This is a genomic window from Leptospira sp. B5-022 (assembly GCF_000347035.1).
In the GTDB taxonomy this organism is placed as follows: domain Bacteria; phylum Spirochaetota; class Leptospiria; order Leptospirales; family Leptospiraceae; genus Leptospira_B; species Leptospira_B cinconiae.
On the sequence record NZ_ANIJ01000006.1, the window covers coordinates 57,672 to 115,342 of the forward strand.

General features: G+C 41.4%; 50 protein-coding genes and 2 riboswitches (2 of these 52 cut by a window edge). Of the genes, 16 read left to right on the forward strand and 34 right to left on the reverse strand.

Annotated elements, in window-relative coordinates:
• Nucleotides 1–189: the 5' portion of a helix-turn-helix transcriptional regulator gene (locus LEP1GSC192_RS00920; protein ID WP_036088634.1), read on the reverse strand. Its footprint begins 114 nt before the window's first position; only the first 189 of its 303 coding nucleotides appear in the window; it begins with the start codon at nt 187–189; its stop codon lies off the left edge, out of view.
• Nucleotides 190–345: 156 nt separating this feature from the next.
• Between LEP1GSC192_RS00920 and LEP1GSC192_RS00925 the strand changes: the two genes are divergently transcribed.
• On the forward strand, nt 346–1,446 hold the full coding sequence (locus tag LEP1GSC192_RS00925; RefSeq protein WP_036088762.1) for a PepSY domain-containing protein: 1,101 nt from the start codon (nt 346–348) through the stop codon (nt 1,444–1,446).
• An 86-nt stretch (nt 1,447–1,532) separates the two neighbouring features.
• Here the strand turns inward: LEP1GSC192_RS00925 and LEP1GSC192_RS00930 are convergent, their stop codons facing one another.
• The 3 genes from LEP1GSC192_RS00930 to soxR form a co-directional block, all read right to left on the reverse strand.
• On the reverse strand, nt 1,533–2,099 hold the full coding sequence (locus tag LEP1GSC192_RS00930; RefSeq protein WP_020768293.1) for an LIC_11695 family lipoprotein: 567 nt from the start codon (nt 2,097–2,099) through the stop codon (nt 1,533–1,535).
• A gap of 23 nt (nt 2,100–2,122) precedes the next feature.
• Nucleotides 2,123–4,465, reverse strand: coding sequence for a TonB-dependent receptor (locus LEP1GSC192_RS00935; RefSeq protein ID WP_020768407.1), 2,343 nt, complete (start codon nt 4,463–4,465; stop codon nt 2,123–2,125).
• Between the two features lie 377 nt (nt 4,466–4,842).
• A complete protein-coding gene (gene soxR, locus LEP1GSC192_RS00940) occupies nt 4,843–5,301 on the reverse strand; it encodes a redox-sensitive transcriptional activator SoxR (protein WP_020768002.1) in 459 nt (152 codons plus the stop codon).
• 185 nt (nt 5,302–5,486) lie between these two features.
• On the opposite strand from soxR, the gene LEP1GSC192_RS00945 reads away from it, so the two are divergent.
• The 10 genes from LEP1GSC192_RS00945 to LEP1GSC192_RS00990 all read left to right on the forward strand — a co-directional run bounded on the left by LEP1GSC192_RS00945 (nt 5,487) and on the right by LEP1GSC192_RS00990 (nt 19,105).
• A complete protein-coding gene (locus LEP1GSC192_RS00945) occupies nt 5,487–6,083 on the forward strand; it encodes an NADPH-dependent FMN reductase (RefSeq protein ID WP_020768080.1) in 597 nt (198 codons plus the stop codon).
• 15 nt (nt 6,084–6,098) lie between these two features.
• Nucleotides 6,099–7,358 (forward strand): MFS transporter, encoded by a 1,260-nt coding sequence (locus LEP1GSC192_RS00950; RefSeq protein ID WP_020768288.1) that lies wholly within the window; start codon nt 6,099–6,101, stop codon nt 7,356–7,358.
• Between the two features lie 118 nt (nt 7,359–7,476).
• A complete protein-coding gene (locus LEP1GSC192_RS00955) occupies nt 7,477–7,869 on the forward strand; it encodes an OsmC family protein (protein ID WP_020768229.1) in 393 nt (130 codons plus the stop codon).
• A gap of 88 nt (nt 7,870–7,957) precedes the next feature.
• Entirely contained in the window at nt 7,958–9,106 is a 1,149-nt protein-coding gene (locus LEP1GSC192_RS00960; protein WP_020768284.1) for a hypothetical protein, read from the forward strand.
• Nucleotides 9,107–9,227: 121 nt separating this feature from the next.
• Entirely contained in the window at nt 9,228–10,586 is a 1,359-nt protein-coding gene (locus LEP1GSC192_RS00965) for a GAF domain-containing sensor histidine kinase (protein ID WP_020768346.1), read from the forward strand.
• The gene (locus LEP1GSC192_RS00970; RefSeq protein WP_020768387.1) at nt 10,583–11,215 is read left to right on the forward strand and encodes a response regulator transcription factor; all 633 of its coding nucleotides are present in this window, start codon (nt 10,583–10,585) and stop codon (nt 11,213–11,215) included. The genes LEP1GSC192_RS00965 and LEP1GSC192_RS00970 overlap by 4 nt, the downstream gene beginning before the upstream one ends.
• Before the next feature lie 195 nt (nt 11,216–11,410).
• A complete protein-coding gene (locus LEP1GSC192_RS00975) occupies nt 11,411–16,630 on the forward strand; it encodes a HAMP domain-containing protein (RefSeq protein ID WP_020768187.1) in 5,220 nt (1,739 codons plus the stop codon).
• Nucleotides 16,631–16,644: 14 nt separating this feature from the next.
• Nucleotides 16,645–17,808, forward strand: a complete 1,164-nt coding sequence (locus LEP1GSC192_RS00980) for a sensor histidine kinase (protein ID WP_036088635.1) — start codon at nt 16,645–16,647, stop codon at nt 17,806–17,808.
• The gene (locus LEP1GSC192_RS00985) at nt 17,805–18,284 is read left to right on the forward strand and encodes a response regulator (protein ID WP_020768065.1); all 480 of its coding nucleotides are present in this window, start codon (nt 17,805–17,807) and stop codon (nt 18,282–18,284) included. The genes LEP1GSC192_RS00980 and LEP1GSC192_RS00985 overlap by 4 nt, the downstream gene beginning before the upstream one ends.
• 59 nt (nt 18,285–18,343) lie before the next feature.
• The gene (locus LEP1GSC192_RS00990) at nt 18,344–19,105 is read left to right on the forward strand and encodes a response regulator (RefSeq protein WP_020768360.1); all 762 of its coding nucleotides are present in this window, start codon (nt 18,344–18,346) and stop codon (nt 19,103–19,105) included.
• Nucleotides 19,106–19,108: 3 nt separating this feature from the next.
• Here the strand turns inward: LEP1GSC192_RS00990 and LEP1GSC192_RS00995 are convergent, their stop codons facing one another.
• The 23 genes from LEP1GSC192_RS00995 to LEP1GSC192_RS01105 all read right to left on the reverse strand — a co-directional run bounded on the left by LEP1GSC192_RS00995 (nt 19,109) and on the right by LEP1GSC192_RS01105 (nt 42,453).
• Nucleotides 19,109–21,259 carry a TonB-dependent receptor gene (locus tag LEP1GSC192_RS00995; protein WP_020768425.1) on the reverse strand — a complete coding sequence of 717 codons (2,151 nt, stop codon included), beginning with the start codon at nt 21,257–21,259 and terminating at the stop codon, nt 19,109–19,111.
• 205 nt (nt 21,260–21,464) lie between these two features.
• Nucleotides 21,465–21,619, reverse strand: a riboswitch (cobalamin riboswitch).
• Nucleotides 21,620–21,708: 89 nt separating this feature from the next.
• The gene (locus LEP1GSC192_RS01000) at nt 21,709–22,350 is read right to left on the reverse strand and encodes a histidine phosphatase family protein (protein WP_020768442.1); all 642 of its coding nucleotides are present in this window, start codon (nt 22,348–22,350) and stop codon (nt 21,709–21,711) included.
• A gap of 9 nt (nt 22,351–22,359) precedes the next feature.
• The gene (gene cbiB, locus LEP1GSC192_RS01005) at nt 22,360–23,331 is read right to left on the reverse strand and encodes an adenosylcobinamide-phosphate synthase CbiB (protein ID WP_020768164.1); all 972 of its coding nucleotides are present in this window, start codon (nt 23,329–23,331) and stop codon (nt 22,360–22,362) included.
• Nucleotides 23,328–25,928: a cobyric acid synthase gene (locus tag LEP1GSC192_RS01010; protein ID WP_020768193.1), complete on the reverse strand. Its 2,601-nt coding sequence runs from the start codon at nt 25,926–25,928 to the stop codon at nt 23,328–23,330. The genes cbiB and LEP1GSC192_RS01010 overlap by 4 nt, the downstream gene beginning before the upstream one ends.
• Nucleotides 25,925–26,479, reverse strand: coding sequence for a bifunctional adenosylcobinamide kinase/adenosylcobinamide-phosphate guanylyltransferase (cobU, locus tag LEP1GSC192_RS01015; protein WP_020768214.1), 555 nt, complete (start codon nt 26,477–26,479; stop codon nt 25,925–25,927). Before cobU ends, LEP1GSC192_RS01010 begins: the two co-directional genes overlap by 4 nt.
• Complete coding sequence (locus LEP1GSC192_RS01020; RefSeq protein WP_036088768.1) at nt 26,467–27,096, reverse strand: histidine phosphatase family protein; 630 nt, start codon at nt 27,094–27,096, stop codon at nt 26,467–26,469. Before LEP1GSC192_RS01020 ends, cobU begins: the two co-directional genes overlap by 13 nt.
• Nucleotides 27,093–27,788 (reverse strand): adenosylcobinamide amidohydrolase, encoded by a 696-nt coding sequence (locus LEP1GSC192_RS01025; RefSeq protein ID WP_020768353.1) that lies wholly within the window; start codon nt 27,786–27,788, stop codon nt 27,093–27,095. Before LEP1GSC192_RS01025 ends, LEP1GSC192_RS01020 begins: the two co-directional genes overlap by 4 nt.
• Nucleotides 27,785–29,164 (reverse strand): cobyrinate a,c-diamide synthase, encoded by a 1,380-nt coding sequence (locus LEP1GSC192_RS01030; protein ID WP_020768411.1) that lies wholly within the window; start codon nt 29,162–29,164, stop codon nt 27,785–27,787. Before LEP1GSC192_RS01030 ends, LEP1GSC192_RS01025 begins: the two co-directional genes overlap by 4 nt.
• 6 nt (nt 29,165–29,170) lie before the next feature.
• Nucleotides 29,171–29,704, reverse strand: coding sequence for a cob(I)yrinic acid a,c-diamide adenosyltransferase (gene cobO / locus LEP1GSC192_RS01035; protein ID WP_020768482.1), 534 nt, complete (start codon nt 29,702–29,704; stop codon nt 29,171–29,173).
• Nucleotides 29,701–30,483: a precorrin-4 C(11)-methyltransferase gene (gene cobM, locus LEP1GSC192_RS01040; RefSeq protein WP_020768104.1), complete on the reverse strand. Its 783-nt coding sequence runs from the start codon at nt 30,481–30,483 to the stop codon at nt 29,701–29,703. The genes cobO and cobM overlap by 4 nt, the downstream gene beginning before the upstream one ends.
• A gap of 10 nt (nt 30,484–30,493) precedes the next feature.
• A complete protein-coding gene (gene cobJ / locus LEP1GSC192_RS01045) occupies nt 30,494–31,957 on the reverse strand; it encodes a precorrin-3B C(17)-methyltransferase (protein ID WP_020768086.1) in 1,464 nt (487 codons plus the stop codon).
• Nucleotides 31,954–33,108, reverse strand: coding sequence for a cobalt-precorrin 5A hydrolase (locus tag LEP1GSC192_RS01050; RefSeq protein WP_020768031.1), 1,155 nt, complete (start codon nt 33,106–33,108; stop codon nt 31,954–31,956). The genes cobJ and LEP1GSC192_RS01050 overlap by 4 nt, the downstream gene beginning before the upstream one ends.
• Entirely contained in the window at nt 33,095–33,862 is a 768-nt protein-coding gene (gene cobI, locus LEP1GSC192_RS01055; protein WP_020768151.1) for a precorrin-2 C(20)-methyltransferase, read from the reverse strand. The genes LEP1GSC192_RS01050 and cobI overlap by 14 nt, the downstream gene beginning before the upstream one ends.
• An 8-nt stretch (nt 33,863–33,870) precedes the next feature.
• Nucleotides 33,871–35,097, reverse strand: a complete 1,227-nt coding sequence (locus LEP1GSC192_RS01060) for a bifunctional cobalt-precorrin-7 (C(5))-methyltransferase/cobalt-precorrin-6B (C(15))-methyltransferase (protein WP_020768234.1) — start codon at nt 35,095–35,097, stop codon at nt 33,871–33,873.
• Nucleotides 35,094–35,762, reverse strand: coding sequence for a precorrin-8X methylmutase (locus LEP1GSC192_RS01065; RefSeq protein WP_020768008.1), 669 nt, complete (start codon nt 35,760–35,762; stop codon nt 35,094–35,096). The genes LEP1GSC192_RS01060 and LEP1GSC192_RS01065 overlap by 4 nt, the downstream gene beginning before the upstream one ends.
• Complete coding sequence (locus LEP1GSC192_RS01070) at nt 35,755–36,867, reverse strand: cobalt-precorrin-5B (C(1))-methyltransferase (protein ID WP_020768213.1); 1,113 nt, start codon at nt 36,865–36,867, stop codon at nt 35,755–35,757. The genes LEP1GSC192_RS01065 and LEP1GSC192_RS01070 overlap by 8 nt, the downstream gene beginning before the upstream one ends.
• Complete coding sequence (locus LEP1GSC192_RS01075; protein WP_020768141.1) at nt 36,868–37,623, reverse strand: FAD-dependent oxidoreductase; 756 nt, start codon at nt 37,621–37,623, stop codon at nt 36,868–36,870.
• A gap of 9 nt (nt 37,624–37,632) precedes the next feature.
• Complete coding sequence (locus LEP1GSC192_RS01080; RefSeq protein ID WP_020768323.1) at nt 37,633–38,007, reverse strand: DUF3209 family protein; 375 nt, start codon at nt 38,005–38,007, stop codon at nt 37,633–37,635.
• 9 nt (nt 38,008–38,016) lie between these two features.
• Nucleotides 38,017–39,207, reverse strand: a complete 1,191-nt coding sequence (locus tag LEP1GSC192_RS01085) for a CbiX/SirB N-terminal domain-containing protein (RefSeq protein WP_020768035.1) — start codon at nt 39,205–39,207, stop codon at nt 38,017–38,019.
• A complete protein-coding gene (locus LEP1GSC192_RS01090) occupies nt 39,204–40,022 on the reverse strand; it encodes a CbtA family protein (RefSeq protein ID WP_020768103.1) in 819 nt (272 codons plus the stop codon). Before LEP1GSC192_RS01090 ends, LEP1GSC192_RS01085 begins: the two co-directional genes overlap by 4 nt.
• Nucleotides 40,013–40,195, reverse strand: coding sequence for a CbtB domain-containing protein (locus tag LEP1GSC192_RS01095; protein ID WP_020768427.1), 183 nt, complete (start codon nt 40,193–40,195; stop codon nt 40,013–40,015). The genes LEP1GSC192_RS01090 and LEP1GSC192_RS01095 overlap by 10 nt, the downstream gene beginning before the upstream one ends.
• Before the next feature lie 137 nt (nt 40,196–40,332).
• Nucleotides 40,333–40,517, reverse strand: a riboswitch (cobalamin riboswitch).
• A gap of 63 nt (nt 40,518–40,580) precedes the next feature.
• Entirely contained in the window at nt 40,581–41,573 is a 993-nt protein-coding gene (locus tag LEP1GSC192_RS01100) for a catalase (protein WP_020768285.1), read from the reverse strand.
• Nucleotides 41,574–41,601: 28 nt separating this feature from the next.
• Nucleotides 41,602–42,453: an SDR family NAD(P)-dependent oxidoreductase gene (locus LEP1GSC192_RS01105; protein ID WP_020768334.1), complete on the reverse strand. Its 852-nt coding sequence runs from the start codon at nt 42,451–42,453 to the stop codon at nt 41,602–41,604.
• 187 nt (nt 42,454–42,640) lie between these two features.
• Between LEP1GSC192_RS01105 and LEP1GSC192_RS01115 the strand changes: the two genes are divergently transcribed.
• Nucleotides 42,641–43,228 (forward strand): Crp/Fnr family transcriptional regulator, encoded by a 588-nt coding sequence (locus LEP1GSC192_RS01115; RefSeq protein ID WP_020768220.1) that lies wholly within the window; start codon nt 42,641–42,643, stop codon nt 43,226–43,228.
• Between the two features lie 36 nt (nt 43,229–43,264).
• Here LEP1GSC192_RS01115 and LEP1GSC192_RS19230 read toward each other — a convergent pair whose 3' ends face one another.
• The 3 genes from LEP1GSC192_RS19230 to LEP1GSC192_RS01130 all read right to left on the reverse strand — a co-directional run bounded on the left by LEP1GSC192_RS19230 (nt 43,265) and on the right by LEP1GSC192_RS01130 (nt 47,246).
• Complete coding sequence (locus LEP1GSC192_RS19230; protein WP_020768338.1) at nt 43,265–44,443, reverse strand: nitrogen regulation protein NR(II); 1,179 nt, start codon at nt 44,441–44,443, stop codon at nt 43,265–43,267.
• A gap of 205 nt (nt 44,444–44,648) precedes the next feature.
• The gene (locus LEP1GSC192_RS01125; RefSeq protein ID WP_020768140.1) at nt 44,649–46,433 is read right to left on the reverse strand and encodes an alginate export family protein; all 1,785 of its coding nucleotides are present in this window, start codon (nt 46,431–46,433) and stop codon (nt 44,649–44,651) included.
• Between the two features lie 291 nt (nt 46,434–46,724).
• Nucleotides 46,725–47,246, reverse strand: a complete 522-nt coding sequence (locus LEP1GSC192_RS01130) for a hypothetical protein (protein ID WP_020768219.1) — start codon at nt 47,244–47,246, stop codon at nt 46,725–46,727.
• 336 nt (nt 47,247–47,582) lie between these two features.
• Between LEP1GSC192_RS01130 and LEP1GSC192_RS01140 the strand changes: the two genes are divergently transcribed.
• Entirely contained in the window at nt 47,583–51,098 is a 3,516-nt protein-coding gene (locus LEP1GSC192_RS01140; RefSeq protein WP_198289286.1) for a nitrate reductase, read from the forward strand.
• Between the two features lie 7 nt (nt 51,099–51,105).
• Here LEP1GSC192_RS01140 and LEP1GSC192_RS01145 read toward each other — a convergent pair whose 3' ends face one another.
• Together LEP1GSC192_RS01145 and LEP1GSC192_RS01150 are read right to left on the reverse strand one after the other, a co-directional pair.
• Entirely contained in the window at nt 51,106–53,580 is a 2,475-nt protein-coding gene (locus LEP1GSC192_RS01145; RefSeq protein ID WP_020768239.1) for a SpoIIE family protein phosphatase, read from the reverse strand.
• Nucleotides 53,581–53,714: 134 nt separating this feature from the next.
• The gene (locus LEP1GSC192_RS01150) at nt 53,715–54,251 is read right to left on the reverse strand and encodes a TetR/AcrR family transcriptional regulator (RefSeq protein ID WP_020768324.1); all 537 of its coding nucleotides are present in this window, start codon (nt 54,249–54,251) and stop codon (nt 53,715–53,717) included.
• A 151-nt stretch (nt 54,252–54,402) separates the two neighbouring features.
• Between LEP1GSC192_RS01150 and LEP1GSC192_RS01155 the strand changes: the two genes are divergently transcribed.
• Together LEP1GSC192_RS01155 and LEP1GSC192_RS01160 are read left to right on the forward strand one after the other, a co-directional pair.
• On the forward strand, nt 54,403–55,581 hold the full coding sequence (locus LEP1GSC192_RS01155) for an MBL fold metallo-hydrolase (RefSeq protein WP_020768227.1): 1,179 nt from the start codon (nt 54,403–54,405) through the stop codon (nt 55,579–55,581).
• 45 nt (nt 55,582–55,626) lie between these two features.
• Entirely contained in the window at nt 55,627–55,857 is a 231-nt protein-coding gene (locus tag LEP1GSC192_RS01160; protein WP_020768206.1) for a hypothetical protein, read from the forward strand.
• 90 nt (nt 55,858–55,947) lie between these two features.
• Here LEP1GSC192_RS01160 and LEP1GSC192_RS01165 read toward each other — a convergent pair whose 3' ends face one another.
• Entirely contained in the window at nt 55,948–56,505 is a 558-nt protein-coding gene (locus LEP1GSC192_RS01165) for an HdeD family acid-resistance protein (protein WP_020768053.1), read from the reverse strand.
• Nucleotides 56,506–56,589: 84 nt separating this feature from the next.
• Nucleotides 56,590–57,021 (reverse strand): Hsp20/alpha crystallin family protein, encoded by a 432-nt coding sequence (locus LEP1GSC192_RS01170; protein WP_020768069.1) that lies wholly within the window; start codon nt 57,019–57,021, stop codon nt 56,590–56,592.
• Nucleotides 57,022–57,207: 186 nt separating this feature from the next.
• Between LEP1GSC192_RS01170 and LEP1GSC192_RS01175 the strand changes: the two genes are divergently transcribed.
• Nucleotides 57,208–57,671: the start of a PAS domain S-box protein gene (locus tag LEP1GSC192_RS01175; RefSeq protein ID WP_020768430.1), read on the forward strand. 880 nt of this gene lie beyond the right edge of the window; only the first 464 of its 1,344 coding nucleotides appear in the window; it begins with the start codon at nt 57,208–57,210; its stop codon lies beyond the right edge, outside the window.

Sequence of the window (57,671 nt, forward strand, 5' to 3'; positions counted from 1 at the left end):
AATATGATGGGAAAGGGTAGCGGCGCTTATATCTTGGGACTTGTTTAGAGTACTGCACGCGGTAGGTTTTTCGTTAGCTCCGATACACTGTAAGAGTTGAAATCTCCGCGGCTCAGCTAGGGCCCTGGAAATTTTAGTAAATTCCTTTTCCGTGAGTTTAACGGGCTTAGGGGTCGGCACTCTCTCCATGTTTGATTGTTTAGACTTCGTTGTCTAAACATTCTCCGAAAAACTAAGGTAGGAACTCCTAATCTTATCTACTTCGGCGTTTCATCGTATTTTAATTGATATTGAGACTTAGTATCTTATTGTGGATGGATCGATGAAAACTTGGATCCTTCTAAAATGAGCCGAAAAAGACTCTATCAATTGCATTCTTCTTTAGGTATTTTCAGTTCCGTATTTCTGATCCTGGTAGGATTATCCGGTTCCTTTTTGATTTTCGGAAGGGAAATCGATCAATTATTAGATCCTACAGAGTTCAAGATCCAATCTCTTGGAACTAGAAGATCGATAGATTCTCTCAGGGCTGAGCTGAGAAAACAGATCCCTTCTCATATCTTGGCCGGTTGGTTGGTCCCGGAATATCCCGACCAACCGGATCAGGTTTGGGTCCATTTTGAGAATTCTGGAACTAAGAATGAGTCCGTCATTCTATTGGACCCTTATAGGGGAGAAGTAAAAGGAAAGCTGAAGGAAGATCGTTCCGATTCGTTTTACGGCTGGATGTTGAATCTTCATTATACCTTGTTTTTAGGAAATACCGGATATGTGATGATCGGTATTTTAGGACTTATCTTTTTTTTCCAAGGGATCAGCGGTATCATTCTATACCGAAATATTTGGGCTAATCTTTTCAGGCTAAGGACTTTTGAATCCGTTCGCAGTTTTTTTTCGGACCTTCATAAGCTAGCGGGAGTATTTACTTTGGTCTTTCATCTAATGTTGGGTTTTACCGGGGCTTGGTGGAGTTTAAGTACGACCGTAAATACTATGATCAACGGATTTCCACCCCAAGGGTTGGGAAAATTTATGGAAGATTCGATTTCCATCGATTACATGATAGAAGGAGCAGACTCCAAGGTCTCCGGATTCAAACTTGGATTTATTTCTTTTCCTCACCATCAAGAAGGAGACCCGGTGATATTGTACGGAACGGAGAACGAAGATCATCCTCTTCGGAGTAGATTCGGTTCTTATTTGGTTTTCGATTCCCGTTCTTCCGAATTATTGAAAGTTTGGGACCTTCGGAAAGAGAATTTTATACATTCTATTTTGGATTCTTTTCGACCCTTACATTTTGGGACCTTTGGAGGGTTATTTACGAAAATACTATGGGTGATCTTAGGATTGGCTCCGGGGATATTATCTCTTACCGGGATCGGGATATTGATCTCCAAAGAAAGAATGAAATCTTCTCGGAAAAAAGAAAAGGTTATTCGTTAAAATTTTTCGAGTATTTAGGGCTGGTATCAAGAAACGCCGGAGATCCCGGCGTATAATTTAAAGAATAAAAGAAATCTTATATATCTTTATTCCCAACACTGACCTTCCACGTAACATTTATATATGGAACCGATACCGGATGCCGTTGCGGCTTCCTGGCAGGCCCCCTTTGCCGTTGTGGAAGTAAATCCGTAATACTGCATTGCAGGGACTAAATATTCACGTTCTCCGATATAGGAATATGCGTAAGGGATCGGGTCGTTGATGCCGTCTACACCTTCATAAATACAAGCGCTTATTTTATTCGGTACCACACAAGGACCGTCGATTAGGTCTATCTTAAGGTCCAGATCGATCCCTGTTTTCATTTCCGCGATAAAATCGTCCAGGCCTTCTTCCCATTCCGCTTTTTTTTCCAAATATGCGGTGGAATATTCTCTACAGAAAAATATCTCTCCGTTCGGTCTTGTGAACCTATGGCTATACGCAATCGTAAGCCCCAGGTTTTCCCCTTCGCTTCCGGAATTTTTTTTGGAAAGGAGCACCTGCAGGATCCCGTTCGTATCCAATTTTTCTTCTCCCTCAAGTTCTTTACAAAAATTTAAAGTGTGAATCGTTAGAACGATCAGCACCAATTTTATTATCCTTTTCATTTTGAATCTCCTGGATTTGATCCTTATATTTTATAGTTTATAATGAATCCGTAGGTTCTAGGCGCTCCCGGAACTGCCTGGAAGGTTCCGTCTAAGTAGGAAGTGAAATAATACTTATCATATACGTTATTACAGTATATATAGGCTGAGACGGTCTCTCCTTCATAACCCGCTTTCAGATTGGTAACCGCGTAAGGGCTGCTATAGATGGTATTATCCGCAGCAAAGAACATTTTTCCGACGGCTTGGAATTCCCAACGAAAGAATAGGCCCCAATTGGAACGGAATTGTAAGTAACTTACGATATCGTATTTGGGTATGAAATGGACTTGTTTTCCGTCGAAGTCCTTGTCCAAGATACGATCATAAAATTTATTGAATATACCTTCGGTGTAACCTGCGGAGAATCCTAACCGAAGGGGTTTCCAGGGTTTTGCATAAGCTTCTATCTCCGCACCTCTAATGGTGACTCTTTCCGCGTTTAAGTTCACGGATTGTGCGATGGAAATTGCTCTTACTACTTGAAAATCCTGCGTTTCCGTATAAAAATGAGTGAAATTCAAACCTAAGGTACGTTTGAAATATTCGGATTTTATTCCCGCTTCTATCGTATCATTAATTTCAGGTTTAAAATCCGCTTGAGAAGATTGGTTTACTACAGTACTGTAACCTGCATTTTTATATCCCCTGCTCAATCCGATAAAGATCATAAAAGAATCGTTAGGTTTATAATCGAATATTAATCTTGATACGTTGTATTGGTAGGAATCGTCCCTTCTGTATTCCGGAGAAAGAATACGTATATCTCCGTACGGATTATTCGGTAAAAATCCGGTTGCATCCTGGCTATGATCCAATTTTATCTTTTGGGTCTCTATTCTGGATCCTAAGGTGATCGTAAACTTTTCCAAGAATGTATAACTATTATGAGTGAACAAACTGATAGTTTGATCTTCTATTCTGGCATGATGTGTTTGTCTTGTAGGCGCATACAACCCGGAGAACGTCCGATAAGTATATGTGTTTTTCAGATATTCCCTTGTATTGGTACTGTCAGAGATCCTATGGTAAAAGAAAGTGCCTAACTTGAACTGAAGAGGGTCCTTTTTATCCGTAGATTCAATAGTAGCTTCGTGGGTCTGAGTAGTCGTATGTTCCACATATGCGCCCTTACTTTGTGCGTTCTTAGTGAAATCGGAATCGACCGTCAAAGGGTCTATGGCCATTTTTCTCAAACTGGAAACGGTCCTAAATACTGCCGAAGGTAGTTTGTAGCTGATATTACTGGAGTACGTATTTCCGGTAACGTTGGATGTTCCTTCATAGTCCCAATAAACCTTTCGGGCTCCGTTGCTTCTATTTATGAAAATTCTAATATTCTCGTCACAGTTTTCCGGACTTACGGCACATCCTTTATAAACACTTTTTAATCTTTCCGATTTGGATCCCAGATAATTGACTATGTTCAAAGAACCGTCGTTAAAACTTTCCGCACTGGCTTGCAGATCGATTTCCAAGTTCTCGTTCGGAGTCCAGAAAATCCTGAATCTTCCCGCTTTTCCGCTCCTGCCGTCCGGATGTGTCGCATAAAATTCTATAGGAATATCGGAGAGGAGGTTATTCGGGTAATTGAATCCCGTAATATTATTCAGATATCCGTCCCTTTCGGTGGATTTACCTGACACTCCTATATAAAGTTTATCTTTGACGATCGGAGTATTGTAAAAGAAGGAAAATTCTCTTTTATTATAATTTCCTAAATCAGCTGTAAATCTGCCTTGAGGAAGATTATTGGGCTTTTTGGTTTTAATTTCCACCACGCCGCCTTGGAAATTTTTGCCGAAGACAGTGGCTTGCGAACCTCTGTGGACCTCTATACTGTCCAAACCGAAAAGTTCCGTATTCAAAGCTACGTTATCCGCTAGCGGAACGCCATCCACGATCATACCGACGGCAGGTTCGCTGAAGGCGATACTTCTCATTCCTCTAATATTAAAATAAGTGAAATTTCTGGATCCTGAATCTATGATCGCAAAATTCGGTACCTGCTTGTCTATATCGTTGGTCCTTGAGATCCCGGTGTCCTGGATATCCTGATCATTGAATCTGGAGATACTCCCGGGAGTTTTGAAAATTTCCCGGTCCCTTTGGTCTCTCTTACCCTGCACGACAATCCCTCCTTCGGAGGTGATAGGCCTTTTAACGAGAGGTTCTTCTTTCGAGTTTTTAGGTACTACGTTCTTAGGTTCTTGGGCGAATAAAACGGTCCCGGTAAAAAAAAGGATTCTTACGCAAAATCGGGAAAGAAAGGGGAGAAGGTTCCGAACTCTGCTCTTTTTTGGGGACTTAGACCTTTGTCTACGCATGAAAGCCAATAAAAGGAAGAGTGTAGAACTGGTAAAGGACTAAATTGATTCTAGGACTCAAAATCATATATAGGTCGCTCTGAAAAATGTCAAATTAAGTAGAAAAAGAGAATAAATGGGGGAAAATAAGCGAATTATAATAAATTTACTTAGAAAGATGGAGAGAAATGGGAGCCGATTTTTTGTAGGCACTTCTACAAAAATCGGCCTTGAAAGAACTGGGTTGGGAAAGTAAAAGTCTTCTTCCTATTATTGGATACAGAAGAACTTCCATTTCCAGAACTGATAGAGTTGAGGGCTAATTTTTTACGGTGACGAAAGGCATCTATTGGTTTATCACGTTTTTTCATCCGAGTATTGCCTCGGATCCATGAAGATTAATTTTGTTTTTTCGATTTTCCCATCCAGCGTAAGGGGCCGCTACCGTATCGTCCCAATTTGTCTTGTGGGTTGGCTAATTTACAAGTAAAAAGGGAAAGGCAACCGCATCCTATACAAACAGAAAGACCGTTCTTTAATCTATGCAATTCCGCGATCTTTTCTTCGATACGTAAACTCCAGGTTCGGGAAAGTTTGGACCAGTCCTGTCCGTTTGGAGTATGATCTTCGGGAAGTTTTGCGATTTCTGCGGCGATCTCCTCTAAGGAAAGTCCTACTCTTTGGGCAAATACGATGAATGCGATCCTTCTCAAAACATGTCTAGGATATTGTCTGTGACCGGAACCTGCTCTCACGGAACGGATCAGTCCTCTTTCTTCGTAAAAACGTAAAGCGGAGGAGGCGACCCCGCTTCTTTTGGATACCTGTCCGATACTTAAATACTCGTCCTTATCCACTACATTCTCCTTAATTTAAACTTAAAGTGAACTTTAGTATTAGATTTTATTCAAACGAGGTCTAAACACAAACATTTTCAGTTTTTTTTTCGAAAAAATGAGAAAAAAACAGATCTTGGGTATTTACTTAAAGTTCACTTTAACTTGTAGAATATAATTACCAAAAAGAAGAAGGGTATCCTATAATGTTATTAGAAAAGATCAATACCGGTACGAACTTACGATTAGGAATTATATTAGGCAGTACTAGAAAGGGGAGATTTGGAGAGACCGTCGCAAAATGGTTTGAAGAGATTGCAAGACAAGATAACCGATTTGAGACGGATCTAATCGATCTTTCCGAATTTTCTCTTCCTTGGGACATGTCAAAGGATATGGATTCGGATCTTTCCTTATTTTCGGATAAAATAGCGGAAACCGATACTTTTGTAGTAATTACACCGGAGTATAATCACGGATATCCTGCTTATTTAAAGTTGGCAATTGATTCGCTTCATGAGGAATGGAGTGCAAAACCTCTTGGATTCGTTTCCTACGGGGGAAGTTCGGGCGGTTTGAGAGCGGTGGAGCAGCTTCGCAATGTATTTGCCGAGTTGAGAATGACCACCATTCGGGATTGCGTCAGTTTTCATTGGGCTCATGCCAGGTTCCATAACGGAAGACCTACTGAGGAATTTCGTTACGCTTCTTCGGCGGAGAAATTATTGAATGAATTGTACTGGTGGGGAAACGTTTTAAAACAAGCTAGAATGAATTTCCCCGGGTCCGTTCTGAGATCATGATCTTAAGGAATAAATATGAAATTTACGTTTAGTAAATACCAAATCTTCGTAGTCGCATTATTGGCATTTATCCAATTTACCGTAGTTCTTGATTTTATGATCTTATCTCCATTAGGAGTTCAGGTCATGGAACAACTGAAAATTTCCACGTCCAAGTTCGGCCTAGTGGTTTCCGCTTATGCATTTAGCGCGGGGATTTCCGGGATATTGGCGGCGGGTTTTGCGGACAGATTCGATCGTAAGAAGATGCTTCTATTTTTTTACGGAGGTTTTGTTTTAGGGACCGTTCTTTGCGGAATTGCGCCGAATTATGAATTTTTACTTTTTGCAAGAATAGTAACGGGACTTTTCGGCGGCGTCATAGCTTCTATCAGCTTTGCGATCATTGCGGATCTATTTCCTCTGGAAGTGAGAGGAAGAGTGATGGGGCTTGTGATGACGGCGTTTGCAGCCAGCCAAGTTTTCGGTCTTCCGATCGGTGTATTTTTCTCTAATATTTGGGGATGGCAATCTCCTTTTTGGATGATCGCACTTATCAGCGGCCTTGTAGGAATTGCGGCAATTTTTAATCTGCAACCTATCGTTTCTCATTTGAGCGAAAAAACGGAAAATAAGGCGATCAAACATTTGGTCGTAACCGCCGGGAATCCAAATTATCTTCCGGGATTTTTGGCGATAATGCTTTTGGCAACTGGCGGATATATGCTTATGCCTTTCGGTTCCGCATTCAGTGTTCATAATTTAGGGATTTCTTTAGAAGATCTTCCTTTAGTATATTTTGTAACGGGAATCGTAAGTATGGCGGCCGGACCTTTGATCGGTAGGGCGGCGGATAAATTCGGAAAGTATTCTGTATTTTTATACTCTTCGTTAATCACCTGCATGATCCTATTCTATTATACGTCAATGGGGATCTCTCCTCTCTGGTTTGTGATACTGATCAATTCCGCATTATTCATCGTGATAACGGGAAGGGTAATTTCTGCTAATGCGTTGAATTCCGCCATGCCTGAGCTGAGAGATAGGGGAGCCTATATGGCGATCAGTTCTTCTTTACAACAATTATCCGGAGGAATTGCTTCTTACGCGGCTGGACTGATCGTCATCCAGACACCGAGCGGATATATCCAAGGTTATCCGAACCTGGGTTACGTAGTGATTACTGCCATTTTGGTAACTGCAGCCATCATGTATAAGGTGAATGAATACGTTCAATCCAAACAATCTGCTCCTGTAAAAAACGAACCGGAAGCGGCTCTCGTTTCGGAAATCTGAGTGAAATTTTTCTCAGAGAAGAAGGGTGAATTCTTCTCTGAGAAATTCCAGAACCACTAGCGGTGATCTTCTATATTCGGATTGCTTTTAAAAGCGGATCTCCTATCCTTCTTACCTTATGAGCGATATAGAAGTTACGGTTCTTAGTACCCCAGAAAATTACAAAACAATCCTTCGAAGTAAAAACCACGAAGTACTCGCGGATGAATCCAAGGAAGATGGTGGAGGGGATCTCGGACCTTCTCCTCATGAATACCTTCTTCTTTCCTTGGGAGCTTGTACTGATATTACTATTCGAATGTATGCACAAAGAAAAAAAATGGCTCTGAAAGAAGTGATTGTGGAACTGAATCTCACAAAATGGACAGATCATACAGAGATCCAAAGGATCGTAAAACTGGAAGGAAATTTGAGCGAACAGGAAAGAGAAAGGCTTTTGCAGGTTGCAAACGCTTGTCCTGTTCACAAAACGCTGACTCATCCGATCCAGATCGAGACCAAACTGGGCTAAATACTAATTTTCCAAGCCTTCCTATAATTCTTTAGGAAACGAAGATGCTGGAAACGGGTCCAATTTTTCGAAATATCTCTTTGATCGTATGAAATTCCATATCTTTAACCCTGTTTCCTTCTTCTTTCTAGTATCCTGCACTTTTTCGATTTCCTGCCTCTCCTCCGTAAAAGATCCAAAAGAAGAGTTCGTATATGTGCAGAACGTCCAAGGACGAAATGAGGAAGAGGCGGAATTGAACGCGAAACGGAAAATTTTGGAAAACGGTCTCGGGGAATTAATACAAGGATCCGCTCAAGTTGTCGGTGGAAAATTAAAGGAAAGTATCGTTAATTCTTCCGTGGAAGGTTTTGTATTAGAATATTCTAAAATAGGTGCGACTCGAAGGTCGGCGAGCGGACTTTTGGAAATCGATGCCAAAGGAAAAGTGAACCAAAAAGCGGTCCAAGACGCTTTGAAAGAAAGATACAAAGAGCTTGGGAAACCCAAGTTTTTAGTGTTCATAGAAGAAAGAATATTAGGAAAACCGAACATAAAAGGGAAAGTTGGGGTCACGGAAAACGAGCTTATTCGGATCTTTACGGATTTCGACTTTTTGGATAAAAAACAATTCTATCGTGTTCTTTTTAAAGAGGGGAAGATGGACTCTGCGGCTTTTTCGGAACATTCTTTTGAGGAAAAAATATTATCCTTAGCTAATGAGTCCGAGGCTCAGATATTACTCGTGGGTCAAACCGATGTCACCGACCTGGGTAGGATAGAAGACACTAGGCTTCATTCTTATCAATCCGTACTTAGATTCAAAATTTTTGATGTAAATACCGCCCGGATCATAGCAGCGGATAATTCTTCCGGAGTTTCTCCTCATATTAATCCGGACACCGGTGTTCAGGAATCCATCAAAAGATCAGTCGAAAAAGCCTATCCTAAGATCAAGGAACAGATCTCCAATAAATGGAAACCTGGAAATCTGATCCGGATCAAAATAGAAGGACTGAGCTACGACGAATACTTGGATAAGGATGTGCAAGGGATCATTCGGACCATTCAAGGAGTCAATCGGGTGAGCGAAATACTAGGCTCCGATCCGAATAAAGGGATTGTTTTGGAAATAGAAGCGTTGTATAACGGCGGAATTTTATATCAAAAACTTAGGGAAAGAAAAGAGGATCTTGGTTTGAAGTTCTCTCAACAAGAGGTAAAGCCCTCTTATATCCATTTAATCTTTAAAAAATAAGAATATTATACCTATCTATCTCGTTACAATATTCGATTTAATACATTACTATTTTCTTTTTCTTCGTTGTTAGGCGAAAAAACGGATTGAAAGATAAAAATTTTAATCGGATAATCGCGGGGTGCAAGGCTTTTCGAATATCGACCAAGAGCCGAGTTATGGCTCCTTCTCCGAACCTCTCTCCTACGAATCCGAAGGATTTTCCAAGGAAGCTCCTCATGATAGGTCCGATTCGGAAGATCAAAATACAAAAGAGGAACTCTTAAAAAAGATCTCCGTACTGAATCTTTTACAACAAGTGGCCACTGCAGCGAACGAAGCAAATGATGTGGAATCGGTACTTCAGTTTTCCGTGGACAGGATCTGCCTTATCGCAAAATGGAAATTAGGTCTCGTATTTTTAACGTCGGAAGATTCGGAAAGACCGGAATATTCTTCCATCTCCTTCTCTCGAGAAGAGACTTTCTTAAAAGAGTTTAGAAATTTAATAAAGACCAGATCCAGAAAAGAAGGATCCATTCTTTCCGAAAGAGTCAGAAGATCTAGAAAACCGATCCTGCTCGAAAATTTTCCTTCTTATCTAAAAGGAGAATTAAAAGAGCTATCAATTAGGGCGGGAATTGAAGCGGCGATCGGGATTCCTATTTTAGTTAAAGAGAACTTGGTCGGAGTTTTGGAATTTTATTCAGGCAATAAATCCGCCGATCCTTCTTTTTTTGAAGCTGTTTCCCATATCAGTTCTCAGATTGGGAGGGTATTCGAGAGAAGGGACTCGGAAAATTATCTAAAAACCTCGGGAGAACAATTAAGAGCTTTGTCAGCTAGGCTGCAAGAAGTAAGGGAAGAAGAAAGACTCCTGGTCGCAAGAGAGATACATGACGAGTTAGGCCAATTATTGACCGTTCTTAAAATAGATCTTACATTATTAAAAAATAATTTTCAAAAATCGAACGGTTCCGATTCCAAATTAGTATCCGAACTTCTATCCATGATCAAGGTGGCGGACTCGGGTATAGAGTCCGTACAAAGGATCGCCACGGAACTCAGACCTTTAATTTTAGAGGATTTAGGATTATTGGAAGGGATAGAATGGTATGCAAAGGACTTTGAAAAAAGGACGGGGATTCGCTGCGAAATTATGATCCCTGCGGGAATTCTATCCTTAGGAAAGGAAGCATCCATTGCGTTATTCCGTATTTTCCAGGAAGCATTGACTAACACAGCCAGGCATTCCGAGGCGAGTTTCATTCAAGTTTCCTGCTTGGAAGAAGGCGCTTTTCTCATTCTAAAGATCCGAGATAACGGGATCGGCATCGATCCTAAAAAGATGAACCAGTCCAAATCATTAGGATTGATCGGCATGAGAGAAAGAGCGGTTGTTTTAGGTGGGGAAGTTTCCGTTTCGGGAGAAGCGGAGAAAGGCACAAGTGTGATCGTAAAAATTCCAATCTCAAATCGAAATACGGAGGAGTTCCGATGATTTCCACATTGATCGCTGATGATCATTTATTGATCCGAGAAGGTTTAAGAAAGATCCTTTCCGAAGAGGAAGATATAGAGATCGTATACGAGGCGGAAAATGGACAGCAGGTTTTGGATTACCTTGCAGGCAGGTCTGTGCAAGTGTTGATCTTGGATATAAATATGCCTATGATGAGCGGTCTGGATATATTAAAATATGTTCATAAACTTTCTCCTGATACTAGGGTATTGATCTTAAGCATGTATCCGGAAGATAGGTTTGCGGTTCGGGCTTTAAAAGCGGGCGCATCCGGTTATATCACTAAAGCCAGTGCGGGAGATGAACTTATCTCAGCAGTGCGTAAGGTCATTGAAGGAGCCAGATATATCAGTCCTGAGGCGACTGAGATGCTGGTGAGAGAACTTTCTAAACCGACGGACCGACTTCCTCATGAAACTCTTTCCGAAAGAGAGTTTCAGATCCTTATGCTTTTGGTAAAAGGTAAGAACGTTCGATCTATTTCGGGAGATCTGGGTTTAAGTGTAAATACGGTAAACACATATAGAGCCAGGATTTTTGAAAAGATGAGTTTGAAATCCACACAAGAGTTGGTTCGTTACGCCTACGATCATAAACTTTTGGAATAAATTTCCAAGTCTGAGAATAACTCTTTTTTGTAATATTTGTAATCCCCTGTCACAAGAAATGTGACAGGGGATTATTCGTTTAAGGTAAGCCTTACGATCTATTTTTTGAAATAATTTTTGTTGTTATTCCCGGCTTTTTACGTCATCATTCTCCCTTGCGTGCATTAACCTTTTATTATAGGTTTAGGTCCTGCCATGAAGAATGCCCCGACATTAGATCCAAAACAAGACAAAGACTCTTTAAGCCCAAAACAATTATTGGAAGTGCTGACTGCATTTAAGAGAGGAGACTTCTCTAAAAGAATGCCTTTAGACCAAGTAGGGGTTGCAGGGAAAATTTCCGACTTATTGAACGATATCATGGACCAGAACGATAGAATGGTCAAAGAGTTCGAAAGGATCAGCAATGAAGTAGGACAAGAAGGTAAAATTTCACAAAGGGTTAGCGGCATTTCTTCCGCCGGTTCTTGGGGTACTTGTATGAATTCTATCAATTCTTTGATTGGAAATCTTGTACAGCCGAATACCGAAGTGATGAGGGTGATCGGTGCAGTGGCAGGCGGCGATCTTTCTCAGAACATGTCTCTGGAGATAGACGGAAGACCTCTCAAAGGTGAATTTTTTAGGACTGCCAAGATCGTTAACATCATGGTGGATCAGTTGAATTCATTCGCCTCCGAGGTGACCCGGGTTGCCAAAGAAGTAGGAACGGAAGGTAAACTGGGTGGGCAAGCCGATGTTCGCGGAGTTGCCGGAACCTGGAAAGATTTAACGGATAGTGTGAACTCCATGGCATCTAACTTAACCGGTCAGGTGCGTGATATTGCCGAAGTTACAAAGGCCGTTGCAACCGGTGACTTATCCAAGAAGATCACAGTGGATGTTAAGGGAGAGATCCTAGAGCTTAAGAATACGATCAACACAATGGTAGATCAGTTGAATTCATTCGCCTCCGAGGTGACCCGGGTTGCCAAAGAAGTAGGAACGGAAGGTAAACTGGGTGGACAAGCCGATGTTCGCGGAGTTGCGGGAACCTGGAAGGACTTAACGGATAGTGTGAATTCTATGGCATCGAACCTGACAGGTCAGGTTCGTAATATTGCCGAAGTTACTACAGCGGTAGCTCGAGGGGACCTTTCCAAGAAGATCACAGTGGATGTTAAGGGAGAGATCCTCGAATTGAAAGATACGATCAACACGATGGTAGACCAGTTGAATTCATTCGCTTCCGAGGTAACCCGGGTGGCAAAAGAGGTAGGAACGGAAGGAGAGTTAGGTGGCCAGGCGGATGTTCGCGGAGTTGCCGGGACTTGGAAGGATTTAACGGATAGTGTGAACTCCATGGCATCGAACCTAACCGGTCAGGTTCGTAATATTGCCGAAGTTACTACAGCGGTAGCAACCGGTGACTTATCCAAAAAGATCACAGTGGATGTTAAGGGAGAGATCCTCGAATTGAAGGATACCATCAACACGATGGTAGACCAGTTGAACTCGTTTGCTTCCGAGGTAACCCGGGTGGCAAGAGAGGTGGGAACGGAAGGTAAACTGGGCGGACAGGCGGATGTGCAGGGAGTTGCCGGGACTTGGAAGGATTTAACGGATAGTGTGAATTCGATGGCATCGAACCTAACCGGTCAGGTGCGAAATATTGCCGAAGTTACTACAGCGGTAGCTCGAGGTGACCTTTCCAAGAAGATCACAGTGGATGTTAAAGGAGAGATCTTAGAGCTCAAGAACACGATCAACACGATGGTGGATCAGTTGAACTCGTTTGCCTCCGAGGTGACCCGTGTGGCCAGAGAGGTGGGGGCAGAAGGTAAACTGGGTGGACAAGCGGATGTTCGCGGAGTTGCCGGAACCTGGAAGGATTTAACGGATAGCGTGAATTTTATGGCCGGAAACTTAACCGGTCAGGTGCGTGATATTGCCGAAGTTACAAAGGCCGTTGCAACCGGTGATTTATCCAAGAAGATCACAGTGGATGTTAAAGGAGAGATCTTAGAACTTAAGAATACGATCAATACGATGGTGGATCAGTTGAATTCATTCGCTTCCGAGGTAACCCGTGTGGCAAGAGAGGTGGGAACGGAAGGTAAACTGGGCGGACAGGCAAATGTGCAAGGGGTTGCCGGTATCTGGAAAGATTTAACGGATAGTGTGAATTTTATGGCAAATAACCTGACCACTCAGGTAAGGGGCATCGCCAAGGTGGTGACCTCCGTTGCAAACGGGGACTTAAAGAAAAAATTATATTTGGAAGCAAAAGGGGAGATCGCAGAACTCTCGGATACGATCAATGATATGATCGATACCCTGGGACTATTCGGGGACCAGGTGACCACGGTTGCAAGAGAGGTAGGTATAGAAGGAAGATTAGGAGGTCAAGCGAGTGTGCCGGGGGCCGCAGGTCTTTGGAGAAACCTTACGGATAACGTGAACCAGCTTGCTTCTAACCTGACCGCTCAGGTGAGAGCGATCGCGGAAGTGGCAACAGGGGTGACCAAAGGAGATCTTTCTCGAACGGTCACCATCCAAGCGGCCGGAGAGGTAGCGGCCTTATCCGATAACATCAACGAAATGATCCGTAACCTAAGAGAAACCACTCGGATCAACACGGAACAAGACTGGTTAAAAACAAACCTTGCAAAATTCACCAGGTTATTACAAGGGCAAAGGAACTTAGTCAACGTTAGTAAACTCATTTTGTCCGAACTTGCACCTCTTGTCTCCGCACAACATGGAGCATTCTTCATAACGGAGAATGTGGAAGAAGGACCGGTTCTCAAACTACTTGTCAGTTATGCCTATCAAGAAAGGAAGAATGTATCCAATCGTTTTTATCCGGGAGAAGGTCTGATCGGCCAATGTTTTCTGGAAAAAGAAAGGATCCTTGTTACTCAAGTACCTTCCAGTTATATCAAGATCAATTCGGCTTTAGGAGAAGCCCCTCCAATCAATATAGTCGTCTTACCTGTGTTATTCGAAGGTGAAGTAAAAGCGGTGATAGAACTTGCCTCCTTCTCCAGTTTCACTCCGATCCATTTGAATTTTTTGGATCAGTTGACCGAAAGTATCGGGATCGTATTGAACACGATCGCCGCAGGTATGAGAACGGAAGAACTTCTGATCCAATCCCAAACTCTGACGGAAGAGTTGCAAGGAAGACAGGAAGAGTTGACGAGCACCAACCAACGATTGGAAGAACAGGCAAAATCGCTCAAAGCATCCGAAGATATGCTCAAGGACCAAAGGGAAGAGCTACAGGAAAAGAACGAAGAGTTGGAAGAAAAAGCGAGATTACTCGCTAAAAAGAACAGTGAGGTAGAAAGAAAAAACAGGGAAGTAGAACAAGCCAGACATTCCTTGGAAGAAAAAGCAAGACAACTTGCGCTTACTTCCAGATACAAATCCGAGTTCTTGGCGAACATGTCCCACGAACTTAGGACTCCTTTGAATAATATGCTGATCTTATCTCGCTTATTATATGACAATGAGAGTAAAAACCTGTCTGAAAAACAGACGGAATATGCAAAAACGATCCATAGCTCCGGAAATGATCTTTTACAGTTGATCAACGATATATTAGATCTTTCTAAAATTGAATCCGGTAAGATGAGTGTGGATCTGGATTCCGTTTCAATCGAGGAACTGGGAGGATATTTGGATCGTTCTTTTAGGGAAACTGCAAGGAATAAGGACCTGAAGTTCCAAGTGGAAATAGATCCGGATCTTCCTTCTAGGATCACTACCGATTTGCAAAGATTACAGCAGGTCCTACAGAACCTTCTCTCGAATGCATTCAAATTTACTCATAAAGGTGGTGTGAAACTGAGGATAGAATCTTCTCTTTCCGGTTGGAGCGCGGATCATAAAATCCTAAACCAAGCCGGCGGTGTGATCTCATTTTCAGTGATAGATACGGGTATAGGTATCTCACCGGAAAAACAAGGCTTGATCTTCGAAGCATTCCGACAGGCGGACGGTAGTACGAGCCGAAAATACGGAGGAACGGGACTCGGGCTTTCCATAAGTAAAGAGATTACTCGTATTCTAGGCGGAGAATTGAAACTGGAAAGTGAACCGGAAGTGGGAAGTAAGTTTACCTTATATCTTCCTTTGGATTATATTCAAGTGGAAGATAATCCTATCGAGCCAGGCTCCATTAAATGGTCCGAAGATCCTGAGAATGATTCTTACGTCTCCGATCCTTACGTAAGAAGTAAGATCAAATCAACTAGGAGAGTTTTAGAGGATGAAACCCAGAACGAATCGAATGAAAAAGTTTTGATCATAGAAGAGGATGAGGCATTCGCGAAATCCCTCTTGGAGGTTGCTAAGAGTAACGGGTTCAAGGGGACCGTCGCGCTGGATGGAAAAAGCGGCATCTCGGTGTTACAAGAATCTTCATTTAATGCCGTCTTGTTGGATGTCCAACTTTCGGACATGGATGGAAATTTGATCCTGAATTGGCTAAAACGAAATCCTAAACTCAGACAGATCCCGGTCCATGTCCTCTCGGGAGAAAATGATTGGAAAAGAAGTTTGGAGATAGGCGCGATTTCTCATCTGAGAAAGCCGGTTGGGATCGAGTCGTTGAATGAAGCATTCGAGAAGATCAAAACATATCTGCATAAGACAGATAAAACACTTTATGTTTGTGGAATAGAGAGGGAACATTCGGAATTTCTAAAGGAAAAACTGACCACCAAGGACTTAATTATGAAGAATATAGAGTCGGGGCAGGAGCTTTTGGAGATTCTGAAAAAAGAAATCCCGGACTGTATTTTAATAGGGAGAGAATTTAAGGATATGTCCGTTCCGGATCTGATTTCGAAGATCAGCTTATTGGACCCTGAAAGGACGTTGATTATATTCTATTCGGATGAGAAGAATGGACCGGAAAGTTTTCGGAAACTTCTATCCTTTAACGATTCGAATATCCTAAAATTCGTAAATTCTTATGCAACATCGCTGGACGAGATCAAGATCCATTTTCATGAACCTGAATCCGTTTCTAAATCGGGAGATACATATTCTCTGGAAGGGCATAAAGTATTGATCGTGGATGACGATGTACGGAATATATTCGCTCTAACCAGTATGTTAGAATTACATAAAATGAAAATACATTATGCTGAAAACGCAATAGATGGAATTCAAATATTGGAAAAAAATCCGGACATAGAGATCGTTCTAATGGATGTGATGATGCCGGATATGGACGGATACGAGGCCATGAAGGTCATTCGTTCCAAAGCGGAATTTGTGAATCTTCCTATTTTGGCGCTTACGGCAAAAGCGATGAAAGGAGATCGGGAAAAATGTATAGAAGCAGGGGCGACCGAATATATCACTAAGCCGGTAAGTGTGGACCATTTGCTTTCTTTACTTCGCGTATTGTTGTGCAGGTAAATATGGAACAAACAATGAAAGTAAGTATCTTACTTGTGGACGATCATGCTGATAATCTGCAAGTAATGGAGCATATTCTCAAAAGTCCCGAATTAAATTTGATCAAAGCAGGCTCGGGAGAAGAAGCTTTGAAAGCACTTTTGGACGAACCGGAGGAAGTCGCATTGATCTTCATGGACGTAAGAATGCCCGGAATGGACGGCTTCGAAGCGGCTGCTTTGATCCGACAGAGAGAAAAATGCGCCAAGATTCCGATCATCTTCCTTACGGCTTATGCAAATAACGAAACAGGAATGTTCAAAGGTTATTCTTTGGGAGCGGTGGATTTTTTGGTGAAACCTATGGCGCCGGAGATTCTCCGATCCAAGGCTGCCGTCTTCGTAGATCTGCATAAGAAAAACAAAATATTACGGATACAAGAGGAACTTCTAAGACAAAGTCATGACGAATTGGAAATCCGTGTAGAGGAAAGGACTTTCGAATTACATCGGGTGAATAACGAATTAATGAACGAGATCGCAGAAAGAAAGAGAGTCGAAGAAGCATTAACGGCCTCATTAAAGGAGAAGGAAGTTTTACTCAGAGAAATTCACCATAGGGTAAAAAATAATCTTCAGATCGTTTCTAGTATCCTGAGTCTGCAAGGAAACTACATAACGGATCGTAAGTCTTTGGAAATGTTCCAAGACTGCCAATCTAGGATAAAATCTATTGCTTTGATCCATGAGTTATTGTACCAAAATGAGGACCTGGCACATACCGACTTCCAGGAATATCTGAACAGTTTGGTTACCAACCTTCTGAGGACCTATCGGGTAAATTCGAAAATACGATTTGAAATACACGCAGAAACGATTCATTTAACTTTGGATACAGCGATCCATTGCGGATTGATCGTAACGGAGCTTGTTACCAACTCCTTAAAATACGGATTTAAGGATAGGAGCGACGGAACGATCAAAATCTCAATTATATCTAAATACGACGAGTATTCTTTGACTGTGGAAGACGACGGTGTCGGTTTTCCCGAAGAAATTGACTATCGACAAACCGATTCTTTAGGTTTACAATTAGTTAATACTTTGACCAATCAAATAGACGGAAGTCTGATCCTGGATCGGAGCAAAGGGACTAAGTTCACCTTAGTCTTTCGGGAAAGGAGCCGAGTTCGAAAATGATCTCCAGCGAAGCAAAAATATTGATCGTAGAAGACGAGAGTATAGTCGCTAAGGACATACTCAGTAAATTGTCCGATCTCGGTTATGATTTCGTAAGTATCGCTTCCACCGGAAACGAAGCATTAAGAAAAGTTTATTTAGATAAACCGGACCTTCTTCTTATGGATATTATGTTATCCAGAGGGAATTACGATGGGATAGAGACGGTCCAGGAGATTTTGGACAAGATGGATCTTCCTGTGATCTATCTGACCGCTTATGCGGATGAATCCACACTTTTGCGCAGTAAACCCACTCGACCGTACGGATATCTGCTTAAACCTTTTCAGACCAAGGAATTACAGATAGCGATTGAGATAGCTCTGAATAAATACGGTCTAGATAAAAAGAGAAAAAGGGAAAGAAGAAATATGTCGGCCATATTGCACGGTGTAAAGGACCTCATTAAACCTTCTTCCGAAGAAGCCGGTATTTGAAACATTATAATAAAAAATAATATTCTAATTTATTAAAGTTAGATATTTTCGGAGACGAAATGAAAGCTGCTAGGATTTTGATCGTAGAGGACGAGGGTCTTGTCGCCCAGGATATTCGGCATAGATTGGTAAGGATGGGATATCCGGAACCAAGTATCGCCAATACCGGTGAAACTGCGGTCAAACAGGCAATTGCACTACAGCCTGATTTGATCTTGATCGATATTGTTCTTGCAAACGGATATTTGGATGGAATAGACGCTGCTAAAAGGATCCGAAAGTTTTTAGACGTTCCTATCGTTTATATTACTGCTTCTTCGGATTCTCAGACATTGACCAGAGCAAAATTAACGGAACCGAATGCGTATATTCTAAAACCGTTTCAAACCAGGGAATTGCAGATAGTGATCGAACTGATACTCTACAAGCACCAAGTGGAGAAGGAGTTGATGGAAAAGGCGAGACTTGTTTCTGCAGAGCTTCGTAATATGCAGGAAGGAGTGATCGCTTTCGATTCTAAGGGACAGATCTCGTTTATGAATTTATCTGCGGAGAAGCTCACCGGTTGGTTGGAATCGGATGCTATCGGAAAACCGCTCGGAGATGTGCTGAGTATGAAAAATCTTCCGGATATGGAAAGTTTCGAATTGGATAACCATCTTTCGGAAAAAATCCCCATTGAGTCGGTTCCTTCTCACGGGCTCTTACTGTCAAAGAACGGACTTAGTACCGAAGTGTTTACATTTACTAAATCCGTTCCTAAAAATAAGGAAGTGGACGTGGACCGTATTTTGGTCATACGAGACTACATCAAAAAATAGACCTTAAAAAGAAGCCCGCACTGAAATTCGTATCGATCTAGGCAGAGCGGGGTGGGTATGTATATCATTGTATCCACCTTCATTCGGACCTACCGGTTCGTTCTTTAATCTGGAAGCGTAATAATAATCTATATCGCTCACATGAGCGTTCAATAAATTAAATACTTCGAAAACGATACTTAGATCTTCGCCGATATTCCTTCCGAATTGGAAATTTACAGTCGTGGACGCGGGAGATCGAACCGTATTGTCTTCGATCAAGGATCGATTCCCGAAATATCTCACCCTTAGAGACCCGAAAAATCCATCAGGATTTTTTAATGTGATCCCGGAAGCCAATGTATGGCGGATGGAACCTGGGATATAATTCCCTGAAGGATCATCATCTCTGAACCTTGATTTGGAAGTTGCAAAATCCGCATCTATCATGAGCCAAGAATTATAAGAATAATAATTGGCCCATTCGATTCCTTTTCGAGTGCTTGGTCTGCTTGCTTCCGTGGTGCCGTTATCGCCGGTGAACAAGAGTTCTGAATTCATATCCAATTGCCAAACGGAGAAAGTGGATTGCCAACCGTGGACCGGTTCGGTCCGAATTCCAACTTCTCCACCCCTTGTTTGGACCAAAGGATTTGCTGGATCCGTTTTTTGGACCACACCTCTTGCATCATTACTATGGAATCCGTATCCACCGCTTATATAAAGTTCAATTTTACACCAAGGTCCTATAATGATACTTCCTTTCGGGCTATAGATTCTTGCGTTCCTATCGGCTCTTTCTTTCGTTCCCCAATCATCGACGTTAAATGTATAATAGTCTCCTCTTATCCCGAATACCGTTCTGAATTTATTCGCCCATTGCATCTTGTTTTCATAATATAATCCGGAGCTGAGTTGTGTGATCCCATCTTCTCTTACCGTTTCTAATCTGGCTCTTTTTTCGGTATGGAAGAGTCCGTTTTGGATATAATCTCTTCTGATCTGAAGTCCGATGGTGTTCTCCATTCGGATCCCCCAGAATTCGCTGATATCCTTATAACTGGATTTACTGCCTGCAATCGTTCTTCGATCCGCTTGTTCGTGTTGGTCTCCTCTTTCGGGATCGTCCAAGTAATATGTGAAGTTGGAGAATAATCGTAAATCGTAATATATACCGTAAAATTGGGTTTTTGCCTCGTATCCCTTTTCGGAACGATGAGCTTCAAAGTTGATACTGGCTCTGTTTGACCATCCGCCGTCGTTATGGTCCACACTTTCGAATCTGCTTAAACCCGAATCCGGTTCCAACCATGAGTCGCCTAGTCTAAGCGCCCTTTTAGGAGCCTGCCCTGTAGAATGCCAGCTACCTTTATAACCCATGAGACCGATGCTAAATCCTTTTTGTTTATTTCCAACGGAATAACTAGTGACACCATTCACTCTTCTGAAGTTATCCGAAATTACCCAAGGACCGTCATTATGGGAGGCTTCGAACGCATACAAAAGATCTCCCGGGCCTAACTTATGGGATTTTGCGATCAAAGTCCTTGCATAACCAAGGGTTCCACCTTCCACATTCGCAATCCCTTTTACAAGACTCTTAAAATAAGAAATATTGAATGCACCTGCCGATGCGAAGTCCCCTTGGTCGGCATAATAGACACCCTTCTTATATTGTATTTGTTCCACAAGTTCAGGTATAAGAAAGTTCAGATCCGTATAACCTTGACCGTGAGCGTGACTAACGTTATTTACCGGCATTCCGTCCACATTGGAAGAAAGATCCGTTCCGTGATCCAAGTTGAAACCTCTTAGAAAGAACTGGTTCGCTTTACCCCCTCCGCTATGTTGGGTTACGATCGCACCCGGAATTAATTCCGCGACTTCTCCCTGCCTCATAATAGGTCTAGTCTTGATCTGATCGGAACCTACCACACCTTCGCTTGCCGAAGATGCGATCCCGATTAGATTGGACCTTCTATCCCGGATTACGATCGTATCCGGCTTATATTCCGAGATCCTTTTTTTGAACTCCGATTTTTCGGTATCCGTCTTTTCTTTTCCGTTAGTCGGTTTTGTTTCCTGATCCTGGGAAAGGATAGGGGATAAGCTCGCACATACAAAGTACGATAAGGATATGCCTAAGCCGACAATCCGAAGGATATTTTGTTTCATGGTTTCGTCCGTTTTTTGGAAAACTTTCGAAACAAAGATAAACTAACGAATGTTAGACTAATTTACGTCAAAATACGAATACGTAAATTGGGTAAATATATTTAATGATGAATTTATCTTGGTTCCGAGAGCCCCGATTTTTAACTTCCGGGGCCCTTCGCGGATGCACGGACGTGCTTGGCGAGAATGCTAACATACCTAACCTCGAGGTTTTAGTCTGCAGGGAGATCTGGCTTGCGGAATAAAATAGAAAGAGAATATCTTTCCGATCTAATATCCGATCACAGTTGCGGGTCAGCGTGGGAATTACACCCAACTTCATCCTGAAAGTTAAGACGATCTTTTGAAGAGACACGGTTAACTCAATCAAAAAAGTTTTATCAGCGGTAAAAAAAGAATATTCTAATTATTTATAATAGTCTGCGTAAAGGTAGGTCATCGATAGGTATCTAGTCTCGAGTTGTATTATTCTCGATCTTCGAGGGAAGATCTTTCGTATAAGTTTTTTCTATATTCTCGGAAAAGAGAAATAATTCCAGGATCTCACAATTCCCAAGTTTAGAATAGTGGGACATTTTAAGTGAATAACGTTCAAAAAATCTCGAAAGTACGAATCCGTGACTACAAATTGCCACTTTCTTTTTGTCATAAATTTTCAATAAATTTAATATAGTTTCAACGACCCGAGACTCCGCTTCGGATTTGCTTTCTCCTCCCGGGAATCTAAACTGATCGTAAACGTTATCCGAACTTTTCCAGGCGGAATAGGACGTTTCTCCGAATAGCCTCGAAATCTCCGATTCTAAGACCCCTTGTGCTTCTCCTAAGTGGATCTCTCTGAGCCCCGGATGATATATAATCTCTATTCCTAACTTTTGAGAGATCGGTTTTGCAGTTTCTTTCGTCCTTTTTAAATCACTGCTAAAGATCAGTTCTATTCCTGTATCTTTTAACTGATCCGCTAAATTGATCGCTTGTTCTTGCCCATGTTCGGAAAGCGGCGTATCGATTTGTCCTTGCAACCTTCTCTCTCTGTTCCATTCCGTTTCTCCATGCCTAATTAGGAAAAGGTGATATTCTTCTTTTTTCATCGGATTAATTTAGGATTGGAAGAACTTGCCGTATAATAATTGAGCCGCCAGTCCCAGACAAAGAAACAAACCGGAGGAAAAAATAGAGGTTAAAAATATAATTTTATTCGCATCTAAGATCAGGTTTGGGACTAATTTTCGATCCGGATCCCCTAATTTTGGCTTATCACTCGGAACTCCAGAGTAATAATTTCTTCCTCCGAGTTGGATCTTTAGAGCACCCGCTAAGGCTGCTTCACAAAGTCCTGAATTGGGGCTAGGGTGTTTTCTTCCGTCTCGGATTAATATTTTAAAGGAACGTAATGGGTAAAAACCTAAAATTGCGGATGAAATACAAAGTATAGGGGCAGTCAATCGAGCCGGTATATAATTAGCCAAATCATCCATTCTTGCGGAAATCCATCCGAAGTTCAGATAGGCCTGATTCTTATAACCGAATAGTGAATCCAAGGTATTTATGGAACGATAAAGCATCGCAAGACTTGGCCCCCCTATAGCTGCAAAAAAGAGCGGGGCAGTGATCCCATCCACCAGACTTTCTCCCACACTTTCCAGGCCCGCCCTAACTATTTCAGGTTCTTCTAAATTTTCAGTGTCCCTTCCTACGATTCTAGCAACCATAAATCTCGCTTTGTCCAAATCTTTTTCGCACAATGCCGAATATACGTCCTTGCTATGATCCAAAAGATCCTTTAAGGCTATGCTAGTGTAAATGATAAATGCGGATGCCAATTCCGCTAAAAAGGGATGAATATACCGAAAAATAAATATAATGATCCACGGAAATATAAAAGAAATAGAATATACTGAAAACGCAGTCATTATACCTGCAATTTTTTCGGATACGATATACTTTCTTGTGACCTTCTCCATATACCTTGCGAATTTTCCGATAAGTCGGACCGGATGAGGAGAACCTTGAGGATCTCCAAGACCTAGATCCAGAAGTAAGGAAGCAGGAATGATCCAAATTGAAGTCATGTAAGTCCCAAGATCCTATAAATTTCCGGCATATTCACCGAGTTTCTGACCTCTTCCGCTAGACGATCTAAATTAGTTTCCAGCTCGTATCTGGCTTGGACTTTACCCAAGGGCCTCATTCCTTTTTTGAGCCTGATCTTATCTATGAACCATCTTCTGAATTCGTCTTCGTCGAATACTCCGTGTAAATAGGTTCCCCAGATTCTTTCCGAGATCCCTTGATGACCTAAACATTCTCCGGAGTAATTATGAAAAATTGGTTTTGCGAAAATCTCTTTTGTATTTCCATGATGGATTTCGTAACCAGATACTTTTTTTCCGGATAGAAGGTGAATACCTTCCGTTTGTTTGAGTAATTTCTCTTTTTCTAATACTGTTCTGACACCTATCAGATTTAAACCTTCTGCGGAGCCTAAATTGCTTTCTATTTGGAAAGGATCATGGACGGATTGTCCCAACATCTGGTAGCCTCCACAAATCCCGATAATTTCAGTTTTTCCTTCTTTATGAAAATGTAAAATAATTTCAGAGATACCGGAATCTTTCAGATAGTTCAGGTCGGTGATCACATTTTTGCTTCCTGGGAGTATTAATACATCCGGATTCCCTATCTCTTCTTTTCTTTGAACGATCCTGACTCTGACGTCGGGTTCTATTCTCAAAGAATCCAGATCCGTATGATTGGAGATCCTAGGCGTATCGATTAAAACAATATCTATCCTGTCTCCCAAAGGGGAGGTATCGTTTAAACTTCCTGATTTGAATTCTAAGGAATCTTCTTCCGGTAGTCTTAGGTCGTTTAAGAATGGAATAATTCCGAATACATTTTTACGGGTGGTTTCTTCCAAATATTTGATCCCTGGATCGAGTAGGTTCTTTATTCCCCTGAATCGGTTGATTAGAAATCCTGAAACTAGTTTTCTTTCCCATTCCGACATAGTCTCCATTGCGCCTACGAAGGATCCGAATACCCCTCCATGATCTATATTTCCGACTAATAATACTTTTGCCTTGGCATACTCCGCCATTCTCATATTTACTATGTCTTTGTCTTTTAAGTTGACTTCCGAAACTCCACCGGCTCCTTCTAGGACAAGCAAATCGAACTCCTCCGAAAGTGAATCGTAGGATTTTTTCACCTCATCGAAAGCGACTGACTTGAATTTCATGTAATCCCTGAAATCCATCGCCTCTACCGGCTTACCGTTTAATATAACTTGAGAATCTTTTTCGCTGGAAGGTTTGAGAAGGATGGGATTCATCCTATAGTCGGCTCTGATCTTAGAAGCCTGGGCTTGCAACGCTTGCGCTCTTCCGATCTCCGCTCCCTCATACGTTACAAAAGAATTTAATGCCATGTTTTGGGATTTGAATGGTGCTACTTTGAAACCGTCTTGTGTAAAGATCCTACAGAATGCGGTTGCCAAGATACTTTTTCCCACATTGGAAGCTGTTCCTTGCAGCATTAAGGCAGGTTTTGCTCTTTTTAGTTTGGATGGTTTCGGCTCTTTTTTAAATATAGAACGAAACGATTGTATGAGTCTTTCGTTTTCTTCCGAAGTTTTGATCGCAATTCTTATATAATTATTTTCTAATCCTTTAAAATTGCAGCAGTTCCGGACTCCAATTTTGTATTCTTTAAGAAGAAGATATTCTAATTCCGGAATATTTTTTTTTGGATCTAAAAACTCCAGCAGAAGGAAATTCGCATTCGTATCATAAACCCGAAAAATTTTTAGAGCTTCGAGATCCTTTTGGAATCCATTCTTCCATTCACGAATTTTATCCTTGGTCCTAAGGATAAAGTCACGATCCTCTCCGAATTTTTCTAATATGGAAGCGCTTAAACTATTCAGGGACCATGCAGGAAGAATTTCTGAAATTTTGGAGGCAATTTTTGGATTCGTTAATAAAAGCCCCATTCTAAGTCCGGGAAGAGCCAAAATTTTTGTCAAGGACCAGAGAACGGCCAGGTTTTCGGACCTATCATTTCGAAATGAAATATCATCCGAACAAAAATCTATAAAAGATTCATCTATTACAAAAAACGCATTTTTATATTCTGAACGGATCTCTAGGATTTTCTCTTTATCTAATATTCTTCCTGTGGGGTTATTCGGATGGCCTAATAGAACTAAGATTTGTTTTTCGGGATTTTTCCGGAAAATTTCGATTAGTTCCTTATAGTCCAATTCAAAATCCGATTCTTTTTGAAGATGGACTTCATGGATTTGCAATCCTGCTAATTCAATACTCTTTCGATAATCGATGTATGAGGGTTGGGCAATCACTGCCAAATCGAATTTTTTGATCCTTGGAAGAATATGAATGAGTTCTGAGGCGCCATTTCCGAATACGATTTCATCTTTTGGAATATTCCAATATTTTTGTAAAGAAATTCTGGCCTTAGTATAATTCGGGTCCGGATAATGGATCAGATCGCTGATCTTGGAGTTAATCAGTGGACGGACCCAATCCGGAAAACCCAAAGGATTTAGGTTCGACGAAAAATCTAAAATTTCAGAAGGGTCCGCTCCGGCAATCTCCGACATCCTGGATAAATTTCCTCCATGTGAACTTACACTTTCCGATCTCATAAATTCGTTTCCGAATGCGGTTTGATCCGGATCGAGATCCCGCTGACTAATAAATACACTTCGTTTGCCATCAAAGCGAATGTTTGATTACAGATCCCTAATAGGTCTCTGTATAGTCTGCCTTCTTTATTTTCGGGAACAAGGCCCATCCCGACTTCATTCGTTACTAAAAATACGGTTTTCAGATTTGAATTCAAAATATGTTCCCCCAATTTTCTGCATAGATCTTTGATATGGTCTTGGGTAAGTTCCGAATTTTTGTTTTTTGCAGCATACATTAAGTTATTGATCCAAAGACTTAAACAGTCCAATAATACTACGGCTCCTGACGGAATCGAATCGAATACGGAAGAAAGGTCTAATTCTTCTTCGATCGTATCCCAGCCCGTTCTTTCTTGTTTATGCCTTTGTATCCTTTCATCGATTTCGGAGTCTATATGCGGGCAGGTGGCTAAAAAGAATTTTTTTCCTTCTACAGAATTCGCTTTTTCTAATGCAAATCTGCTTTTTCCGCTTCTACATCCTCCGGTGACCAAAATTATCCCGGCCATTCTGATCTCCTTGTGGAAGAGACTCGGATCAGATCGGTTAGAACTGCCTGACCATTTCGGAATATATCTAAATAAACAAGAGTAGAAGGAGATATTCTGAATTTTGTATAAAACGAAAAAGGAAGATCTAAAAATGAACAGAGTAGAATAGAGAGAATTCCGCCAGGACTTAAAATAAAAACGGAACGATCGGGAGAAGATAGAATATGATCCTTAAATCCTTTCGCTCTTATTTGGAATTCATTTAAACTTTCTCCTTTAGGGAATCGAAAAGAAGGGGAGAAGTCCGCGAATTTTTTTAAATCTTCCGGATTTAATTCTGCAAGCTCCGAAAAAGATCTACCTTCCCATTCTCCGAAATCCAATTCTTGTAATTCTTCTCTGAATCCTGCCTGGATCTCTTTAGGGAATTCTAATGTTTCAAGAGTTTCCTTACATTGTTTTGTAGGGCTTGAATATACTATTCCTTTTCGGAATTTCTCTTGGATCTTTTCCTTTATCCTTTCTGCTTCTTGGATCCCTTTTTCGGATAGGGAGACTTCTTTTCTGCCTAAATATCTTCCACCATATTCCGCAGGAAGACTGGGGTGTCTTAGTAAACATAATGATTTTTTCATATATGTAACGATCTTAAATAAGAGAGATTTTTTCCTATTTTCCATTTTAGGATACCTTGAGTGACCGCTTCGTAGGAACTGGCCCCGATCAAATGTCCAAAGACCGTATGTTTTCCTACATAGTCTATACCGTTTGGTCCAATAGGAGAAATGACGCCGATACAGTCGGTTCCTGTGCCGGTCGCAAGATCGTTTTCGTTTTGCAAACGGATCTCTGATTCTAAAACCGCTAAGGTCCTTGCTTCGGACGCAATTGAGACTGCTTCTATGCTTGCGGAGAAGGTGAGAGCTTCGGAAGTTTGAACGAGAATGTTGATTGTCCCAATTTTTTTGTTTTGTTTGAGGAAATGTCCGACTCTAACTGCATTTCCTAGGCCTACCGTTGCAATGGATCTAACGTGCAAACCATCCATACTTTTTTCGGATACGGAGTAGTCGAAGAGAGATGCGCTTGTCATAAAGCCTAAAATTTCCTCTTTTTCTCCCTTCTCGATTAATCGATTTCTATAATATTCTTCCGGAATAATTTCAGGGCTTAGATCCGCATTGGAGACTTTTAACCAATAGACCTTGTTTGTGGTTAAGTATCCTCCTCCCACGACTGCCCAGCTTAAAGAAGAATGAGGTTTTGAAAGTTGGAGTTCCAACCAGGTTTCGGAGACTCCGATCTGATCTTCTTGAAATAAGCTCAAATTTTAAATCTCCTGCAAGAATCTATAAAGTTTTTAGGGATTTCAGGATTAGAGGCCCAATGCGCATGCACATAACTTGCTAAAACGTTTAAAACCGTATAACCTTCTTTAGTAGTCTTTTCTGATTTACGTTTTCTGATATGATAGGAGAATAATGAATCATCTTCATTTTCTAAAATCAGATCCGAATACCTGAATTGGTGTCCTCTGAAACGAATTCCGGCTTCTCCCAAGATGGTTCTTTTCTCCGTATGGACTTCTACATAACCTAAACTTTTAAGTTTCGGGCTCATGATCGCCTTTCCTGGGATAAGACCTACCATAGAAAAACTTTGTCCCTCTATATTTTGGATCTCGGAAGATAGATACATCAATCCGCCGCATTCGGCATAGATAGGCCTTTCCGAATTTGCAAAATTCCTGATCTCTTCTATTAGATTTTTATTCTTTTCTAAACTATCCGCGAATAGTTCCGGATATCCCCCGCCGATATACAATCCGTCTACTTCCGGAAGTTTGGCGTCTTTTAGGGGAGAGAAGAAGATTAATTCGGCTCCATAGTCCTTTAATTTTTTGAAATTATCTTCATAATAAAAATGAAATGTTTCGTCATAGGCCACTCCAATCTTGCAGTCTTTGGCTTTAGTTTGGATCTCCTTCGGTCCTTCCTCCGGAAGAGGAGGCGCTGAATTTGCGATTTCTAAGATCTTCTCTATATCAATCCATTCTTCCGATAGATTTTTCCAGAAAGAAAGTTTTTCTTCCGTTAGAATATCGGGGCCGGCGGAATGAAGTCCCAAATGTCTTTCCGGAAAGGAATGTTCGTATGACTTAGGAAATCCTCCTAAGATCTGCAACGGGATACTTGCATTTTCTATAATAGAAAGATGGCTTTTACTCCCTATATAATTCGCAACAAAACCTCGGATAGGAATTTGAGGATTGTAATTTTTGATACCGGAGGCGATCGCGGAGAAGGTCGCTGCCATCCCCGACGCATCGATCATAACGATAGTTGGGACCTGTAGCCATTTTGCGATTTCCGCAGTGGAACCTGCTTCTGAATTCGGAGAATGTCCATCGAATAATCCCATCACTCCTTCTATGATGGAAATGTCCGACCCTTGGCTTGCGCTTATAAAACTGGAAATGACGGATCCTTTTCCCATCAACCATCCATCCAGATTTTGGCATGTTTTACCGGTAACAAAAGAATGATAACCGGGATCTAAATAATCGGGCCCACATTTGAATACGGAAACCTTTAGACCTTTTGCTTGTAGCGCCTTGGTAAGAGCGATCGTAAGCGTGGTCTTTCCTGTTCCACTTCCTGTTCCGGAAACAAGTATTCTCGGTATTTTGATCTCTTGTATCATAAAAATTTAATAGTCGATCCCGATCTGTGCCGATATCCCGCTCTTATAAGGATGTTTAGGGGATTCTATCTGAGTGACCAGGTCGGCCATATCTGTTAAAAGATTCGGACAATTTCTTCCGGTAAGTATAATATGCAGATCTTCCGGTTTTTTAGACAGGACTTCGAAAACTTCTTCCGGTGTAAGCCATCCGTAATGGAACGCGTATGTGATCTCGTCTAGTATGAGTATTTTATAATTTTCTGAAAATATCATTTCGCAGGATCTATCCCAGGCAGATCTTGCCGCTTTCTTATCTCGGTCTAGATCATCACTTTCCCATGTGAAGCCTAGTCCCATTACATGGAAGTCCAGATCCGGGATGGTTTTTGCAAATTTTCTTTCTCCTGTTTCCCATTTTCCTTTTAAGAATTGGACGACCCCGCATTTCATTCCTCTTCCTAATGCCCTGAATAGAATTCCGAGCGCAGCAGTAGTTTTTCCTTTTCCAGGACCGGTGAATACTAAGATCAGTCCTTTTTTATCCGGTGGAGAATTCATACGATTTCGGAGGCGGCTCGTTTCTTGTTTGCTTTTCTGAATTTATGGGAGAAGTCGGATGCGTACAGTCTGGAGTCCGCAAAATCATGACAGTCCAATACTTTTCCCACGAATATGATCGCAGTAGCTGTGATCTTTTCTTCTTTTACCTTAGCCGTTATGTTTTCTAAGGTACCGGTTACTATTTTTTGCTCCGGCCAAGTAGCCTTCTGCACAACAGAGACCGGACAATCCTCGCCATAGTGGGGAATCAATTCCTCCACAATTTTACGAATATGTAAAACACTTAAAAAGAATACCAACGTGGCGCCGGTGGATGCAAAAGTTTCCAGTTTCTCTTTTTCAGGCATTGGAGTTCTTCCTTCCGCCCGAGTTATGACCACGGATTGAGAAACTTCCGGAAGTGTTAATTCCTTACCTAACATCGCCGCTGCAGCGGTAAATGAGGAAACTCCGGGGACGATCTCATAAGGAATTCCTAATTCATCCATTTTTCTCATTTGTTCCGCAGTGGAACCGAATATAGACGGATCTCCCGTATGGACTCTTGCAACATCCTGGTCCTTCTTCTTAGCTTCTTCTAAGATAGAAATAATGTCTTCCAATGTCATTTTAGAAGAATCTAATACGGTAGCTGTCGGAGCGGCCCTTTCTATCACTCTTTGGGGAACAAGGGAGCCGGTATAAAGAACGATAGGGCAGGTCTCCACGAGTCTTGCACCTTTGATTGTGATCAGATCCGGATCTCCAGGACCGGCTCCAATGATAAATACTTTCATAATGATTCTCTTAATCGCATTTTAAAATAGTATCCCTGAAAGAGGACCAAACCTGTTTGGGAGAATGTCCCAACCATCTTGCATCCGTGTATTTTCTGTTTTCCCAGAGCGTCTTTCGGCTATTATCTAAAACGTAGTCCCAAAGCCTTTCGCTGATGGATGAATTTCTATAAATTGCAAACCGATCATAAACTTCTTCGGGAAAACCTTCCGAAGGAAAAGAGATCAAAATATCAAATTGATTTTGGGAAACGATTTCCTGATCTTTAACTTTCAGTTTTGTCCATTTTTGGTCTTGTTCGATTATATTATGGAATCCGAATGTTTCTAAGTCGGTTGGTCGTTTTAGTTTTCCGATCAAATAATAATTCTCATCCCTTTGATAAAGGATGGCTCCGCCGATACGACCTAAATACCGGATTTTTTCATCCGATCGTAATTCGGAGATCTGAACTTCCTTTTTTTGCGGAGAAGATCCCAAAAATTGTAATACTTTTATTGCGGTGGAAACGGAAGAATCTTGGCTTTCGACTGTTTCTTCTTTTTCTTGCTCGAATACGGTAGTACTTGTTCGTACGAACGCACCTTGTATTTTAGTAATATTTAAATTAGGGAAAGGTGATTCTTTCGGTATTCTACTTGCCAGATCGTTTTCCGTTCTTAAGGAAACGGCTCTGTTTTGTCCTGGTTTCAGTGACCCGTCTTCTAAAGAGTATTTATTTCCGTAACCTCTCGGAGTTACAAAAAATCCTTCATAAACGAATGATTGAGAAGATCCGATGATCACGGTCGTATTCATCCCGATCTCGAATTCCAAAAAATGATCCAGATCGGAAAATTGAATATTCTCCTGTCTGCGATATGCGCTCTTTACGAGTGCTACAGGTGTGGTTCCTGGTCTGTATTTTTTTATGATACGAGCTGCTTCAACAATTTGTCTTTGCCTTCTGCCGGAGGCCGGATTGTATAGATTGATCACGAAATCTCCTTTAGCAGCCGACTCGATCCTGTTTTCGATCACAGTCCAAGGAGTCAAAAGATCCGAGAGTGAGATCCTTGCGGAGTCGTGAATCATCGGAGCTCCTACAAGAGATCCACAAGAGCTGTCCGCGCTGATCCCAGGGATCATTTTTATCTCGGGAGAGTCTCCTTTCTTCCAACCTGTTTTTTTTAAAACTTCGAAGACGAGACCTGCCATTCCATATACGCCTGCGTCTCCAGAAGAGATCAATGTTACCGTTTGTCCCGATTTCGCGGACTCCACTGCAGTTTGCGCACGAGCGATCTCTTCCGTCATACCTGTGCGAGTGACTTGTTTTCCGCTCAAATGATGTTTTACTAGATTGATATAAGTAGTGTATCCTATTATGGAGTCCGCTTCCTTGATGGCGGATAATGCAGCAGGAGTAATATGAGAATCGTTTCCTGGGCCGATCCCTACGATATTCAATTTTCCTTTTGGAGTTTCGTTCATATTTTCTCCAAAATTACGGGGTGGTGTTCCGATCTCGCTGCAAATGGGATCCTTGCAATTGCGACCGTTAGGTTTTTTCCACCTTCCGTTTCTTTGTATTTTTGTTTTGTTACGAGTAATTTTTCGGATCCGGAGAGAAGAAGGGCGGCAGCCTCGCTTACGGAGCGAGTCCCCACATATTCGGAAGCAGCTTTAGAAATTTCTGAAATTCCCTCCACCTGGTCCAATTTTTCGGGAGAGAAGGTTCTGAATTCCCATCCATACTTTTCCGAAATTTCTAAGAATGCCGGTTCTTCTTTTTTGGCATCTACGCTTGCAATTGCCTTTATACTATCCAATGATAAATTATATTCTTTTAATACTTTTACGATCCCATTTTCTACAATATCAGTCGGAATTCCTTTATCGCAACCTAATCCTAAAACCAACGATTTAGGTCTGTATATCACCGAATTGGAATATATTTCCGGCGTTTCGATTTTGATATCCGTTCTATCGCTTGCGATCAGGAGGATCTCATAATCTTTCGGATCAACATATTCTAAACTGGAAGAATATTCTATTCCCTTGGGTAAATCTTTTTCCAAGGGCCAAAAATTCGGCTCACCTGTTTCCTGTACGAACATTACTTTAGTTTCATTTACTACTGCGGCACAAGCCCTAGTAACGTTTCTGTCTTGGTCTTCCAAACTCCAACCTAGTTCTCTTCCTAAAATATCCACAGTCAAAGTCCCTGAAACATCCGAAGCGGTTGTGATTACCGGAATATTCTCCAATAGACCGGAAATTTTCTGGGTAAAAAAATTGCCTCTTCCTACATGACCCGACAAAACACAGATCGTAAACTTTGCTTGGTCATCTATACAAAGAACAGCAGGGTCCGTTTTTTTACTGACCAAAAGAGGGGAGATCATTCGCACTACTGCACCCACACTGATCGCAAAAATATGGCAATCGTATTCCATAAAAGTTTCTCTCAACGTGGGTTCCATCGGGAGACTCAAAAGTTTGGATCCCTTAGGAGCTTCCGAGATAAATTTGGGAGAAACGAATAGATCCGCTCCCTTTAAGGAATGGAATAGTTCTTTCCCGGTTTTCATACCGTGTTTTGTGATTACATAGATCGCATAAGGTTTTCTACTCTGAATCATCCAAAATACCCCTTAAGACGCCTTTCCTTCTTCGGATAGAAATGATAACCATGGAGAAATAATCGCAGTTTTCGTTCTTGATGGACTCTAGATCTTTTACGATCCTCTGGCGATCTGTGGTTCCATAAGAAACATAAGTTGCATTTTCTAGAATATTCTGCTCTTTTAATATTCTTATCAGTTCTGGGACCACCTGTCCTACTTTTGTCAGTACGATCGTATCAAAATCTTGGATCAGTTTCTCCAGATCCTCCAACCCATAGGTCGCAGGAAGAACGCAGAATCTTTCTCTACCGTCTGCAAGCGGAGTGAGTAAACTCGCGGGGATCGCAGTAATGGAAGAAACCGCCGGAACAATTTCCATTTCTATTCCTGGCCATCTTTCCGGAGCTTCTTCTAACAGGTAACTCCAAGAACTGTATACGGAAGGATCTCCTTGCGTGATGAAAGCAACATCCAAACCTTTTTCCAGTCGAACGCCTATTTCCTTGAACGCTTTATCCCAAGCCGGAACTAAGATGCTCGGATCTTTGGTCATCGGAAAATGTAAGAATAACTTTTCTTGAGATTCATTTTCTTGAACGATAGGAGAGCATACTCTCCAAGAGAAAGACGGCAGAGATTCGCTGCTTTTTGGAATGGCAAGCACTGCTACACTGTTCAGGACATGGACCGCCCTAAGAGTGATTAAGTCGGTCGCGCCGGGACCGACTCCGACTCCGTATAATTTCCCGTATGTAGTTTTTACAGTCATAAAATGTATTAAGATTTCCTAATTTTAAAAATATGGATCGGATTTAATGCCTCATATCTGAGATAATCCGCGAGTTTTTGACCTCGGGATATATTGATGAGGGTCACCTCCGGGATCAGGTCCATATCCCTGAATGTTTTGTAAGCCTCGGAAACATTGTCTAAGGTGATTGCATTCGCCACCAAACATCCGCCGGGATTTAATCTTTCCCAAGAAAGTTCCAGGATCTCTTTCATATTACCCTTGGAACCTCCCACAAAAACGCAGTCGGGGGAGGGAAGATCTTGTAATGCTTGAGGAGCTTTTCCATGTATTAAGAAAACATTATCTGTTTTATGGCTGAGAATATTCTGTTCGCAGATCTCTATTCCTTCCGGATCTACTTCGATCGCGTACACTTTTCCTTCTCTGGCGATCCTGGCTGCTTCGATCGAAACCGCTCCTGAGCCCGCTCCAATATCCCAAACTAAGGAATCCGGGCGGATCTCTAATGCGGAAAGAGAAAGGATCCTGACTTCTTTTTTGGTGATCAGTCCTTTTTTAGGAAGACGTTTCGCATATTCTTCTTCTCCTAAAAAAGGAAGAAGTGGGGAAGGTTTCCAATTCGGATCTTTTCTGAGAAGGATCAACACGTTTAAGTCGGAAATATCGGAGGTCCCAGCCAAAGTTTCTAATTCGAATTCACGGACCTTCTCCTCTTTTCCACCCAGGTTCTCACATACGAACGCTTTCCAGTCTGTTTCAGAATAATGTAATAGATACTCTGCGATCTTGGAAGGAGAGTTGGTCTCGTCAGTGAGACAGGCAACCTTGGAAATACTTTGCAATTTCGTAATGAATCCGTAGAACGACCTACCGTGAAGAGAAAGAAAGGAGGCATCGTCCCATTTGACCCCGATCTTAGAAAAAGCGTTTTGGACGGAACTTGGTGCCGGGATAAATTCCACATGATCCTTTCCTACTTTTTTTAAGATCAGATTTCCGATCCCGAAAAATAGCGGATCTCCAGAGGCAAGAACGCATATCGTATGCTCCGCGGAAAGTTCAGCAATCTTCTCCGCTGTGCGAGCAACGTCATTTTTGATGACGATCCTTTCTCCGTCAAATTGAGGGAAAAAATCCAGATGTCTTTCTCCTCCTGCAAGTACTCTTGCTCTTGCTACTGCACCCATTGCTTTGCTGGACAGTCCGACACAACCGTCGTCGCCTATCCCTATAACGGTTACCGCTTTCAAAATTTTTTCTCCGTTGAAAGAAGTAAAAGTGCATGTATGATGGATACCGCGATCGTACTTCCTCCTTTTCTTCCTCTTGTAAGTATGTATGGTATGGAATAATCGGATTGGAATTTGATATCCAATAACGCTTCTTTGGATTCTGCTGCGGAAACAAATCCTACAGGAACTCCTATCACGAGAGCGGGGCGGATATCTTCTTCTTGCACGAGTCTTACGATCTCCAAAAGAGCAGTGGGAGCATTTCCGATCGCAATCACACATCCATTCAAAAGTCCTAAACTAGAAGCCTTGCGCATAGACTCGATTGCTCTTGTGGAATTATTTTCTTTAGCTCTTTGGATCACCTCCGGATCGCTAATAAAACTATATGTTTTACAACCGTAAGCATCCAAACGTTCACTGTTTAAACCCGCAATGATCATCTGAACATCACAAATGATCGGGCATCCGTTCTTCAGGGCTTGGATGCCGTGACGGATCGCGTTTTCATGGATCTTCGTTAGATCCTTGTATTCAAAATCGGCGGTAGCATGTATGATCCTTCTGACAACTTCCCAATCTCCCGGTGGATGTGAATGATGTCCTGCTTCTTCATCGATGATCGCAAAAGAATTATTTTCGATCTCCCTTCCCAAGGAAGTCATTTGCCGCATATCATTCATTTGTCGCTTCTCCTTTGATTCCCCAGCCTTCCGGAGCCTCGAATTTTCCTAAAAGAGTTCCATCAAAATCCACCATATAAGTGGAAACTCGTAAGCCTAATCCGTGTTTGGAACAATTTTGCGAAACGATCTCGCAGATCCTAGTGGTGATATAAAAATGTCCGGATTCTTTACAAATATCTAATACATGTCTTGCTGTATTCGCCGCTTCTATACTGGAACAAATAGTCTCCGGGATCTCCAAGGATCTTGCTATATTTGCGAGCATCTTCGTGTTTACGGAGGAGCCGCCTCTATGTGTCATCATGACGCCGTCAGCCATCTTGGAAAGTTTTCCGATCATACCTACAATGACCACATGATGGATATCTTCTTTGATCGCGGTCTTGATCCCAGTTCCTATAAAGTCTCCAACTTGTATAAATGCGATCTCGTTCATATTAGGAAGAAGGTCCATTGCGAATTTTTCTGACTTTCCTCCGGTAGTTAAAACGATAGATTGTTCTCCATATTCTCTCGCGACCTGTATCGCCTGTATTACGCTTGCCTTATATGCCGCGGTGGAATACGGTTTTACGATCCCGGTAGTACCTAATATTGAGATACCGCCGATCAATCCAAGACGTTCGTTCATCGTTTTTTTGGCCATCTCTTGGCCGCCAGGAACGCTGATGGTCACTTCTGCGCCTGAAAATGCGGAACCTATCAGTTCTTCTAATATCATTTCCGTAATATTCTTTCTAGGAACGGGATTGATTGCAGGTTCTCCGATCTCCAATCCGAGTCCCGCTTTTGTGACGACCGCTACTCCTTCTCCACCTTTTAATACGATCTTGTTCTCTTGATTTAGTTTTACTTCTGCAGTTAACTCCGCTCCGTGAGTACAATCCGGATCATCTCCTGCGTCCTTGATGATACTACAAACAGCAGTATTTTCCGAGATCTCGCAACGTTTCAGTTCGAAGGTGACTTTTCTTTTGTTTGGAAGAGTAGTTTCAATTTCTCTAATGGCCTGGCCTAAGATAAGGACCCGAGTCGCCGCTTTTGCAGCTGCAGCGGAGCAAGCGCCGGTAGTAAATCCTTCTCTTAGCTCCTTGGTTGCCATTTAAACTCCGAGACTTGCGACCGGTGAAGGATTTCTTTGAGTGTTAAAGAATGCTTCCATTCCGATCCTGGATTCTAATGTCCCTAAACGAATTAGTTCGGATCTTACTTCCCTTAAAATATTTCCATCCCCGCTTAAAAATGCGTTCTCCGGGACAGTACAGTCTCCCAAAATCGATTTCAAAATTTCTAATACAGCGGAAATCCGATCCGGATCGGAAATAGAAGGGATCTGGAATATATTCGGAAAATTGGAAATACCCGAGAGGAGATTCTTTAATACTTTTTCAGAAAGAAAGTCCTCCTCTTTAGTTTTGAACCAGACTGTTATTGTGCTATCCAAACGGTCCGAGAATTTTTTGGAAAGAAGAAGTCCCGCAAGAGAAGTGATGCCGGTATCCGTTGCCAGAATGAGAGAAAAACCCGGAGTAGGCCATGTCGGATCTCCTACAAATTTTCCCCAAGGACCTGAATATTCCAGTTCTGCTCCTAATTCTAATTTCGGTAAAATACTGGAAGCCTTTCCGGTCCCTAAACGTTTCAGGCAGATCTGGAAAGAACCCGTTTTAGAATCGGAAGATAAAATGGAATAAGCCCTTTTGATGGATTTTCCATCGGCATCGTTACCTAGATTTAGGATAACGTATTGTCCGCCTACAAACTCAAAAGCGGAACCGTCCGATCTTTCAAAACGGTATAAATCCGAAGAAGCACTTATATTTTCTTTATGAACTAATTTGAGAAATTTTTGGCCCAAGGTTTCCTCCTAAGAAGGGTAGATCTCATGCACAAAATCATGCATTTCTTCCAGATCTAGGTATAAGGTTTGAAAGGCTTTGGCGGAATTTTTCAGATCCAATTCCACTTTTTTAGTAAGAATGAGTAGAGAGGTATAATATCCCGATTTAGGATCTACTGTAGAAAGTCCCGAAATTTTTTGTTCTAACTCTACCAAACTCGCTTCGAAAAATCGGATCAAGTCCTCAAAGTTATTCGCATTCGTCAAAGATTGGATCGGCCCGGGAGAAAAAAGGGCCTCCGGTCCTATTTCATTTTTTTCATGTTGGATAACGGATTCGTCCTTGATACCGAGAACATTCATCATTCCTAATCTTAAAGCCGCAATTTCATGACACGCCATACTCTATTCCTATTGCATAATATTATCAACTAAACGAGAAACCAATCGATCCTGCAAAAGATGTTCCGAAACAAGATCCTCTGCATCCTCTACACTTACTTTTTGATACCAAACTCCGTCCGGATAGACAACCACTACGGGACCTTCTCCGCATCTTCCCATACAGGAAGAGCGGGATATTTTAAAATCCAAATGCCTGTCGTTTGATTTTAAAATGGATCTCATACGAGCGACTAAGGCGGAACTTCCTTTGCTTGCGCAGTCTATATTCTCACAAACAAATATATGTTTTTGTAAATTACGATGAGGGAATAAATGAGGAGCCGCTTGGTTATGAGTTTCCAGATGACGGATACTCCAAAGAAGAGCCTTCAATCCTCCCACTTTTTTGGAAAGACCCGGAAGCTGAGCTCTATATTCGCATGTATCGCATGGAAGGGAAAATTTTCCGGATATACAATCTTGTATTCTTTCATCCATGACGGAGAATAGTTCCGGATCGGGACCTAGATAAGAAGAGAGTTCCGTTTTGATCCATGGAAATTTTTCCGAAAAATTTTGTACCAAGGAAGAGATCTTTTGGATCAGTTTTCCTCCGAATAAAAAGTAGGGGACCACCAGAAGTTTTTCCGGTCTTAATTTGGAAGCCATCTCCAAAGTTTCCGGAAGTAGGGGGCTGGTGATCCCTATGAAGGAAGGAAGAACAAAGGAGAAATAATTTCCTTCTTGGAATAAACGAACTGTTTTATAAAAATCACCGTTTGCATCCGGATCGGAGGAACCCCTATTAACGATGATCACTCCGGTTTTAGAGGATTGTTCTTGGCTTAGAGGTATACATTCTTCCGCACGTTTTCTCAGTAAGGATACCATTTTAGAATGGATGCCTAAACTATTCGCAATTTTAAAAATATGGCCCGGAAACTCGGATTTGATCTTATCCAGAACGATCGGAATATCGTTTTTGATATGACCGGAAGTGTATAAAAATAAGGGAAATATTATAATATTAGAATATTCTTCGCCAAGATCCCTAAGAGCGGTTTCTATATCCGGTTTTGCAAGTTCCACATAGGCATGGGAAATTTTCAGGTCCGGACGAGTGAGCGAATAGGCCTCCACTAAGGAAACGAATTCCAAATTGGAATTTTCCTCCCTGCTTCCATGACCAAGTACCAGAACCGCAATTTTAGGTTTCATTTGAATCCCAATACCTGCCTTGGTTTCAAAAATAGGAAAAATAAAGAGGATAATAGAAACCAGAAGATCAGATTTGAGAAGAAGGTCACATATTCGAATTGGATCCTTAATTCTTTTGGAGCCGTAAAATTTTCGGAAATTTTAGGTGCGCCTAGATAGAATGGAAGTCCTACAAAAAATACGAATATTGCTAGAACGAAGGTCCATTTTAATAGATTATGGATTTTTAAATAAGATAGTATGGTCTGGGATCCTAAAACTCCGATTAAACTTGAACCAACACATAGAAACCACCAAGCTTGTCTCTCCGGATAATCGTATGCACTTGAAACTCTGCCAGGTAATTCCGGAGGAAGTCCAAGAAATGGGATCCCAAAGAAGATCAGAAATCCGCCGATCGTACTTAAAATACTTGGAAGGACTGCCTTGGATAGGGAAGGGCTTTCTAAAAATCCGTTCGGAGGGAATAATGCCATCCAAACAGAGATCAAAACTCCAAAAGAAATTCCTAATAGAATAGATCCAATGAAAGTCCCAAAATTTCTTTTTTGCCAAAGCTCGTCATCAATAGTAGTTTCTTTAGCAGAATTAGATGCCTGTTTTGTATGAGAATGAGATTCTCCATGTGCGTGATAATGGACATGTGTTGAACCGGTATTCGATTTTTCTGATATAGATTTGGATTCGAACTTCTCCGCTTCTAAGATCAGAGGAAGATTCCATACACAAACCAAAATCCCTAAAATAAGACCTGATACTAGACCGGAAAATATCCCGGTCCGTAATAGGTGATAAAATCCGGATCTTAGTGGCATGGAAAGCCCGTAGAATGTCTTATATCATGGAAAGTATCGTGCAAATACACCATCGGTTCCAAGCCTACGGTATAGATCGTAGAAATAGCAAGCAACGCAACCAAAGCTAGAACGGAACCTCTAAGCCATAACTTGGCTCCCGAAAAATCCTTCGAAACGGAGATCGAGCGCATAAAAATCCCTCCTAAGAGATCTTCACCTAACAAGATATAAACGATATTCGGGCATAAAAGAGTACACCTTAGTATCGTATGAACAAAAATGTTGAGTTTAGTTACGTAACCGTCTTACATCCGAGATCGGATCACGTAGCTTCAGGATTTTTGTAAGGTCGTTTTCTGACTCGAGATCGTCCTACTCGGCACGTCTTCCCAGGTTTTACACCCAGTGACATCTTGTGCCTTTTGTCCCTCTTACAGCGGCGGGTACCGTGACGGAATTGCACCGTCTTCCCATAGATGAGGCCATCTATGTTCCTACAAAAATAGACTGAGATTCCAAGATCTATTTAGCTGAATGATTTTGTATAGTATTTTATTTTTGAACGAATAAAATTCTTTAAACCGCACCCCTCCCTTTTTGGCTCGCGAGATACACATGTTTTCTCGCTCTCATCACGTCTCCTAAAGGGCGATGCTCCATTAAAGCTTCCCAAGGATCAAAAATTGTATCTTCGATCTTTTTCTGTAAAGAAAGACCATGCTCCGATGCAAAATCCTGAGTTGGGATCGTAAGAGTTGCGAGAGTTACGTAAGGCGCTTCCGATTCAGGCCAATTCACGGAAGCGTCTTCGATCGGTGTTGTTTTTTCATCCGTAAAAAATTGGACTTGGAATGTATATACCAATTGGCCTTCGGAAAGTTTTGCTCCCATATCACCGGCCCAATCTTTAGAGGCATCTTTGCTCGGTGTCCTATCGGTAGGGGGAAGTAGCCTGACTCTACATGCATAAGGTCCGAATGCGATAGGCGCCGCACTATAAAAAGGCTCCGTTGCAAATCCGCTAAAAGGTTTATTAAAACTTTTTGATACTTTTTTGATCCTTGCGAATGCTCCGAAAAATCCGTAAGTGGAAAAAAGATATTTTAGTAAAGGACCGCCACCTTTTGCGGCTGCGGTAACCACACCCACAAACTCGTCACTTTTAGGAGAAGAGAACGCTTCCAAATTAATGAGAAGAAAATCCTGAGCGGAAGTATTACCGTTTTGTAATGCGCTCGGGCCGTTCACTCCTAAGATCTTTAACGCAAATCCCCTGATATCTCCCGTGGTATCCGGCTGTATTTTCATACTTCCGCTGGAAAGACGGATCCAAACGTCTTTTGTTCCGGGGGTTGCAAACAGACCTTGTTTTGTATAATCCGGAATATTCGATAAAACTTCGAACTTTGCCTCTAGTCCTAAGATCTGCTTTCTATGTAATGTGCGGCCTTTTCCGAATTTGGAGGAATTCACTTTTTGGATCTTTTGGAACGCTTTTACATATTCTGCAAAACGAATCTCTTCGTCCGGGGCGATATCTTCTTTCCAATCCTTGCTAATCGGTTTCATAAAGTCTCCTTAAGAATGAATCCTTAGTTTATACTTCTTTTTTCTTATTCAGTCTGGACTGAGCGGATTTTAATTCGGAATCCGTCAGTTTAATACTGAATTCCGGAAAATGTCTAAATAGAAAATATTGCAGCCAAGAATCCCAACCGGTATATCCGATGAACTTTTTGTTCGGTATCCATTTTAAGATTGCCTTTGCTACCGAATCGATCGCATGTATTCTGTTCAATGCGGAACCCATTTCTATTTCCTTGCTCAATTCGGGTTTATCCGTGTTTTCTTTTTCCAACCCCGGAGTATCCGTCGTAGGTGGAAGGAATAATTTTACCTTTACTCCATGAAGCATCATTTCTTGGCGAAATCCCTGAGCAAAACCTACGATAGCAAACTTACTGGCGGAATAAGCTCCGTAACCGTAGATAGAAAAGAAGGCTAATGTAGACGCTAAGAATACGATCTCCCCGTTTTTTTGTTTGGCAAAATGGTCCCTGAATGCAAGAGCTCCGTTTACATGACCGAAATAGTTCACATCCATTAGATTTCTGTAAACTTCTTCATCTAGGTCAGAAGCTTCTCCCGCTTTTGCAAATCCGCTACTACAAATTAGAAGGTCTAATCCTCCTAAGGTTTGGATTGCCTTTTTGGCTTCTTTTTCTAAGGCTTTTTTATCCGAAACATCCAAAACTGCGTATCCGAAAACTGCTGTTGGAGCTCCTACGGCCTTCAATTCTTCGACCGTTTTTTCTAAGTTGGATTTTCCTCTGGCGGAAACGATTACACTTGCTCCTGCTTTGGCTAATTCTATCGCAATTCCCTTACCTATACCTGCGGATCCGCCTGTGATAAATACTTTTTTACCTTTGTATCTGCTGAATGACATGTTGAAAAATTCTCATCGATGCGGGCAAGATTTCCTTTTTTAGGAAACTATTCAATCTAATTCGAAACTTTTTACGGAAAGAATTAGAGAACTTGTTCCAAAATCTTAAATTCCCGGTTTGATCCCAAAACAAATCTTGCCTTTTCTTTCCTATGATACTGAATACGGGAGAATTCAAGGCATCACGATGCAGGATATACCTCTTCTGGAAAATATAAAAAAGAAGATCCCAAGTTTGGAGAAAAATTGGGACCGTTATTCTTCCATGTTAAAGGAAAGGAAGGTTCCGCCAAAAACCGTACTTATCAAAAGAGGGGCTTATACCAAAAACATATTCATCGTTAAAAAAGGATGTCTACGGTTGAAATTCGAGGATAGAGGAAGGGATATCACGATCGCATTTTTTCCTGAGAATCGAGCAATCACTTCCATTCATAGTTATAGAGGAACTTATAAGGATAGCTTACTTAGTGTGGAAAGTATCGAACCCACGGAATTACTGATCCTGAGCGGGGAAGATGCGGCGATCATTTATAAAGAGAACGAAGGGGTCCGGGATTTTTTACTGGAATATGTAGCCGAAAGATTCGATACCTATATGAATTTATTTTTATCAAGGATCAGGGATAGTCCGGAACAAAGGTATTTGAATCTGATTAAGGAGCAGCCCGATATTGCAAATCGTATTCCTCAACATTATATCGCTTCTTTTTTGGGGATTACCCCCGTGTCCCTAAGTAGGATCAGAAATCGGATCTGGAAGGAACAAAAATAAACTTATCATAAACCGAAAAATTTGCCGAGGCCTCTTCTATTCCAAAACCGGTAGGAAAACTGAAAATTTCGTTCCGGATCCAAGTTCACTTTCTACCTTGATCTTACCTTTATGATTTTCTAAAATTCCATAAGCGATAGAAAGCCCTAAACCTGTTCCTTTGCCTGGCTCTTTAGTGGTAAAGAAAGGGTCGAAAATTTTACGGATCGTTTTTCTGTCTATCCCTGTTCCGCTATCTAGAATTTCTATCACCGCGGTCTTTTGGGTCTTTTCCGGAGAAATAAATTTTCCTTCTTCCATTCTTAATCGTATGGAAAGTAATCCGCCGTTAGGCATGGCGTCTTTTGCATTTAAGAATAAGTTTAGAAAAACCTGATGGATTTGGTTATGATCTGCCTGTACAAGGATTGGATCCTGAGGTAGGTCGGAAATCACCCGAATAGATTTAGGAAAAGTGGAAGATGCGATATGGATCGTTTCTAAGAGTAGATCATTTGCGATGGAAGGTTTAAGATCCGACTCTACCTTTCTTGCCAAGGTCAAAAGTTGTTTGATCAGGGAAGAACCTCTTTCCGCAGTCTTTTTTATGATTTCAGAATATTGTAAAATTTTTTCCGGATGCTCCGAATTTTTCTCCAGGAGGGTCGTGTAACCCAAGACTACCGTCAGGATATTATTAAAATCATGGGCCACTCCTCCCGCCAAGGAGCCAATCGATTCCATTCTTTGAGAATGTATGAGTTGCTTTTCTAGTTCATGATGTTTAGTAATATCTTGAAATTGAATGGCGAAATAATTCGGGTTACCCGTTTGGTTCCGTATTAAGGTTACATCGATTTGGACCCAAAGAAGGTGTCCATCTTTATGAATGTATCTTTTTTTTCTTTTGAAACTAGGGGTTGGTCCGTTCGAAAATTGATCGATGGAACGTATATCTTCCTCGGTTTCATCCGCGTGGGTGATCGAATCAAGGCTAATTCCGATCAATTCATTTTCTGAATATCCTAAAATTTGAGAAAGCGCAGGATTTGAACTGATAAATTTTCCATCCAATGATACGATCGCAAATCCATTCGGAGAATGATATAGTATATTCTTAAATTGAGCCGCCTGACAAAACCATTCGTCCAAACCTATTTCTTTGGGCAAAAAGTCCTTTTCTAAAAAATCGGAAGGCTGGTTTATTTTTGGAGGAATTTCATCGCAGTGTTGCATATCCTTTCTCTTCCATATTCTTTATGACAGAGAAAGGTAGAGTTTTCATCTTAACTATTGTTAATAAATTATGTAACAATTTTAAGACCCATTGGACAGCTAATCATAGTCTAACTTACCCTAGTTGATGATACTATTCGAGACTTTTCAATAAAAAAGAAAGGAGAGGCCGAAACTTTCGGCCCCTCCTAGGGAAAGGATTGCCTTATAGGGAGGCGGAGACCATGAGATAAAAGAATTTAGAAGTATCGTCGAACGTATATCTGTTGTCTGGATTTGAGGCAAACGGATTCGTTCTTTCATTTCCGATCGCTTCTTTCGCTTTTACGACGGAAATTCCCATCCAGATGGAGACGGATTCCGTGTAATTATAGATCCAAGTAAAATCATATTGATAGAATAACCTTCTACCCAATCTCGAATTCTCGTAAGAGAATTTGTCATTGGAATAATTTTCCGTACTTGCTCCGGTATTCGGAACTCCCGAGACCTTATACCAAGCATCTTGCAGATTCGCTTTTTGAGTGTCGTAAATAGCAAAGATGAACATTCCATAATCCGTTTTGAGATTCGCTCTGATTGAATATGACTTTATATTTTCGAATCCGACCATTAGGGATTGCCCGTTCATAGTGTTCCAATTTGGGAAAGAACCTGCAATCTGAGGGAATAAACTCTGCCAAGTCCCGACCTTTGAATCGGATCGATTCGGGTCCCCCGAAGCGTAAGTATAACCTATACCGAGTCGGATCCAATCGTTAACCTTGATCCCGGTATCCAAAGAAAGAAGTCTTGTGTCATATTGCACTTTCTCCGTGTAAATGTTTTTACCATTAGCCGCTTTTTGATCCAGAATATCCCAGTCGGCTTTGACCCTATCCCCGGTCATTCCGGACTGCCATGCTGATTCTATGGTCCAATCCCAGATCTTTCCAGCAGGTAAAAGATTGTTATTCGTTCTGTTGGTAAATCGAAAGCCCGTTGTTAATAGATCGTCTCTTTGTTTTAGGCGATCATCAAAGTCGGTAGGATTCGGATTTGGAATCCACTTTTTAGAAACTTCCAATACGTATAGGTCTAGATGGGCTTCTTCACCGAGTTTGATCGTATTATAAGCACCGAAAAAGTAAGCCTGGTCTATAGAACCTTTCGATCTTCCATTACTCGTGGTCAAACCGTAGGGAGCGTCGTATTGATTGGAAAGGATGGTTCCGAATACATGCGATCTAAACCATTGTGAGTCATGTACGAATCGAACCCCATCGAATGCAAAACCGGTGTGAAGCCAATTTAACGGGCCTACAATTTTCAGATCACCAAAAGCGAAAACCTGTCTGCCTACAAAAACGGAAACGGGAAGTTTATCAGATTTTTTGAATACTATATAAGCCTCCCTAATATCCGTATTATTTCTAATATTCGTATTGGTAGAAGTCCCCGGGGTCAATGTGGTTCCGGTGCCTGTACTTAACCCGTAAGCCCAATTACCCGAGTTCTGAGGAGTTTGGCTTCCTCCCCAAAGCCTGCTGTCTTGCACGGTGACTTTGATCGCATAATGTGGAGAAGGATCGAATAAGAACCAAAGTTGAGTGTTTTGTCCTACGAAAGAACTATAATCATCCGTCTTTTTGTTGAAATCGGGATTTTCTCTCGCTTCAAATCTAGGCCTAAGAGAAGCTCCTAACTTTAAATTATCCAGCCAAAACAAATCTGATTTTTGGGTATCCTTCATTTGTTCGGGAGTGACTAGAAGAGTTCTGAGATGATCTACAGGAATATTTCCTTTCCATGGAGAATTGTATTTAGGTTCTTGTTTTTTGGCCTTTGATTCGGGACTTTCCGTTTTGTTCGTATCCGAAGAAGGGGTATGGTTCGGACTTACTTCCTTAACATTCTTATTCGGGTCCTCTTCCGAATAAGAGTTTGTGCTCATAATAATGATTATTAAGAGAAATAAGGAAAAAAACTTCAGTTTTGAGATTATCTTCATTCGAGAGCAGCCCACAGTAAAAGTATCTTTCTTAAGGATTAGCAATTAGTGTGCCAATATGTTAAAAATATATTAATGTTGAATGAACTGGCGAATCAGGTCCGTTTGTTAAGATGTAAGTCGAGTGTCCGCTTTAGGGTACGATGGATAAATTTACGTATTGTATAAAAAATGTACGTTTTCTAGGAGAAAACTTTTTGTAGTAACTTCGACTTGCTTGGATAAGTGAAAAGTTTAGCGCTTTTTCGAAGAAATTGATAAATAATTAATGAATGGCACGAAATTTGCTATTTATGAGATGATATCTATATTTAATTTTTTACGAAAGTTGAATCCATAATGTTCTATCAATTCCAGTTCGAGTTCGTTATTGAAGCGAATGATACTCTTGGCGGTTTCTTCCAATGAGACTAATAAGGGTCCTTTTCTTCCCTCCAGAATCTCCTTTTGTAGATTCCAGAAGTATTTACTATTTTGTGGGGACTTCTTCTTATCCGTTTGTTTACTTTCGGAAACTCTTTTGTAGATCGAAATTAATTCGCTCGGAGTTTTTACATTTATGTCCACCTTTTTTAATTCATAGGAAAAGTCGGGATTGTTCCCGTTGTCGGAAATGGTTTTCGTTTTTGAGATCACGGAGGGGAGAAGTTTAGAAATGTCTTCATAGATAGGAAAGGCGGCAAAGATCCAATTCACTAGATTTAAGCTGGAAAGTTTTGCGGGAGACCTTTTATATTCCGCCCAGACTTCTTCTAAAAAATCCGCTTGGGAATAGAAAAAAAACAAAATTTCATGCTCGTTCTTCTCTTTCATCTTTTGGGTTCGAGCCTAGAGGACCTTCGGGATCCCAGGGGACCTTTTTCTTTCTATGCAGGATAAATGCCAGATCTAAAAAAGAAAGCCAATTCGTTTCTGATCGTTCTGAATCTGAATTCCAGTGTATATTCTGCATTTCTTTGCCAGATCCTCCCGTTCGGTATGCCAATATTGACTTTGTCGAAGATACTACATTGCAGAGATTCTATACAAACTGCCTCAGAACTGAAGAGGAAAGTGTCTTCTCTTCTCGAAACCAGACTCGGAAAGCATCTAATTGGCCTGTTTTCTAAATAATACAGTATATGGCGTGATAATTGCATGAATACAAGTATGCAAAACCTGGAGACCTTTCAAACAACTTGCCCTTACTGTGGGGTAGGTTGCGGCCTGAAGGTGGAAAAAAGCGGACCCCAGGATATTTCTGTGAGTGGGGATCCCGATCATCCTACAAACAGAGGTGTCCTTTGCTCAAAGGGGATGAATTTGCACTATTCCGTCATGGACAGGTCAGATCGAATTCTGTACCCGATGATGAGGGAGGATCGTTTTTCTCCTCTAAAAAGAACCGGTTGGGATAAGGCATTGGATCTCGCTGCGGAAAAATTTAAGAGTTATATCCGGGATTTCGGCCCGGATTCGGTGGGGTTTTACGTTTCGGGACAACTTCTGACAGAAGAATACTATATTATAAATAAGTTAACTAAGGGATTTTTAGGGACAAACAATATAGACACAAATTCCAGACTTTGTATGAGTTCTGCCGTCACTGGATATAAGATGGCATTCGGAGAAGATGCCGTTCCGGTCGGATACGAAGATCTGGACCTTGCGGATTGTTTTTTAGTAGCTGGGGCAAACCCTGCCTGGTGCCATCCGATCGTGTTCAGAAGAATAGAAGCTAGAAAAAGAGAAAATCCGAATATTAAACTCATAGTAGTGGATCCTCGTAGGACGGAGTCCTGCGAACATGCGGACATTCATCTGCAGATAAATCCCGGAACTGATATTTATTTATTTCATGCAATTGCAAGAATTCTAATAGAGAAAAATTGGATAGATACTGAATTCATAAGGACGCATACCGAAGGATTCGAGGAACTAAAAACGAAAGTTTTCGAAATTTCGGTTCAAAAAGCCGCTGAGACCTGCGGGATCTCTTTCGAACTAATTTATAAAACCGCGGAATACATTTCTAAGGCGAATGGATTTATTAGCTTATGGGCTATGGGGTTGAACCAAAGTGTTGTCGGAGTGAACAAAAATTTGGCCCTGATCAATCTTTCTCTTCTCACTGGGCATATTGGAAAACCAGGATCCGGTCCATTCTCCTTAACCGGTCAATCTAATGCCATGGGTGGAAGGGAAGTTGGAGGACTTTGTAATCTTCTTCCTGCGCATAGAGACCTGGAGAATCCGGAACATAGAAAGGAAGTCGCAAAATTTTGGGGAGTGGCTTCTATCTCAGATTCTCCCGGTTACAGTGCGACTGAAATTTTTGAAAAGCTTGCCTCCGGAAAAATGAAAGCTATATGGATCATTTGTACGAATCCTGCCGTCAGTCTTCCGGATGTAAGAGCCGCCGAATCCGGTCTTCGTTCGGCTGAGTTTGTAGTTGTCCAGGATATTTCCTCCGAATCTAGCGTGATCCCTTTCGCGGACCTTGTACTGCCTGCTGCCGGTTGGGCGGAGAAGACGGGTACAATGACAAGTTCCGATCGTAGTATTTCTGTTCTCCCGAAAATTTTAGAACCTCCAGGGGAAGCAAAAGCTGATTCTTGGATCATACAAGATTTCGCTAAAAAAATGGGATTCGGTCCTTCGTTCGATTATTCCGATGAAGAAGAAATTTTTTTGGAACATTGTAGATTAACGGAAGGGACTAAGATCGATATATTAGGTTTAGATTATCAAGAAATCCGTAAACACAGAGCGATTAGATGGCCTTATCCCCGGAAGGGGCATTCGGATAACGTGCGATTATTTAGCGACGGAAAATTTTACAGAAAGAATGAGAAAGCAAAGATCCACTCCGTAAGATCCGAAGACGACTCCGAAAAAACGGACGATGATTTTCCTTTGGTGCTTACCACCGGAAGGATCAGGGATCAATGGCATACAATGACCAGGACAGGTAAGGTCAAAAAATTGAAAGAACATAGGCCTGAACCTTTTTTGGAGATCCATCCGGACGACGCTTATAAATACGATATCAAAGACGGTATGCTGGTGACCATTTCGAGCAAGAGAGGATCCGTTCGTGCAAAAGCCCTCCTAACAGATTCCATAAAACGTGGTGTCGTATTTTTGCCGATGCATTGGGGAAGAAAGAATGGAACTGATATGTTCAGGTCCAATAATCTTACTAGTTCCGTTTCTGATCCATTGTCCAAACAACCAGGTTTTAAAATTTCTGCAGTCCGGATCGCTCCTTATAAAAAACCTAAGGAGAAAATTTTAATCGTCGGTGGCGGAACTGCCGCATACGCATTCTTAAAACAATACAGGGACCTTGCACCGGGTGATGATATCACAGTGATGTGTAGGGAAGAAAATCCGTTTTATAATAGGGTACTTCTTCCGGATTATATCGGAGGGGAAAAGGAATTCGACGATCTTATGCCGACTGATCCCGAGGAGGTAAAGTCCTGGAATTTGGACCTTTTTCCAAATAAATCCGTTCAGATGATCTATACAGAAGGGAAGAAGGTCCGTGATACGGAAGGAACATTATATTCCTATAATAAACTTGTGCTTGCGATGGGAAGTTCTCCGGTCTGGCCTGCAAAGGTCCGCCCCGAAATGCAAGGGGTGTTTAGTTTAAGAAGTAAATCGGATGCGGATCGGATCAAAGGTTTTTTTGTCCCGAAGTCCCATGCGCTTATAGTGGGTGGCGGACTTCTCGGATTGGAACTTGCAGCGGCATTAAAAGGTGTCGGCGTAAAAGTGACTGTTCTTGTTCGATCGGATCGTTTGATGTCCCAAAAATTGGATGTTGTGGGCTCGGATATCTTAAAAGAAGAGATACTTGCAAGAGGGATCGAGTTAATATTCGAATGTGAAATTTCTAAGATAGAAGGAACGGAAAGAGTTTCGAAAGTTCAACTCTCGAACGGGAATTTTGTCGAGCCCGATGGGATTATTTTTGCGATCGGGACGAAACCGAATTTCGAGATTGCGGTCAAGGGTGGATTGGATTGTAATAACGGAGTGGTGGTGGATTCTTTTTTAAGATCTAGCGATCCGGACGTGTATTGTATCGGGGAGATTGCAGAACATAAAACCGGAAGTTACGGGAATATTTCGGCCGTGGATGACCAAGCAAAGATCGCGGCTCAACATCTATTCGGTTACGCATTCAACGAATATACCGGTTCGTTACATGCTCATATTCTAAAGATCCCGGGATTGGAATTGGCTACGATCCGGCTTCCGGATATTCCTATGGAAATCCCTAGGGATAAACGGGAAGAATTCGAAGAGATCATATTCTTAGATCGTAAAAAACGTTTTTATAAAAAATGTATCATCCGGAACGACCGGTTGGTTGCCGCTATTTTGATCGGTGATAAGTCTTCCTTTAGCAGAATGAAAGATTGGGTTTCTTCCGGTATTGAATTGGGGGATCGTAGGAAACATCTTCTGTATGACGACGAAATGATGAAACCTCTTCAGGGAAAGGTTGTCTGTTCCTGCAACGGAGTAGGAGAAGGAAATATCAGAGAAGCCATCCAGGATGGAGAAAGAACCCTGGAGGCAATCGGTAGACGGACAGGTGCAGGAACAGGATGTGGAAGCTGCCGTTTGGAAGTGACTACCATCCTAAAAAGTATGTCCAAGGAAGCCTAAAGAGGTTCTAATCCGATTTAGACTTCGATGCGGCTAATAGGGCTTCCGCTCGGACCTTATTTCCATTTTTATAATGTAGTTTACTTAGATGTTCTAGGTTTTTGGAATGACCGGGATCTCTCATGAGAAGAACTTCTCCGAAATCGATCGCTTTGTCGTAATTTCCAAGTCTTGCGAGTGCGTATGAAACCCAGAGATAAACCGGGCTGTCATCCGGATATTTTTCCAAATATTTTTGGCCTTCCGACCCGACAAAGATATAATCTTTCTCTTCGATCGCACTTCTTAACGCCTTTCTACGATTTGCTTTTTCGGAAATTGTATCGGTGAGTTGTTGGTTCTGGAAAGGATCGTCCAGAATATCCGCGACCGAGGTCATTTCTTCCTTATAGGAAATCCTTACAAGACTCAAATCGTCTATGATATCCCCTCTGGAGCGGATGAGAGCTTCTATTTGTAGTAGTTCCGCTTTTGCCTCTTCTACGTCCTTTAAGAATGCTCTTTCGTCTTCGTTGATGATCTGGTTCCCATCTTCGTTGATCCCGAGTTGTACGTCGTCTCTTCCGTCGGATCCGATCAGGATCACATCGTTCGGTTTGAGTTGAAGTGTTTGGACTACGAATACTTCGTCCGGATCCTCTACTCCTACCTTTCTGAGCATTCCGTTTTCGGAAAGGAAGTCCGCTCTTCCGTCCCTGTACATCACTACTTGTGGATGCTCTGCGTTTACAAAATACATCAGTCCCGATTCTTCATCCACAATGCCTACTACCATGGAGATCAACATTCTTCCGTCAAAGGAAACGAATACGCTCTTTAATTCATGATAACATCTTCTGAGCCAATGTTCAGGGAAGATCTCCTGCATCTCTAATGTGTTTTGGGTTCTTGTGACTATTGTTTTAAATACGGTCCCCATGATGAGAGCGCCTCCCGCTCCCTGCATGGATTTTCCCATTGCATCCCCATTAAAGAAAACTAATACAGGTCTTCCTTTCAATTTTAAGGAATAAACCGCACATAAGTCTCCACCCAATTCCCCTTGCCAATTCCTGAATTGGAACCTTTTCTTTTGGCGGCAAAGTATTTCCGCTCGTACTATATCGCTATGTCCATAGTTTCCGGCCAAAGGTTGCATTAACTGGGAGGTTAGGAAATAATCCCCGTCTTGTTGATGTTTGAGTTCCTTGATCTCGGTTAGGCTTTTTTGCAGATCGTTGGTTCGTTGGCGGACCTTTTCCTCCAGGCTTGCGTTTAATTCTTCCACTTCATTATGGACCCGAACGAAACGGTTTGCCAATATGAATGCTATCCCTAATATGAATGCCAAAAAAGTGAAAGGCATGATCAATGCGGAATTGATGAGCCTGTTTGTGACCGCATAGTCGTGCACGCCTCCTAAAACGATCAATGCAACTCCACCTAAAAGTAGTCTTGCATCGGAATTACCCTTCCAAGCGGATCTTCCTGTGATGAAAGAAATATATGGAAAAACAATTACTACTGTGAGGCCTGCGACGATTGTAAGTAATAAATCTCGAATATACTGATTTACGAATATATCTAAAAAGGCTACAAGTCCGTAAAGTGTAGCGGAATAGACGGCGAACTTCGGATGTTTTCCCTGGAAGAACCTAGCAATGAATAAAAGAAGGCTTCCGATAAACATCATCAGCGAAAATTGGTCCACCTTGGATTGTAATTGTCTATGAGAGCCGAAAAGTATCTCCGCAGTGGAATTATTCGTAAGGTGAAATATGGAAAAGAAGATCGCAAACAATCCGAAATATAAATTGAATATATCGTTTGGTCTTCTGACAGCCAGAAGAAGATGGTAAAGTCCTACGCTGATATAAACCGCAGCAAGTAGAAATGCAACGCTTAGTTCTAATCCGAATTTTTTAAAAATGGATTCCGAAATTCCCAGGGCAACTTTAGGTCCGCTCCAATGGAAGGGTTTTCCGGGAATTGTGCAGATCTTTGCGTAGATAAAATTTTCTCCACCTGGACGAAATGCTGCCGCAGGAAGTACGGAAATGATCCTTCCGTCTTGTCCGGAAAGATAGGGATCTCTTCTTCCTGTTTTTCCGATCAGTCCAAGTTTAGAAGTTTCGTTCAGATAAAATTCAGCGAAGTCAGAACTATGACCGGAATCGATTGCAACCGAAGTCTGCTGATTCATCCAGGCGCGGGCCTTCTCCGGTAGCGCATGACGGATGGAAATACATCCGTCAAAATTCTGATAAACATCGTCGGAACTAAAATCGAATGGAACCGTTATTTTCGTTCCTTTTTTGAAATCCGGATTCGTGTTATTGTCGGAGATAAATTCCCACTCTCCATCTAAGGAGAGGATTGAGTCTTCCGCGATCCAGGAGGCTCTCTCACAATTGCCAAGGGAAAAAACTAGGCAGAATATAAGAAGTTTTTGTGAGACAAATCTGTGTAAATTAGATGGAATGATAAATTTCAGTTTGGTCATTAGGAGTTCTAACAAAAAGTCAGCTGCAGGGTATAATACCCCAATTTATTGGCAAGAGCTAAATCCTAAGACGTAGTATGATTGTAATTTTCGACCCGCGAATGTCGGAAAATTATTGAAAACCGAAAATATCTCTAACGTGCAAATTTTTCTGTAAGTAATGCGACTCTTTTATGTAGTACTTTTGTTTTGGGTAGGTCTGCGGAAAGTCCTTCCAAAGCCAGAAAAAACACTTTTGCGCTTTCTTTGTCCCCCAATATTCGCTCGGCGAATTTGATAATTTGTCTTTCGTATTTTTGCGTGCTTTTAGGAGATAATTTAGAACAGGTTTCATAAAACTCTGAGGTTTTAGGTTTTCCTTCTATTTTGGCCCAGGGCTCGATCAATATCAGCTCGCAGATTCGCAGAAGTTTTTGTTTGGCGGAAGTATTTTGGTCCAAAACTTTCTCCGCTTCTTCGTAACTCCCTTCCAAGGTGTAATCAAAGATCCCTTCAAATAGATCCTCTTTGTTCTTAAATTTTAAATATAGGAGAGGGCGGGATAATTTCGCCTGTTTCGCTATATCGTCCATGGAAGTTTTGGAATATCCGAATTGAAGAAAACAATATAGCGCAGCGTCTAAAATTTCCCTTTTTCTTGCCTCATCCCCTAGGCTTACCTTTCCGGTCATAAGATTATTTGACAAATTAATAAAAAAATGTCAACTTTATTAAACTTTGCAGGTCTGAGATGTTGACAACTTAGATAAAAATTGTCAAAATGTAAGGATGATATCTACCGGTTGTTCCGGTGGGTCGTTTCTAAATTAGGAAATAAAACGAATGAAAAACATAAATCGATCCGGAAAATGGTTGGTTCCGATATTGATCTCTATCTTGGCCGGTTCCTTTTTTTATACCTGCCAAGCGCTGGGTAAACAAGCGGAAGGAGAAAGGTTTATTCGAATGCAAGGATCTCCCCAATGGAAAGAAGGGCAATTCGTAAATCCTCAACCTCTGATCAACGATTTCTGGAGAGCTATAGGCAGTATGTTCCACCCAAGCGCCGATGTAACTCCCAAAGATCCTGTGCCTGTAGTTTTTGTGGAAAAATCGAGATTTTCAAAATTTCCAGAGTCCGGTTTAAGGGTTACCTGGTTTGGACATTCCTCTTCTTTGGTAGAATTGGATGGAGTTAGGATCTTAACCGATCCTGTTTGGTCGGACAGAACTTCTCCTTCTTCTTGGATCGGACCAAAAAGATGGTATCCTCCTTTAATCTCTTTGGAAGATCTCCCGGAAATAGATTTGGTATTAATTTCACACGATCATTACGATCATATGGATTTCGGGACGATTTCCAAATTGAAAGATCGAAACACGTTATTTGTCGTTCCCTTAGGTTTAGGAGCCAATCTTTCTCACTGGGGTGTTCCTGAGGAAAAGATTGTGGAATTGGACTGGTGGGAAAGTAAAAAGATCAAGGACCTGGAAATAGTAAGCACTCCGGCTAGGCATGCTTCCGGTAGATATCTTTTGGACAACGACGAAAAACTTTGGTCCAGTTACGCTTTGCTCGGGCCTAAACATCGGGTTTATTTTTCGGGAGATACGGGTTTGTTTCCAAAAATGAAAGAGATCGGTGCAAAATACGGTCCTTTCGATCTGACTATGATAGAGACGGGGCAATACAACCAGGCATGGCCAGATTGGCATATCGGTCCTGAACAAGCGGTGATCGCTCATGCCCAGCTTAGAGGAAAGGTATTACTCCCGATCCATTGGGGACTGTTTGCTCTTGCATCACACGGTTGGACGGAGCCTGTGGAAAGAGTTTTAGAAAAATCTAAAGAACTTGGGGTTACTGTGATCACTCCTAAACCAGGAGAAAGTTTGGAACCTGATTTACAAAAAGATTATATTGCTTGGTGGCCTAAACTGCCGTTTAATTCCTCCAAAGAAGATCCGATCGTATCTAGCCAGTTGGAAGAAGATACTGCGAGTAGCGGGGTGATTAAATGAAATTAAGAGTAATAATTACCGGCTCCACCGGAATGGTGGGCGAAGGTGTATAATTTCCGTCCCGGTTATATACATCCAACTCCCGGAGCAAAAAATACTTTGTCTGCCTATAAATATTTCGGCTGGACTTTTTCTCTGTTAAGGATCATTTTTCCGAAGCGTGTTTCTACCTTGAAACAACTTGGGATCGCTATGATCCATGCGAATGCGAAAGATTATGGTAAGAATACTTTAGAAGTGGCGGATATATTAGAATTAGCTAATTTCTATAAGTAGGTATCGGTTTTTATTGACAATTTTTCAAAAGACGGACCGGGAGCAATCCAGGAATTACTCCCGGGGTTCTGAACGAAAAATACGATAAAATTATTTTCTAGATCTTTCTATCTTGAACTCTTTCCAACCTAAGTATAAATTTCCCATCCCAGAGATGAAAAACCCGATTCCGGTCCAAAAAATAATCGTAAATATCCCGATCAAAGGAAAGAATAATACGAATATTGCGAAAAGTAGAGTGGAAATCCCTAGAATAAGGACATATCCCCAATGAGAGTTCCTTAGTCTTCGAATTTCTATAGAAAAAGATATTAGGGAAATTGAACGAAAAATCAGCAAAAATCCGAATACAAAGGGAAGTGTGACAGCAGTGATCTCCGGATGAATGAATAATAAGGAGCCGATCAGAACGTCTAAGATACCGACCACTAAATTCCAAATGAATATTTCAGTATATTTTCTATTGTATAAGGAAAATAGGATATGGCTAACTCCGGTTGCGGCCAGAATGATTGAGAATGCAAGTGCCAATACTAAAAAACTTTGTCCGGGAAATAGAATCGTCACCGTTCCCGTTAGAAGCCAAAGGGCACCGACTAATATTTGAAGCCACCAATGTTTTGATTCTTGAGTTATTAAAGTTGTCATAAGGTTTTATTTTTATTTACTCCGAAAAAAATCGGCGAATTTGAAACGAACTCGCCGAGTATTCAGCTTTTGTAATCGATGGTATTAATTTACTCCGATCTTAACAGCTTTTTTGGGCGCTTCTAGTTCCTTTCTAGGAATAGTGAGCTTTAATACTCCGTTATCGTATTTAGCGCTGATTTGATCCTTAATAACATTATCCGGAAGAGTGAATGTCCTGCTAAAGGAAGAATAATTGTATTCTCGCTTGCTATAGGTTTTGTCCTCTTGTTTGGATTCGGATTTTTTTTCCGCGCTTACGGTAAGCTGGTCGCCTTCTAGATCGATTTTAAAATCCCCTTTTTCCAAGCCGGGAGCCGCGAAATCCATTTCATATCCTTCCTTCGTCTTTACCACGTTAACTGCCGGGATATGTTGGAAGGGGCTTCTATTCAATAACTCGTTCCAGGATTGGAAGAAATGATCCAAATTGGAAAGATTCAAAAAATGATCCGTTGGTTTGGTTATACTATTCATCGCGAATACTCCTGAGGAAGTTTTAAACTAGTATTAACGATCAGTCAACGGCCAACGGGGAGAACGGCACGATCCAAAAGGAAAAAGCAAACCTACAGGGTTTTCCGCATAATTTTGATTGCAGAGGAATCGAGAGTATGTAATCTAATGATGACTTACGTTAATATACCGCAATTATAGGCATTTATGGGCAATGAAAGAAGGTTGAAAGATGTTTTGGATAATATGCCTATTCTTTTCTTTTCCTTGGACGAGAATCTTAGACCTGTTTCTTGGAACCATGAATGCGAAAAAGTTTTGGGATATTCTTTTATCGAGATCTTAAACGATCCCAGTTTTTCATTTCGAAATTTGATCCCAGATAGAGGGGAATCTGCCGGATTCAATCCCGGACTTCTGGATTCGGATTTTAAGAATTGGGAATTGGATCTGGTTTCCAAAGGAGGAAAGTCCAAATTAGTCTCCCTTTCTAATATCTCCTCGGAATTTCCGCTTTTCGGTTCCATGAAATGGTTCGTCGGTGTGGATATTACTAGAACCAAAGAGATAGAACGAGAATTAAAAAGTTCTTTAAAGGAACTGTCTGATTTTCAGAAAGCGCTGAATGCCGTATCTATCGTTGCGATTACCGATAAGGCTGGAACGATCAT

Bases quoted from the DNA above. Each gene is read 5' to 3' on its own strand.
- LEP1GSC192_RS00985 (WP_020768065.1), top strand. From the start codon at position 17,805: ATGATCTCCAGCGAAGCAAAAATATTGATCGTAGAAGACGAGAGTATA.
- LEP1GSC192_RS19230 (WP_020768338.1), bottom strand. From the start codon at position 44,443: ATGCAACACTGCGATGAAATTCCTCCAAAAATAAACCAGCCTTCCGAT.
- LEP1GSC192_RS01010 (WP_020768193.1), bottom strand. From the start codon at position 25,928: ATGAGATCGGAAAGTGTAAGTTCACATGGAGGAAATTTATCCAGGATG.
- cobO (WP_020768482.1), bottom strand. From the start codon at position 29,704: ATGAATTCTCCACCGGATAAAAAAGGACTGATCTTAGTATTCACCGGT.
- LEP1GSC192_RS00960 (WP_020768284.1), top strand. From the start codon at position 7,958: ATGAAATTCCATATCTTTAACCCTGTTTCCTTCTTCTTTCTAGTATCC.
- LEP1GSC192_RS01145 (WP_020768239.1), bottom strand. From the start codon at position 53,580: ATGACCAAACTGAAATTTATCATTCCATCTAATTTACACAGATTTGTC.
- LEP1GSC192_RS01105 (WP_020768334.1), bottom strand. From the start codon at position 42,453: ATGTCATTCAGCAGATACAAAGGTAAAAAAGTATTTATCACAGGCGGA.
- LEP1GSC192_RS01130 (WP_020768219.1), bottom strand. From the start codon at position 47,246: ATGAAAGAGAAGAACGAGCATGAAATTTTGTTTTTTTTCTATTCCCAA.
- LEP1GSC192_RS00955 (WP_020768229.1), top strand. From the start codon at position 7,477: ATGAGCGATATAGAAGTTACGGTTCTTAGTACCCCAGAAAATTACAAA.
- LEP1GSC192_RS00970 (WP_020768387.1), top strand. From the start codon at position 10,583: ATGATTTCCACATTGATCGCTGATGATCATTTATTGATCCGAGAAGGT.
- LEP1GSC192_RS01140 (WP_198289286.1), top strand. From the start codon at position 47,583: ATGCAAAACCTGGAGACCTTTCAAACAACTTGCCCTTACTGTGGGGTA.
- LEP1GSC192_RS01070 (WP_020768213.1), bottom strand. From the start codon at position 36,867: ATGGCAACCAAGGAGCTAAGAGAAGGATTTACTACCGGCGCTTGCTCC.
- LEP1GSC192_RS00925 (WP_036088762.1), top strand. From the start codon at position 346: ATGAGCCGAAAAAGACTCTATCAATTGCATTCTTCTTTAGGTATTTTC.
- LEP1GSC192_RS01000 (WP_020768442.1), bottom strand. From the start codon at position 22,350: ATGAAAAAAGAAGAATATCACCTTTTCCTAATTAGGCATGGAGAAACG.
- LEP1GSC192_RS01085 (WP_020768035.1), bottom strand. From the start codon at position 39,207: ATGAAACCTAAAATTGCGGTTCTGGTACTTGGTCATGGAAGCAGGGAG.
- LEP1GSC192_RS01050 (WP_020768031.1), bottom strand. From the start codon at position 33,108: ATGATTCAGAGTAGAAAACCTTATGCGATCTATGTAATCACAAAACAC.
- cobI (WP_020768151.1), bottom strand. From the start codon at position 33,862: ATGACTGTAAAAACTACATACGGGAAATTATACGGAGTCGGAGTCGGT.
- cobJ (WP_020768086.1), bottom strand. From the start codon at position 31,957: ATGAACGAAACTCCAAAAGGAAAATTGAATATCGTAGGGATCGGCCCA.
- cobU (WP_020768214.1), bottom strand. From the start codon at position 26,479: ATGGCCGGGATAATTTTGGTCACCGGAGGATGTAGAAGCGGAAAAAGC.
- LEP1GSC192_RS01100 (WP_020768285.1), bottom strand. From the start codon at position 41,573: ATGAAACCGATTAGCAAGGATTGGAAAGAAGATATCGCCCCGGACGAA.
- LEP1GSC192_RS00990 (WP_020768360.1), top strand. From the start codon at position 18,344: ATGAAAGCTGCTAGGATTTTGATCGTAGAGGACGAGGGTCTTGTCGCC.
- LEP1GSC192_RS00980 (WP_036088635.1), top strand. From the start codon at position 16,645: ATGAAAGTAAGTATCTTACTTGTGGACGATCATGCTGATAATCTGCAA.
- LEP1GSC192_RS00930 (WP_020768293.1), bottom strand. From the start codon at position 2,099: ATGAAAAGGATAATAAAATTGGTGCTGATCGTTCTAACGATTCACACT.
- LEP1GSC192_RS00950 (WP_020768288.1), top strand. From the start codon at position 6,099: ATGAAATTTACGTTTAGTAAATACCAAATCTTCGTAGTCGCATTATTG.
- LEP1GSC192_RS01165 (WP_020768053.1), bottom strand. From the start codon at position 56,505: ATGACAACTTTAATAACTCAAGAATCAAAACATTGGTGGCTTCAAATA.
- cobM (WP_020768104.1), bottom strand. From the start codon at position 30,483: ATGAAAGTATTTATCATTGGAGCCGGTCCTGGAGATCCGGATCTGATC.
- LEP1GSC192_RS01020 (WP_036088768.1), bottom strand. From the start codon at position 27,096: ATGAAAAAATCATTATGTTTACTAAGACACCCCAGTCTTCCTGCGGAA.
- LEP1GSC192_RS00945 (WP_020768080.1), top strand. From the start codon at position 5,487: ATGTTATTAGAAAAGATCAATACCGGTACGAACTTACGATTAGGAATT.
- LEP1GSC192_RS00975 (WP_020768187.1), top strand. From the start codon at position 11,411: ATGAAGAATGCCCCGACATTAGATCCAAAACAAGACAAAGACTCTTTA.
- LEP1GSC192_RS01030 (WP_020768411.1), bottom strand. From the start codon at position 29,164: ATGATACAAGAGATCAAAATACCGAGAATACTTGTTTCCGGAACAGGA.
- LEP1GSC192_RS01125 (WP_020768140.1), bottom strand. From the start codon at position 46,433: ATGAAGATAATCTCAAAACTGAAGTTTTTTTCCTTATTTCTCTTAATA.
- LEP1GSC192_RS01170 (WP_020768069.1), bottom strand. From the start codon at position 57,021: ATGAATAGTATAACCAAACCAACGGATCATTTTTTGAATCTTTCCAAT.
- LEP1GSC192_RS01155 (WP_020768227.1), top strand. From the start codon at position 54,403: ATGAAAAACATAAATCGATCCGGAAAATGGTTGGTTCCGATATTGATC.
- LEP1GSC192_RS01115 (WP_020768220.1), top strand. From the start codon at position 42,641: ATGCAGGATATACCTCTTCTGGAAAATATAAAAAAGAAGATCCCAAGT.
- LEP1GSC192_RS01090 (WP_020768103.1), bottom strand. From the start codon at position 40,022: ATGCCACTAAGATCCGGATTTTATCACCTATTACGGACCGGGATATTT.
- LEP1GSC192_RS00995 (WP_020768425.1), bottom strand. From the start codon at position 21,259: ATGAAACAAAATATCCTTCGGATTGTCGGCTTAGGCATATCCTTATCG.
- LEP1GSC192_RS01095 (WP_020768427.1), bottom strand. From the start codon at position 40,195: ATGCGCTCGATCTCCGTTTCGAAGGATTTTTCGGGAGCCAAGTTATGG.
- LEP1GSC192_RS01080 (WP_020768323.1), bottom strand. From the start codon at position 38,007: ATGGCGTGTCATGAAATTGCGGCTTTAAGATTAGGAATGATGAATGTT.
- LEP1GSC192_RS01065 (WP_020768008.1), bottom strand. From the start codon at position 35,762: ATGAATGATATGCGGCAAATGACTTCCTTGGGAAGGGAGATCGAAAAT.
- LEP1GSC192_RS00935 (WP_020768407.1), bottom strand. From the start codon at position 4,465: ATGCGTAGACAAAGGTCTAAGTCCCCAAAAAAGAGCAGAGTTCGGAAC.
- LEP1GSC192_RS01150 (WP_020768324.1), bottom strand. From the start codon at position 54,251: ATGACCGGAAAGGTAAGCCTAGGGGATGAGGCAAGAAAAAGGGAAATT.
- cbiB (WP_020768164.1), bottom strand. From the start codon at position 23,331: ATGACTTCAATTTGGATCATTCCTGCTTCCTTACTTCTGGATCTAGGT.